55 protein-coding genes and 3 pseudogenes (2 of these 58 running past the window's edge) are annotated in these 57,671 nt (G+C 55.2%); 46 read left to right on the top strand and 12 right to left on the bottom strand.

Annotated features, from left to right (window positions below):
- The 24 genes from ACP4CD_RS08075 to ACP4CD_RS07960 all read left to right on the top strand — a co-directional run.
- Positions 1 to 851: the 3' portion of a hypothetical protein gene (locus ACP4CD_RS08075; protein WP_426994182.1), read on the top strand. Its footprint begins 580 nt before the window's first position; only the last 851 of its 1,431 coding nucleotides appear in the window; the start codon falls outside the window, past its left edge; its stop codon occupies positions 849 to 851.
- Positions 838 to 1,962: a putative sugar O-methyltransferase gene (locus ACP4CD_RS08070; RefSeq protein ID WP_064030808.1), complete on the top strand. Its 1,125-nt coding sequence runs from the start codon at positions 838 to 840 to the stop codon at positions 1,960 to 1,962. The genes ACP4CD_RS08075 and ACP4CD_RS08070 overlap by 14 nt, the downstream gene beginning before the upstream one ends.
- Positions 1,959 to 2,531 (top strand): hypothetical protein, encoded by a 573-nt coding sequence (locus tag ACP4CD_RS08065; protein WP_426994181.1) that lies wholly within the window; start codon positions 1,959 to 1,961, stop codon positions 2,529 to 2,531. Before ACP4CD_RS08070 ends, ACP4CD_RS08065 begins: the two co-directional genes overlap by 4 nt.
- A 209-nt stretch (positions 2,532 to 2,740) precedes the next feature.
- Positions 2,741 to 3,130, top strand: a complete 390-nt coding sequence (locus ACP4CD_RS08060; RefSeq protein ID WP_426994180.1) for a hypothetical protein — start codon at positions 2,741 to 2,743, stop codon at positions 3,128 to 3,130.
- A gap of 135 nt (positions 3,131 to 3,265) precedes the next feature.
- Positions 3,266 to 3,619 (top strand): hypothetical protein, encoded by a 354-nt coding sequence (locus tag ACP4CD_RS08055; protein WP_426994179.1) that lies wholly within the window; start codon positions 3,266 to 3,268, stop codon positions 3,617 to 3,619.
- Between the two features lie 307 nt (positions 3,620 to 3,926).
- Positions 3,927 to 4,280, top strand: a complete 354-nt coding sequence (locus ACP4CD_RS08050) for a hypothetical protein (protein ID WP_426994178.1) — start codon at positions 3,927 to 3,929, stop codon at positions 4,278 to 4,280.
- 777 nt (positions 4,281 to 5,057) lie between these two features.
- A complete protein-coding gene (locus tag ACP4CD_RS08045; RefSeq protein WP_426994177.1) occupies positions 5,058 to 5,909 on the top strand; it encodes a hypothetical protein in 852 nt (283 codons plus the stop codon).
- Positions 5,906 to 7,015, top strand: coding sequence for a glycosyltransferase (locus ACP4CD_RS08040; RefSeq protein WP_064030805.1), 1,110 nt, complete (start codon positions 5,906 to 5,908; stop codon positions 7,013 to 7,015). Before ACP4CD_RS08045 ends, ACP4CD_RS08040 begins: the two co-directional genes overlap by 4 nt.
- Before the next feature lie 8 nt (positions 7,016 to 7,023).
- The gene (locus ACP4CD_RS08035; protein ID WP_426994176.1) at positions 7,024 to 8,145 is read left to right on the top strand and encodes a glycosyltransferase family 4 protein; all 1,122 of its coding nucleotides are present in this window, start codon (positions 7,024 to 7,026) and stop codon (positions 8,143 to 8,145) included.
- A gap of 84 nt (positions 8,146 to 8,229) precedes the next feature.
- Positions 8,230 to 9,585, top strand: a complete 1,356-nt coding sequence (gene yegQ / locus ACP4CD_RS08030; RefSeq protein WP_426994175.1) for a tRNA 5-hydroxyuridine modification protein YegQ — start codon at positions 8,230 to 8,232, stop codon at positions 9,583 to 9,585.
- Between the two features lie 17 nt (positions 9,586 to 9,602).
- Positions 9,603 to 10,088, top strand: a complete 486-nt coding sequence (rraA, locus tag ACP4CD_RS08025) for a ribonuclease E activity regulator RraA (RefSeq protein WP_064030886.1) — start codon at positions 9,603 to 9,605, stop codon at positions 10,086 to 10,088.
- A 37-nt stretch (positions 10,089 to 10,125) separates the two neighbouring features.
- Entirely contained in the window at positions 10,126 to 11,082 is a 957-nt protein-coding gene (gene ispH, locus ACP4CD_RS08020; RefSeq protein WP_064030803.1) for a 4-hydroxy-3-methylbut-2-enyl diphosphate reductase, read from the top strand.
- Between the two features lie 25 nt (positions 11,083 to 11,107).
- On the top strand, positions 11,108 to 11,467 hold the full coding sequence (locus tag ACP4CD_RS08015; RefSeq protein WP_313728326.1) for a rhodanese-like domain-containing protein: 360 nt from the start codon (positions 11,108 to 11,110) through the stop codon (positions 11,465 to 11,467).
- The gene (locus ACP4CD_RS08010) at positions 11,460 to 11,858 is read left to right on the top strand and encodes an RNA-binding S4 domain-containing protein (protein WP_064030801.1); all 399 of its coding nucleotides are present in this window, start codon (positions 11,460 to 11,462) and stop codon (positions 11,856 to 11,858) included. The genes ACP4CD_RS08015 and ACP4CD_RS08010 overlap by 8 nt, the downstream gene beginning before the upstream one ends.
- A gap of 183 nt (positions 11,859 to 12,041) precedes the next feature.
- Positions 12,042 to 13,817, top strand: a complete 1,776-nt coding sequence (locus tag ACP4CD_RS08005) for a hypothetical protein (RefSeq protein ID WP_426994174.1) — start codon at positions 12,042 to 12,044, stop codon at positions 13,815 to 13,817.
- A 12-nt stretch (positions 13,818 to 13,829) separates the two neighbouring features.
- Positions 13,830 to 16,793 (top strand): DUF748 domain-containing protein, encoded by a 2,964-nt coding sequence (locus tag ACP4CD_RS08000; protein WP_426994173.1) that lies wholly within the window; start codon positions 13,830 to 13,832, stop codon positions 16,791 to 16,793.
- Between the two features lie 88 nt (positions 16,794 to 16,881).
- The gene (locus tag ACP4CD_RS07995; RefSeq protein WP_064030798.1) at positions 16,882 to 17,325 is read left to right on the top strand and encodes a DUF1134 domain-containing protein; all 444 of its coding nucleotides are present in this window, start codon (positions 16,882 to 16,884) and stop codon (positions 17,323 to 17,325) included.
- 17 nt (positions 17,326 to 17,342) lie between these two features.
- Entirely contained in the window at positions 17,343 to 17,669 is a 327-nt protein-coding gene (locus ACP4CD_RS07990) for a hypothetical protein (RefSeq protein ID WP_071159743.1), read from the top strand.
- Between the two features lie 155 nt (positions 17,670 to 17,824).
- A complete protein-coding gene (locus ACP4CD_RS07985) occupies positions 17,825 to 18,055 on the top strand; it encodes a hypothetical protein (RefSeq protein WP_426994172.1) in 231 nt (76 codons plus the stop codon).
- A gap of 11 nt (positions 18,056 to 18,066) precedes the next feature.
- Positions 18,067 to 19,425, top strand: coding sequence for a hypothetical protein (locus ACP4CD_RS07980; protein WP_426994171.1), 1,359 nt, complete (start codon positions 18,067 to 18,069; stop codon positions 19,423 to 19,425).
- A 68-nt stretch (positions 19,426 to 19,493) separates the two neighbouring features.
- Positions 19,494 to 21,821: a ribonuclease R gene (gene rnr / locus ACP4CD_RS07975; RefSeq protein WP_426994170.1), complete on the top strand. Its 2,328-nt coding sequence runs from the start codon at positions 19,494 to 19,496 to the stop codon at positions 21,819 to 21,821.
- Positions 21,818 to 22,561, top strand: a complete 744-nt coding sequence (gene rlmB, locus ACP4CD_RS07970) for a 23S rRNA (guanosine(2251)-2'-O)-methyltransferase RlmB (protein WP_064030794.1) — start codon at positions 21,818 to 21,820, stop codon at positions 22,559 to 22,561. Before rnr ends, rlmB begins: the two co-directional genes overlap by 4 nt.
- 34 nt (positions 22,562 to 22,595) lie before the next feature.
- On the top strand, positions 22,596 to 22,844 hold the full coding sequence (locus tag ACP4CD_RS07965; protein WP_426994169.1) for a c-type cytochrome: 249 nt from the start codon (positions 22,596 to 22,598) through the stop codon (positions 22,842 to 22,844).
- Positions 22,845 to 24,137: an FCSD flavin-binding domain-containing protein gene (locus ACP4CD_RS07960; protein ID WP_426994168.1), complete on the top strand. Its 1,293-nt coding sequence runs from the start codon at positions 22,845 to 22,847 to the stop codon at positions 24,135 to 24,137. It begins immediately after the preceding gene.
- A 704-nt stretch (positions 24,138 to 24,841) separates the two neighbouring features.
- Here ACP4CD_RS07960 and trxB read toward each other — a convergent pair.
- The gene (trxB, locus tag ACP4CD_RS07955) at positions 24,842 to 25,798 is read right to left on the bottom strand and encodes a thioredoxin-disulfide reductase (protein WP_064030885.1); all 957 of its coding nucleotides are present in this window, start codon (positions 25,796 to 25,798) and stop codon (positions 24,842 to 24,844) included.
- Between the two features lie 299 nt (positions 25,799 to 26,097).
- Here trxB and ACP4CD_RS07950 point away from each other — a divergent pair, with 299 nt between their 5' ends.
- The 4 genes from ACP4CD_RS07950 to ACP4CD_RS07935 all read left to right on the top strand — a co-directional run bounded on the left by ACP4CD_RS07950 (position 26,098) and on the right by ACP4CD_RS07935 (position 29,859).
- Entirely contained in the window at positions 26,098 to 28,410 is a 2,313-nt protein-coding gene (locus ACP4CD_RS07950) for a DNA translocase FtsK (RefSeq protein ID WP_426994167.1), read from the top strand.
- Positions 28,407 to 28,595, top strand: a complete 189-nt coding sequence (locus ACP4CD_RS07945; protein WP_281022913.1) for a hypothetical protein — start codon at positions 28,407 to 28,409, stop codon at positions 28,593 to 28,595. The genes ACP4CD_RS07950 and ACP4CD_RS07945 overlap by 4 nt, the downstream gene beginning before the upstream one ends.
- A gap of 168 nt (positions 28,596 to 28,763) precedes the next feature.
- The gene (locus ACP4CD_RS07940) at positions 28,764 to 29,033 is read left to right on the top strand and encodes a SemiSWEET transporter (protein WP_064030789.1); all 270 of its coding nucleotides are present in this window, start codon (positions 28,764 to 28,766) and stop codon (positions 29,031 to 29,033) included.
- A 19-nt stretch (positions 29,034 to 29,052) separates the two neighbouring features.
- Positions 29,053 to 29,859, top strand: a complete 807-nt coding sequence (locus tag ACP4CD_RS07935; protein WP_426994166.1) for a GntR family transcriptional regulator — start codon at positions 29,053 to 29,055, stop codon at positions 29,857 to 29,859.
- Here the strand turns inward: ACP4CD_RS07935 and ACP4CD_RS07930 are convergent, their stop codons facing one another.
- Entirely contained in the window at positions 29,860 to 30,801 is a 942-nt protein-coding gene (locus ACP4CD_RS07930; RefSeq protein ID WP_426994165.1) for a ribokinase, read from the bottom strand.
- A 220-nt stretch (positions 30,802 to 31,021) separates the two neighbouring features.
- Between ACP4CD_RS07930 and ACP4CD_RS07925 the strand changes: the two genes are divergently transcribed.
- The 10 genes from ACP4CD_RS07925 (at position 31,022) to kdpE (ending at position 41,263) form a co-directional block, all read left to right on the top strand.
- Positions 31,022 to 31,810, top strand: a complete 789-nt coding sequence (locus ACP4CD_RS07925) for a hypothetical protein (RefSeq protein WP_426994164.1) — start codon at positions 31,022 to 31,024, stop codon at positions 31,808 to 31,810.
- A gap of 79 nt (positions 31,811 to 31,889) precedes the next feature.
- Positions 31,890 to 32,732: a hypothetical protein gene (locus ACP4CD_RS07920; RefSeq protein WP_426994163.1), complete on the top strand. Its 843-nt coding sequence runs from the start codon at positions 31,890 to 31,892 to the stop codon at positions 32,730 to 32,732.
- A gap of 177 nt (positions 32,733 to 32,909) precedes the next feature.
- On the top strand, positions 32,910 to 33,446 hold the full coding sequence (cobO, locus tag ACP4CD_RS07915) for a cob(I)yrinic acid a,c-diamide adenosyltransferase (RefSeq protein ID WP_426994162.1): 537 nt from the start codon (positions 32,910 to 32,912) through the stop codon (positions 33,444 to 33,446).
- Positions 33,447 to 33,512: 66 nt separating this feature from the next.
- Complete coding sequence (locus ACP4CD_RS07910) at positions 33,513 to 33,923, top strand: ketosteroid isomerase-related protein (RefSeq protein WP_064030785.1); 411 nt, start codon at positions 33,513 to 33,515, stop codon at positions 33,921 to 33,923.
- Between the two features lie 104 nt (positions 33,924 to 34,027).
- Positions 34,028 to 34,390, top strand: a complete 363-nt coding sequence (locus ACP4CD_RS07905) for a hypothetical protein (protein ID WP_064030784.1) — start codon at positions 34,028 to 34,030, stop codon at positions 34,388 to 34,390.
- Between the two features lie 255 nt (positions 34,391 to 34,645).
- Complete coding sequence (locus ACP4CD_RS07900) at positions 34,646 to 35,629, top strand: ABC transporter ATP-binding protein (protein WP_426994161.1); 984 nt, start codon at positions 34,646 to 34,648, stop codon at positions 35,627 to 35,629.
- Complete coding sequence (locus tag ACP4CD_RS07895; protein WP_064030782.1) at positions 35,626 to 36,387, top strand: ABC transporter permease; 762 nt, start codon at positions 35,626 to 35,628, stop codon at positions 36,385 to 36,387. The genes ACP4CD_RS07900 and ACP4CD_RS07895 overlap by 4 nt, the downstream gene beginning before the upstream one ends.
- A gap of 173 nt (positions 36,388 to 36,560) precedes the next feature.
- Positions 36,561 to 37,637, top strand: a complete 1,077-nt coding sequence (locus ACP4CD_RS07890) for a radical SAM/SPASM domain-containing protein (protein ID WP_426994160.1) — start codon at positions 36,561 to 36,563, stop codon at positions 37,635 to 37,637.
- A gap of 167 nt (positions 37,638 to 37,804) precedes the next feature.
- Positions 37,805 to 40,543 carry a DUF4118 domain-containing protein gene (locus ACP4CD_RS07885; RefSeq protein WP_426994159.1) on the top strand — a complete coding sequence of 913 codons (2,739 nt, stop codon included), beginning with the start codon at positions 37,805 to 37,807 and terminating at the stop codon, positions 40,541 to 40,543.
- A 24-nt stretch (positions 40,544 to 40,567) separates the two neighbouring features.
- Positions 40,568 to 41,263, top strand: a complete 696-nt coding sequence (kdpE, locus tag ACP4CD_RS07880; protein ID WP_281022922.1) for a two-component system response regulator KdpE — start codon at positions 40,568 to 40,570, stop codon at positions 41,261 to 41,263.
- A gap of 174 nt (positions 41,264 to 41,437) precedes the next feature.
- On the opposite strand, the gene ACP4CD_RS07875 is transcribed toward kdpE, so the two are convergent.
- Entirely contained in the window at positions 41,438 to 41,821 is a 384-nt protein-coding gene (locus tag ACP4CD_RS07875) for a NifB/NifX family molybdenum-iron cluster-binding protein (RefSeq protein ID WP_064030778.1), read from the bottom strand.
- Positions 41,822 to 41,980: 159 nt separating this feature from the next.
- On the bottom strand, positions 41,981 to 43,129 hold the full coding sequence (locus tag ACP4CD_RS07870; protein ID WP_426994158.1) for a GNAT family N-acetyltransferase: 1,149 nt from the start codon (positions 43,127 to 43,129) through the stop codon (positions 41,981 to 41,983).
- Between the two features lie 640 nt (positions 43,130 to 43,769).
- Here ACP4CD_RS07870 and ACP4CD_RS07865 point away from each other — a divergent pair.
- The 7 genes and pseudogenes from ACP4CD_RS07865 to ACP4CD_RS07835 form a co-directional block, all read left to right on the top strand.
- The gene (locus ACP4CD_RS07865; RefSeq protein ID WP_426994157.1) at positions 43,770 to 44,072 is read left to right on the top strand and encodes a hypothetical protein; all 303 of its coding nucleotides are present in this window, start codon (positions 43,770 to 43,772) and stop codon (positions 44,070 to 44,072) included.
- A gap of 103 nt (positions 44,073 to 44,175) precedes the next feature.
- Positions 44,176 to 44,286 (top strand): annotated as a pseudogene (locus tag ACP4CD_RS07860) (transposase domain-containing protein); the annotation flags it as partial.
- Positions 44,287 to 45,307: 1,021 nt separating this feature from the next.
- On the top strand, positions 45,308 to 45,508 hold the full coding sequence (locus ACP4CD_RS07855) for an HD domain-containing protein (RefSeq protein WP_426994156.1): 201 nt from the start codon (positions 45,308 to 45,310) through the stop codon (positions 45,506 to 45,508).
- A complete protein-coding gene (locus ACP4CD_RS07850) occupies positions 45,468 to 45,770 on the top strand; it encodes a hypothetical protein (RefSeq protein WP_426994155.1) in 303 nt (100 codons plus the stop codon). The genes ACP4CD_RS07855 and ACP4CD_RS07850 overlap by 41 nt, the downstream gene beginning before the upstream one ends.
- Positions 45,771 to 45,960: 190 nt before the next feature.
- Positions 45,961 to 46,272 (top strand): IS66 family insertion sequence element accessory protein TnpA, encoded by a 312-nt coding sequence (gene tnpA / locus ACP4CD_RS07845; protein WP_426994154.1) that lies wholly within the window; start codon positions 45,961 to 45,963, stop codon positions 46,270 to 46,272.
- Complete coding sequence (gene tnpB, locus ACP4CD_RS07840; RefSeq protein ID WP_033159537.1) at positions 46,260 to 46,610, top strand: IS66 family insertion sequence element accessory protein TnpB; 351 nt, start codon at positions 46,260 to 46,262, stop codon at positions 46,608 to 46,610. The genes tnpA (ACP4CD_RS07845) and tnpB (ACP4CD_RS07840) overlap by 13 nt, the downstream gene beginning before the upstream one ends.
- Before the next feature lie 166 nt (positions 46,611 to 46,776).
- Positions 46,777 to 47,588, top strand: a pseudogene (locus tag ACP4CD_RS07835) (IS66 family transposase); the annotation flags it as partial.
- Between the two features lie 47 nt (positions 47,589 to 47,635).
- Here ACP4CD_RS07835 and tnpC read toward each other — a convergent pair.
- The 8 genes and pseudogenes from tnpC to ppk1 all read right to left on the bottom strand — a co-directional run bounded on the left by tnpC (position 47,636) and on the right by ppk1 (position 56,857).
- A pseudogene (gene tnpC / locus ACP4CD_RS07830) lies at positions 47,636 to 49,296 on the bottom strand (IS66 family transposase).
- Between the two features lie 85 nt (positions 49,297 to 49,381).
- Positions 49,382 to 49,732, bottom strand: a complete 351-nt coding sequence (gene tnpB / locus ACP4CD_RS07825) for an IS66 family insertion sequence element accessory protein TnpB (RefSeq protein WP_033159537.1) — start codon at positions 49,730 to 49,732, stop codon at positions 49,382 to 49,384.
- Positions 49,720 to 50,031: an IS66 family insertion sequence element accessory protein TnpA gene (gene tnpA, locus ACP4CD_RS07820; protein ID WP_426994153.1), complete on the bottom strand. Its 312-nt coding sequence runs from the start codon at positions 50,029 to 50,031 to the stop codon at positions 49,720 to 49,722. Before tnpA (ACP4CD_RS07820) ends, tnpB (ACP4CD_RS07825) begins: the two co-directional genes overlap by 13 nt.
- A 362-nt stretch (positions 50,032 to 50,393) precedes the next feature.
- The gene (locus ACP4CD_RS07815) at positions 50,394 to 51,374 is read right to left on the bottom strand and encodes a hypothetical protein (protein WP_426994152.1); all 981 of its coding nucleotides are present in this window, start codon (positions 51,372 to 51,374) and stop codon (positions 50,394 to 50,396) included.
- Between the two features lie 3 nt (positions 51,375 to 51,377).
- On the bottom strand, positions 51,378 to 52,478 hold the full coding sequence (locus tag ACP4CD_RS07810; protein WP_426994151.1) for an AAA family ATPase: 1,101 nt from the start codon (positions 52,476 to 52,478) through the stop codon (positions 51,378 to 51,380).
- Complete coding sequence (locus ACP4CD_RS07805) at positions 52,456 to 53,637, bottom strand: DUF262 domain-containing protein (protein WP_426994150.1); 1,182 nt, start codon at positions 53,635 to 53,637, stop codon at positions 52,456 to 52,458. The genes ACP4CD_RS07810 and ACP4CD_RS07805 overlap by 23 nt, the downstream gene beginning before the upstream one ends.
- Positions 53,638 to 54,007: 370 nt before the next feature.
- The gene (gene dnaQ / locus ACP4CD_RS07800; protein ID WP_426994149.1) at positions 54,008 to 54,736 is read right to left on the bottom strand and encodes a DNA polymerase III subunit epsilon; all 729 of its coding nucleotides are present in this window, start codon (positions 54,734 to 54,736) and stop codon (positions 54,008 to 54,010) included.
- Positions 54,737 to 54,745: 9 nt separating this feature from the next.
- Positions 54,746 to 56,857, bottom strand: coding sequence for a polyphosphate kinase 1 (gene ppk1, locus ACP4CD_RS07795; RefSeq protein ID WP_269454749.1), 2,112 nt, complete (start codon positions 56,855 to 56,857; stop codon positions 54,746 to 54,748).
- Positions 56,858 to 56,940: 83 nt separating this feature from the next.
- On the opposite strand from ppk1, the gene cysM reads away from it, so the two are divergent.
- On the top strand, positions 56,941 to 57,671 hold the 5' portion of the coding sequence (gene cysM, locus ACP4CD_RS07790) for a cysteine synthase CysM (RefSeq protein ID WP_426994148.1). Its footprint extends 160 nt past the window's final position; 731 of the gene's 891 nt are visible here — the first part of the coding sequence; the start codon lies at positions 56,941 to 56,943; the stop codon falls past the right edge of the window.

The following is a 57,671-nucleotide window of genomic DNA, read 5'->3' as shown; positions in this document are numbered from 1 at the left end:
AGGGGCTATTTCACGTTAAGCCGGACCTGTTGTTTTGTTGGAATGACGCGCATGCGCGGGAAGCTGTCGAAGTTCACGGCATCCCTGCGTCAAACGTATTAAAAATTGGTTCGATGTTTTTCGATAAATGGTTTGCCGCGAAAAGTCACATATCGGATCGGCAAGCGTTCTGTCATAAAGTCGGACTCGACCCTCACCTACCGTTCTTTCTTTATTTGGGGTCGTCATCGAATATAGCTAACGACGAGTCCTGGCTGGTGGAAGATATCTTAAGTGCGTTGCAAAGCCATCCCAGCGCAGCGATAAATCAAGTCCAGCTTCTCGTGAGACCCCATCCGGCCAATTCAAAAAATTACTTGAGACTGGATGGCCGGCAAGGTTTGGCGTTGTGGCCGAAAGTTGGCGCATTACCTGAGTCGGACGAATCTCAAGCCGATTTCGTCGACTCGGTACGGCTTGCGGTTGCCGCGATTGGGATCAACACATCCGGAATGATCGATAACATTATTTTGGGCAAACCGTGTGTCGCTATCGTGACCGAGCGATACAAAAAGACCCAGGATCAAGCAATTCACTTTGGCCACTTATTCAGGTCTGGAGCGCTGGAAGTTGTTGGGGACGGTTCTCAATGTGTGGCGGCCATGGCCGCGCTACTGGACGGAGACGATAAGAAATGCGCGGCTCGCGAAGAGTTTGTACGTGCTTTTGCTCGCCCCTATGGTTTAGCACACGCTGCTGGCGACTTGGGAGCGGTGGCATTGGAAATATTGGCAAAAAATAAAAAATGGTCTCGGCAATCGCAAGATCAATTTCTTTCAGCATTGGAGAGGGTAAAAAGTGAATTTGAGTAGCTATGATCGCAATTTTGGTCAGGTTGTCGAGTCCGCCAAGCAGGAGTTCGGATATCAGAACTATTTGTTGGTCCGGGAATGCGTATTGCAAATGTTAGCCGAGTCTTCTGGCGAAGCCGCTTTGCCGAGCCATTATTGGGAAGAAGAGCTTGCCGGCTTTGATTATTTGTTGGATGCCTCTCCGTTAATTATTCGTAAATTACGCGAGCACAGCTACCATATAACCGGATTGAAATCTTACGAATACCGACACCATCATGCTCACAAGGCCGAACCCTATCGGCAAAAGCTTGCAGCTCTCAGAGCTGTCGACGCGAGTGATTTGTTCGTGGCCGAAGCTCCGCTTCTAGGTGGGTTTGGGCATGAAATCGACGGCGTGTTAGTAAACATCGATACTTTAAAATTTTACGAATCCTTGATTGCATTGGATCGCGCGGGCGCGCTCGTACCATTGAAAAATGCCGGAACCCGACCAGTGGTAGTTGAAATCGGCGGAGGGTGGGGTGGTTTTGGTTACCAATTTAAGAGGCTTTTGCCCAATACAACTTATGTCATCGTCGATTTGCCTCAGACAATGTTGTTCTCCGGGGTTTATTTGAAAACCCTGTTTCCTGAAGCAAAATGTTTTGTCTACGGCGAGGGTGGGCATAAGGTTCCTCCGTTGCCGTTGGAGCACTACGATTTCGTATTCATGCCGCATTTTTCTATAGACGATTTCAAGCCAGAACGCATCGACCTGGGTATTAATATGATTTCATTTCAGGAAATGACTTCCGAACAAGTGACTGGCTACGCCCGCTGGTTTTGGGAAAATGGTTGCGAATTCCTGTATAGCCATAATCGGGCTCGTTCCGCGCACAACAACCAATTGTCGGATGTGGCAGTGCTTCTCACGCAGGGATACCAACTAAAACCTTTTGAGGTGTTGTCCATGCCTTATACGGTCCTCAATGTGCCTAGCCAAATACCATGGGCCTCGGACCCCAAGAAAATGGCGCGGCAACTTTTGCAACGCATGTTAAAGCCGGTTAAGAAGGCGGCCGGCTCTCATCTAGATTATCGGCATTTGTTCGGGCGTCGCAAATCTCGTTTCGAGGGAGGTAACGCATGAGTCAGATCGCCAAATTAACTATCGTCACGGTTGCTGGTCCGGGTGACGAAGCGTTGGTGCTGCGTAACATCGAGTACATTCATCGTAAAAATCCGGACGCGTCCTACCATATCCACGTTTTAGACAATGGTAGATTTCATGGTTTTCCCGAACTGGAATTAAAGCTCCCGAACGTTACCGTTCACACTGGAGAACCTTCGGATTATCGTAAGCCAGACGCTTGTCGCGGTAGTTATCAGCACGCGACAGCCTTGAATCGGTTCTTACGTGAACAAGAGATCGATACCAGATATCTAATGATTTTAGATCCTGACTTTTACGTGGTGCGAGACAATTGGATTACGGATGCACTTCAACATATGGCAGAAGCCGGCCTTTGGTTTATGGGGGTTCCGTGGCATCCGAAATGGTATTCCAAGCATCGTTATTTTCCCTGTGTGCATTGTATGTTTGTCGACCTGAGTGTTATTAAACCCAACGAGCTGGATTTCACTCCAGATTTGATTGTGCGGGGTCAAAAAGCTGATCGGCGTAACGGTGTCGCTAAAGAGTTTGAAAAAAGTCAATAACGGCTGGCAATGGAGAAGTGGTTTTTGTTCCGCGAAATTGGATGCCGGTTTTATGGGAGATCGTTCGGAGTGCGTTGCAGGAACTTTGTCATTGCTACGCCGAGGCTCGGCAACCAATTCCGCGAGGTCTAAAGCTAACGATTCGAGCGGTTCAACATGCAACCAAAATTAAATCAAGGATGCGAGCGGTAGCGGTTCGCATGGTCGGGATGACTCTCAACAGAAGGATTATTGGGGCTGCTAACGACACCGGATATTTGGTTGAGAAACTTTACGCGTCTCAACGAGAAAGGCTGGAGATAATGCCTCCATCGGTATCCTTGGAGCGGGATTTCTCTAAACCCGAATTCCTTACTAAGGCTTGGGGGCGAAAAATCGAAAGTTTGGTGCCTGATCGTTGGAGCTACATTCCGAAAATGCCTGGTTATTTTACTGAAATGCGTTTCAAGAGTTTTGGTCTTCCTAATACAACGAAGTTGGGATGGGAAGAGTTTTTTTGGGGTAATTTACCCTGGGGTGTACACATGAGACGTTACAATAAGTCCAATCGCGACGTCAATGCGGAAACAGTGTTGTTGAACGATTTGTTGGGAAGATAGTCTCTACAAAGAGCGTTGGTCATAGAAGACCGGTTACCTATTTGATTATGCGGGAAAAATAATTGGATATTGCTTGAGTCGATTTTTTGTTTCGCATATTACATTCGGTAGACGTATCTGTTCGGGAGGACAACTGTGAATTTGGAAATATTCAAGGAGTTATTAGATAATATTCAACGGAAGGGACTCGCCTCGGATAGATCTATTAATGCTTTTTGGCGATATCAGCTAGAGAGGCTCGCGCCTTGCCTTTCGGATTTTGATAGTGATTTATCAAACATTACGAGCGAACAAATCGAATCTATTTTGCAAGCATTGGCTTATGATCAAGAGAGGGTTTCTCAGTCGCTAAATACCGAGATGCTGATTGATTTTGCTACCAATGTCTTGCCTAAACAGCAAAAAGTTTTCACGCGTCACTTCCTGGCGAAAAGCGAGACGTCGAGCACATTGGTGGTTTGTGGTTCTTGTGGCGAAAAAAATTGCTAGAGGAGTATCTTTCAGCTGTTAGGGAACACGGTTTGATTTCATCGATGACCACAATTCGCCATTGGTGGTATTACCGAAAACTTAAATCCTTTTTGCCTCATAAGCCCATTGTCTCGATCCTTGAAATCGGTGCTGGTTCGGGTTTTTTTGCACGATTACTTATTAACGACAATCCAAGTCTGCGTTACTTTGTCGTCGATCTTTCAGAGATGCTGTTAACTTCGTCGGCTAATTTAACCTCCAGCTTTCCCATGCTTCAGGCGTCTTTAAATTCTGTCGCTGACAATTCCGCCCCTGGACTTTTTTCTTGGAAACAACAGCGATAGAGTTCGTTTCGTCTGCCACTATTGACGTGGCATTGAATTTTAATTCAATGATGGAAATGAATATTGAAACCCGAAATTATTATTTGAATCAGATTTATCGAGTTTGTTCCGCAGGTGCGTTGTTTTACAATGTGAATCGGATGCAGAGAAAAATGTCGGACATTGGAGAAGCCAGTTATGTTAATAATCCCTTAACTTATCCCTATCGAAAAGAGGATGTTGTCATTGAATGGGAGCCTGACGAATTGCAGCAAGATTATCGTGCTCGGTTTGGTTATGGAGCAATCGAGAGTTTCGCAATTTCCAGTATTAGAAGAGTGAATCTGCCCCAATAGAAGTGGGACAGAGTTGTGGGAAATTTATTTAAATCAGTTTTGGCGCAGCGGTTGCTGCGTTCGCTTCGGCCTCATACCGGTATTCGGCCCAATTGGTCATGGTTGAACGATTTAGCCGAATGGAAAGCGGTTTTGAAAAGATCGTCTAGTGGTCCGACTGTGTTAGTAGCCACCAGTACCGGAGCCAACTGGCCGTGCAGTGGATTGGAAAGCGTTCTTGGTGTCGCTCTCACGCTACGAGGGGCCAAAGTGCGTTTTTTGCTCTGCGATGGCGTATTGCCGGCGTGCCAAGAGTGTGATAGCCAGTGGCTATCTGAAAAGCGGTTTGTCACAATGCGGGTAAATTCGGAAATTTGTCGAAGTTGCTATAAGCCCGCTAGATATATGCTTCAGCCGCTGGAATTACCGCTTGTGTACTACAGTCAGTACATGAACCCAGACGAAACTCTTCGCGCCATACCGGATTCTCCCGCGTTTGCCAAACACTCGCTTGCAGGAGCATTGCGTTTTTATGGACGGGGTACCTTGCCTGACGGTCTTGGCGCCGAGCGAGTCTTGGATAGGTATTTAAATGCTGCCAGAATTACATCTAGCGTATTAAATAGGTTGATCCTGGATAATAAACCCGACATCGCAGTATTCCATCACGGCATTTACGTGCCGCAAGGCATCGTTGGCGAGGTTTGCCGCGAAGCTGGCGTTAGGGTCGTTAATTGGGGGCCAGCATACCGCAAGTGCACAGTGTTGTTTAGCCACGGAGACACTTATCATTACACCATGATCGACGAGCCGGCCGAGTATTGGAATGATTTGGCTTGGTCCGAGGACAAGGAACAAGCAATCATGGGTTATTTGCATAGTCGTTGGACAGGCGGCAACGATTGGATCAGCTTCCAGTCAGACGCGGAGTTGGATAGCAGTCGGATTGCGGAACAACTGGGTTTGGAGCGCGGCAAGCCTATAGTCGGCTTGCTGACTAACGTGATTTGGGACGCGCAATTGCATTTTCGGCAGTCGGCGTTTCCATCCATGCTGGAATGGCTGTTCGCCAGTATCGACTACTTTATCTCGCGCCCGGATATGCAATGGGTCATTAGAGTTCATCCCGCCGAAGTCAAAGGTACCGTGCCGTCCAGGCAAAAAGTGGCTGACGAGATTGCGGCGCGCTACGGTTCGTTGCCCGATCATATCAAACTGGTGTTGCCCGAGGATAAGATCTCTACCTATGCGCTGATGTCGTTATGCGATAGCGCCTTGGTCTTTGGCACGAAAACGGCGCTGGAATTGGCTTGCACCGGCTTGCCGGTCGTCGTTGCCGGCGAAGCGTGGTGTCGCGGTAAAGGTTTTACAATCGACGTTTCCGATCCGGATCAGTATCGCCAAGTGTTGGAAAGCTTGCCGTTGGCCAGGCGCTTGCCGCCGGAACAAGTCGAATTGGCGCGCAAGTACGCATATCATTTCTTTTTCAGGCGAATGATACCGTTGAAGTGTCTGGCGCCGATCTCGCGTTTCGGTCCATATAAAGTCAATGTCACCAGGCTGGAGCAATTGATGCCGGGGGCCGATCCTGGACTTGACTTGATTTGCGATGGGATATTGAACGGAAAACCGTTTATTTACGACACATGAGTGGGCCGCTAGCGGAGCATACCCCGCGCCGATGGATTTTGCACGACTACATGCAGGTAAACGGTGGCGCCGAGCGTTTGGTGGTTGCGATGGCCAAAGGCTTGCCGGGTTTCGGTTTGGCGGTGTCGGCGCTATATCCGGATTACACGGACAGTGCCGACACCAGTGGTGTCGACATCCAAGTGCTTTCTTGCCAAACGCGTTGGCCAAGAATTGCGCAAGCCCTTTGGACTTTCGCGAGGCGGTTGCCGACGGTTCGACAGGCCGAGTTGGTTATTTATAGCGGGATTTACGCGCCGTTGGCGGTTCGTTCTCAGCGCGCGGGGCAACGGGTATATTATTGCCATACACCGCCGCGCTTCGCATTCGACCGCAAAGACGAGTATTTGCAGCGCGCACCCTCAGTTTTGCGTTGGGCGGTGAGTTTGCTGATAAACCTCTATCGTCAGGCGTATCTGCAGTCGGTCGCGCGGATGGATTTGATTCTGACCAACTCGGCGCATGTGCAACGGAGGATTTATCGGCAAACCGGACTCAAGGCCGAGATTTTGTATCCGCCGATTAACGTTGACGCTTTTCGTTGGCAGTCGGCCGGCGATTATTTTTTGTCGCTGGGTCGCTTGGAGCCGAACAAGCGGGTCGAGCGGGTAGTGCGGGCATTTATGGGTTTGCCGGGTCAGCGCCTGGTGGTTGCTTCCGGCGGATCGCAGTTGGCTTATTTGCAGCGGCTTGCTGAAGGTGCCGACAATATTCATTTCACCGGTTGGTTGAGCGAAGCGGGTTTGATCGAATTGATTGGCAACGCCAGGGCTTGTATTTACATTCCGTTGGATGAGGATTTTGGAATGTCGGCCGTCGAAGCGATGGCCGCCGGCAAGCCGGTCATTGGCGTTGCCGAAGGTGGCATGCTGGAAACTATTGTCAATAATGAAACCGGGTTTTTGCTGCCGGCCGACCCGAGTCCCGGGCAAATTGCCGATGCGGTCGTCGCGATGAGTCGCGAACGTGCGGCGTCGATGCGTGCAGCTTGCGAAGGACGGGCGGCGGGCTTTTCCGAAGAAAAGTTTCTCGAACGATTATGCTCGTTACTCGATAACGGTGCATAATTTACGGAATGAGAGTTTTACATTTTTACAAGACGGCGTTTCCGGACACGATGGGAGGGGTGGAACAACTCATCCACCAAATCGCCAGAGGCGCTAGTATGCGCGGTGTGCAGGTTGACGTATTGTCGTTAACGCCGGAGAAAGTGGATCGCACGGTTGTGATCGAAGGCTATTTGGCGCACCGGGCTCGAATGGATTTGCAAATTGCGTCGACCAGCATCTCGGTATCGGCCCTCCTACGGTTTGCCCAACTGGCCAGGAAGGCCGACATCGTTCATTATCACTTCCCTTGGCCGTTCATGGACGTTGTGCATTTTGCGACGGCCGTCAACAAACCCACTGTATTAACCTACCATTCAGACATCATTCGACAACGGAATCTGTTGAAGCTTTATCGCCCGCTCAAGCGGCGGTTTTTAGGGAGCGTCGACCGGATCATCGCGACGTCTCCGAATTACTTCGCGACCAGTGATGTGCTGGAAACGTTTGCCGATAAAGTTCGGGTCATTCCAATCGGCTTAGACAAAGCCAGCTATCCGGAACCCACCGCGGAAAATATACAGGCGTGGCGGGAGCGGTTGGGCGAGCGGTTTTTCATGTTCGTCGGCGTGTTGCGCTACTACAAGGGTTTACACATCTTGTTGGAAGCCATGCGGGGTGTCGATTATCCGGTGGTGATCGTCGGAGCGGGGCCGATCGAGCAAGAATTGAAGGCCCAAGCGGCGCGGTTGGGTTTGAGTAATGTGCACTTTCTGGGGCACTTGCCGGATGAGGATAAAGTGGCCTTGCTGGCTCTGTGCTATGCGGTGGTGTTCCCTTCCCATCTGCGCTCCGAGGCGTTCGGCATCTCTCTACTGGAAGGCGCGATGTTCGGCAAACCGATGATTTCCAGTGAAATCGGCACCGGCACGACCTTTATCAACATCGGTGGTGAAACCGGAATGGTCGTACCGCCCAGCGATCCGATAGCACTTAGACAGGCCATGACTTATCTGTGGGAGCATCCCGAGGAAGTCGCGAAAATGGGTGCCGCGGCCGAGGCTAGATATTGGCAACATTTCACTGCCGAGCGCATGGTTGAGGCCTATCTGGATATTTATCGCGAGTTGCTGGCAAACCGCAAAGCGTGATCCGCGTGGATTGTCGAGAACCCTCTTTGGGTGTGGGTTGGGATAATTTGTTAAAATGCGTCTCACCTGATTTTTGAGATGGACATGAAACACGTCGAACTTCTTTCCCCGGCCGGCACGATTCGGAACATGCGTTATGCGTTCGCGTTCGGCGCCGACGCGGTATACGCCGGCCAACCGCGTTACAGCTTGCGAGTGCGCAATAACGATTTCCTAGCGGACAATCTGGCCAAGGGGATAGCCGAGGCACATGCGATCGGCAAGAAATTTTACTTGGCCGCCAACGTCATTCCGCATAACGCCAAGGTGAAGACGTTCGTCAAGGACATGCAACCGATTATCGCGATGGGGCCGGACGCGCTGATCATGGCCGATCCAGGCCTGATCATGATGACCCGCGAACAATGGCCTGACATGCCGGTGCACTTGTCGGTCCAGGCAAATACCGTGAACTATGCCAGCGTCAAATTCTGGCAACGCATGGGGGTGGAGCGGATCATTCTATCGCGGGAATTGTCGTTGGACGAGATCGCCGAGATTCGCCAGCAATGTCCCGACATGGAGTTGGAGGTGTTCGTGCACGGTGCGTTGTGCATCGCCTATTCCGGGCGTTGCCTGTTGTCCGGCTATTTCAACCATCGAGACCCCAATCAGGGGACTTGTACCAATTCCTGCCGTTGGAAATACGACACCAAGCCGGCCGACGAAACCACCGAAGGCGATTACGTGTTGGCGGACAGGCCGGTGTTGTCGATGAACGATCTCAGCCAGGGCTTGAGTAGCGCTAGCTGCGGTGGTGCCGAGCGTCATCCGCTGGCCGATCAGATTTATTTTCTCGAGGAAGAAGGTCGGCCCGGCGAGTTGTTGCCGGTCATGGAGGACGAGAACGGCACTTACATCATGAACTCCAAGGACCTGCGCGCTATCGAACACGTGCAGCGTTTGGTGGAGATCGGCGTGGATAGCCTGAAAATCGAAGGGCGGACCAAATCGCATTTTTACGTGGCGCGTACTGCGCAGACTTACCGTCAGGCGATCGACGACGCGCTGGCCGGCCGGCCGTTTCAGCCGCAATTGCTGGGTGTTCTGGACAATCTGGCCAGTCGCGGTTACACCGATGGTTTTTATCAGCGTCATCATACGCACGAGCATCAGAATTATCTGTCCGGTTATTCCAAGAGCCATCAGCAACAGTTTTGCGGCGAAATCACCGCCTACGATTCCGACACCGGTCTGGCCGATGTCAGCGTCAAAAACAAATTCGCGGTTGGCGATCGGTTGGAAATGATTTTGCCGGGCGGCAATCGGGATATCGTTGTCGATCGGATGTTGGATAAATACGGCAATCCGATGCAAGAGGCCTTGGGCGGCGGTTACGAAGTGCGAATTCCCTTGCCTAGCGAAGACTGTCGCTACGGCTTGTTGGCGCGTTATTTTTGATGGACTTGGAGGCCGATTTGGCATTTCTGACCGCCGATTTATGCGATCGCTTCGGCGATGCGGAGAATTTCCAGGTCGCCGAACCCATGCTGCGCCATTTCGGCGGGCGCCAACGGTTTTGCGGGCGAATCGCCACGCTGAAGGTTTTCGAGGACAATTCCTTGGTGCGTAGCGCATTGGAGGAAGATGGCAACGAGAAGGTGTTGGTGATCGATGGCGGTGGCGGCAAGCGTTGTGCCTTGTTCGGTGATACCTTGGCAGCTCTGGCGATCGAAAACGGCTGGAGCGGCATCATCGTCTACGGTTGCGTGCGCGGCGCGGAACTGTTGGCGCAACTGCCGATCGGCGTAATGGCCCTGAATACCCATCCAATGCGTAGTCGTAAGCATGGTCAAGGCGACCGTGACGTGATGATCACGTTTGCCGGGGTCAATTTCAAAAAAGATCATTACCTCTATGCCGATAGCGATGGAATTATCGTCGCCGAGACAAAATTGGATTAGAATTCCAATGCCTTAACCTAGTAAAACACTCAAGAATATGCAAATCGTACTCGCAAACCCTCGTGGATTCTGTGCCGGCGTGGACCGGGCCATTGAAATCGTCGATCAAGCCATCGATACCTTCGGCGCACCAATTTATGTGCGTCATGAGGTCGTGCACAACCGGACCGTGGTCGACGGATTAAAGGAAAAAGGCGCGGTGTTTATCGAGGATTTGAGCGATGTGCCGGTCGGCTCCTATCTGGTGTTCAGCGCGCACGGGGTTTCCAAGCAGGTGCAGCGCGAAGCCGACGAGCGACAATTGACGGTGTTCGATGCCACCTGCCCGTTGGTGACCAAAGTTCACATGCAGGTCGCCAAGCATGCCAAGCAGGACCGGGAAGTGATTCTGATCGGCCACGCCGGACATCCGGAGGTGGAAGGCACGATGGGGCAGTACGAAAAATGCACCGAGCACGGCAATATCTATTTGGTGGAAACGCCGGATGACGTTAAAAACCTCAAAGTCAATAATCCGGATAATCTGGCCTATGTCACGCAAACGACGTTGTCGATGACCGACACCAAGGTGATGGTCGACGCGCTACGCGAGCATTTTCCGTCGATCAAGGAGCAGAAAAAAGACGACATATGCTATGCCACCCAAAACCGTCAGGATGCGGTGCATGATCTGGCGAAAATTTCCGATCTGATTTTGGTAGTTGGCTCCCCCAACAGTTCGAATTCCAACCGTTTGCGGGAAATCGCCGAACAGCTCGGCAAATCCGCGCACTTGATCGATACCTATCGCGACCTGAAACAGGAATGGTTGTCGGGCGTGGATGTCGTCGGCGTCACAGCCGGCGCGTCGGCGCCGGAAGTGTTGGTACAGGAAGTGATCGATCAATTGAAAGCCTGGGGCGGCGCCGACACCCTGGTCCGCGAGAATAAAGGTATAGAGGAAAAAGTGGTATTCTCTATTCCCAAGGAATTGAAGAAGCACATGGAAGCCTAACTTAATCAGCCCAACGAGGAACCGTATGGCTATTACCGCGCAAGATTTAGTCGCCGCCGCCAAGCAGCAGATTTCGGAGATCGACGTCGCCGCCGCTCGCGAACGCTTGACGACAAATTTGATTCTGGATGTCCGCGAGCCCAACGAATTTGCCGCCGGCCATTTGCCGGGCGCGGTCAATATTCCACGTGGCGTACTTGAATTCCAAATTTGCGGACATCCCGCTTTCCAAGGTCGGCAACAAGCCCCGACCGTGGTGTATTGCCAGGGAGGCGGCAGGTCGGCGTTGGCGACTCAGGTATTGCAGCAGATGGGTTATTCGGCGACGGTCAGCATGGCCGGCGGTTTCAAGGCTTGGGCGGAGAGCGGTTTGCCCGTTGAGTGAGCAAGACGAACTCCGTATCGATAAATGGCTATGGGCCGCACGGTTTTTCAAGACCCGCGGCTTGGCGTCCGACGCGGTCAGCGGCGGAAAGGTGCATGTCAACGGCCAGCGCTGCAAGCCCAGCCGGGATGTTCGGCTCGGCGATCGCATCAGCATCACCAAGGATCAGTATACCTGGGATATTCTTGTCACCGGTTTGAATCGGCAACGCCGTCCGGCCCAAGAGGCGGCCCAATTGTATGTCGAAGACGCGGCCAGCGCCGCCAAACGGCAACAATTGGTGGAATTGCACAAACAGCAGCAAGCCGCGTTCCCAGTCTCGGAGCGTCCCTTCAAACCCAACAAAAAGCAACGCCGGCAAATTCATCGTTTCAAAGAGGGTTCGGCTTGACCGGACCTCGTTCAACAAAACGATAGCCACACTTCCCGCAAGACTTTATTATTCCAGCGTTGTGCGCGCGCCGGAATAAGCCGGTGTTTGTCAAACGGCGGCCGGACCTTAAGTCCGGCCTAAGAACCGGCGTTTAGTTTTCCGGTACGCTTTCACCCACGCAAGATTCCAAAAGGTTTTTGAATGTCGCAACGCTGTTTTTTCATAATCGCGCAAGCGGTGCTGGCCAGTGGATTGCTGGTCGGTTGCGCCACCACTCGGCAATTGGCGGTGGATTATCCGAAAACCGAATCGGTAGCCGTCAAGCCGTTGCGAGGGCAAACGACGGTTTCCGGCGACGATTACTACGTGCAGTGGCTGTCTGAGTTCGAGTTCAAGGGCGACAGCGCATTGAAAGGCGGTTGCAATGAAATGGGCGGTCATTACGAAAACGGCGATTTGTCGGCCGCCGTCGTGTTCGCGGTGCATAACGACGCCTTGAAGCTGCAGCGCGAAGCCAGCGGATTTCTTTATCAGGCGACGACCGGGCGGTGCAATTTCAAACTGGAGACCAAAAAGGCCAATTTGACGCCGTGGTTACGCTTGGATTCGGCCAAGGACACCCAGATTGAATACCGCTTTCTGACCAGTAACAGCCACGAGTCTAATCTGTCGCAGCTGGTCGAGGATCTGAACACCGCCAGCGGTTTGTTTGCGTTGACCGGCGTCGGTACCGGCATGGCGGTGATGGGGAAATTGGCCGGCAACTGGGTGGAAAGCAATCCGCCCGTGGTCGCGAAAACGCCGACGCCGGCCGGCAAGCTCAGTTCCGAGACCCACACGCTGCCGGCCGGCGTCGTACTTAACGCCGACAGCGCAGGTCTCAACCAAACCCGCTTGCCGGTTTACGAAGTGCTCGAAGGCGGTTGGAACATTTGGTCGTCGGAAACCAAGATGCTGGGCGAATTGCGGATTTATCCGGAATTGGTGTCGTCCCTGCTGCTGAAAACCGTTGGCGACGCGACGCCGGACGCTCACGACCTGTCTCTGGAAGAACTGTGGCGGGCGCCGATACAAACCGCCAACGGCGAACAGCGTCTCCAGCAATTGCTGGCTCAAATCGATGCCGCCGATCGGCCGAATCTGCAACCGGATTGGCGGGATTACAGCGATGTCGAGACTCAGTGCCGGCGGCTGAAACTGGTCATGAAGGACTTGGGGTTCAATAAATTCGACCGCAACGCCTTGCTCTACTATTTTCTGAATAAATCGCCGGATTGGAAGAATTTCAATATCTCGATGCAGCGGGCGATGACCGATGAGATCCGGCCCAAATTGTTGGAGCAATACCGTTCCACCAACTTTTCCGGCTGTTTGGCGCCGGAAGATTATTGGGTCATGAAGAGCATGCGTCTGGCGGTCAATACCGAGCAGGACTGGGATGCGCTGGCCAGTTCCAGGCAAAAGAAGGAAGGCATCTTGAATCCGGTGCAGTCGGCGGGCCGACAATTGCTGGCGGCCCTGAAAAGCCCGGATAAGGATGAAGTGGCCCGTCAACTGTATCCGCTATTGAATACCGAAAAGGCCGGCAACGGTAGCGTATTGCTGCAAAACCATTTGAGTAATTTCGGCCTGGAAACCTTGCTGCAACTACCGCCGATTCCCGACGAAGGCGTGGTCGTTAGTGCCGCGCAATTGGCCGGCGTGTTCGCCGGTCTGAACGTCGATAGTTACAGTTGCGCTAGGCCGGCCCAGGAACAAGGTCAGCCGCTGGCCCATATCGGCATTCTATTGTTCGCCACCAAGCCGGGCAGTCCTCGCGACAAAGGCGGCGCGCTCGAATTCGAACTGGCTCAGGGCCGCATCGTGCGTTTGGCGTTTCAGCATCCGTCGTTTCGCGATTTCGAACAGAATCTGGCCGATTATCCCGATCTCGGCGGCTGTCGCATCGACGCCGAATTTCTGAATCGACTGCATTAACACGGGGGTGCCATGGTCCTGAAACGCTCCACCGGGTATTGGATAGGCGGCACGCTGGTCGGCTTGGTCGGTTTGTATGCGGTGGCCGGATACTATGTTTTGCCCTATTGGGCGAGAACCCGCTTGCCCGAAATCGTTCACCAGGCCACCGGCGCTCAGTTCGGCATCGAGACGGTGGCCTTCGATCCTTTCGAATGGCGGGCTGAGTTGCGGGGGATACGTTTGACGGGTGCCGACGGCAAGGATTTACTCGGTTTGGAGAGTCTGGTTCTGGATATTCAGGCGATGGAGTCGCTAGGCATGCGCGGTTTGGCGGTAACGGCGATCGAATTCGGCAAGCCTACGATCAGCCTGGAACGTCGCGCCGACGGCCGTCTGAATCTGGCCGATTTACAACCCGTCCAAGCCGAGCCGGACCCTTCGTCCGAGCCTGCTAAAGAAGACTCGCCGCCGCCACTGTTGATTCACCGGCTGGCGATCGATGCCGGCGAAATCCGTTGGCGCGACGCGTTGGCGGGCGAGGATGCCGCCGAAACGCTGATGCCGCTGCAGTTGGAAGTCGCCGAGCTGGGTACCGTCAACGCGAAGGACGGCGCAAGCGGGCGGCTGGCGGTGGGCTTGGCGTCCGGCGGTACCCTGAATTGGCAAGGACAACTAACCCTGATGCCGTTGGTCTCGACCGGCAGCCTAAGGCTGGAGGGTATTGTCGTCCCGAAATTGCTGAAATTGGCGCCGAAGGACGTGCTGCCGGTTACGATCGACGCCGGCCAGTTGTCGGTCACCGCCGATTATCATCTGAGCCAGCACGACGGCGGTGTCAATTTGGCGCTAAACAACGGAGTTATCGACCTTAAAAAGTGGGCGATCAGCGAGCCGGCCCAGCATCGCTCGTTACTGGACTTGCCGTCGTTGACGCTTAGCGGCGTGGCCGTCGATCTGCAGGACCGGCAGTTGACCATCGCTAAAGTCGCCGCCGACGATGCGGCGATCCAAGTTTGGCTGCAAGCCGATGGCGTGGTGAACTACCAAGCCTTGTTTGCCGAGCCCGGCCAATCAAGCGCCAACGCGTCCAATCCGGCCGCCGCTCCGCCGACGCCCGCTGAGCCCGCCAAACCTTGGCGAGTTAAGGTCGACGACATGGCATTAAGCAATCACCGCATCGAGTTCACCGATTACAGTCTGACTAAGCCGGTGACGCTGGAGTTGACCGAACTGGCCTTGGCGGTGCGCGGTTTCGATAGCGCCAATCCAGGCAAGTTACCGTTGACCTTCGCTACCCGTATTAACCAAAAGGCGTCCTTGAAACTGGCCGGCGATACCGTTTTGCAACCCTTCGGTGCCGCGTGGCAGGTAACGCTCGATAACTTGCTGATCAAGCCGTTTCAGGCTTATCTCGATCCCTATTTGAATCTGGAACTGGTGGATGGCGCCGTCAATCTGGACGGCAATCTGCAACTGACAACCACTGATCAATTTCAACTTACCTTTACCGGTAACGCCAACATCGACAATCTGGTAACCCGCGATCAAATCAAGAATAAGGATTTCTTGAAGTGGTCGGACCTGACCCTAGCCGGCATCGACATCGATCTGAACCAGCAGGATTTTAAAATCGACCGGGTGGTGTTCGAACGGCCCTATTTTCGCTTCAACATCAAGAAAGACGGTACGACCAATGTTGACGAACTCAGCGTCGTCAAGTCGCCGGCTCAGCAAAACGGGTCAAAAGTGGCGGAAGCACCGACCAAGCCGGACGTGAAATCCCCGGAACCGAAATTGGTCATCGGCAAAATCGAGATGAAAAACGGTCGCTCCGATTTCGCCGATTATTCGCTGATCTTGCCTTTCGTCGCGGAAATGAAACGCCTGAATGGCGAAGTCAGCGGTTTTTCGACCGAGAAAGACGCCTACGCGCAACTGGATTTGCAAGGCAAGGTTTACGATCTGGCGTCGGTCGATATCAAGGGCAAATACCAATTCCAAACCGGCAATACCGATGTCGGCCTGAAGTTTACCCACATGCCCTTGCCGCTGATTACGCCTTACATGGCCGAATTCGCCGGCTATAAAATCGAAAAAGGCCAGATGGCGCTGGATTTGCAGTACAAAATCAGCAAGGGCCAATTGGAGGTCCAGAACAAATTGTTCATCGATCAGTTGGCGCTGGGCGACCACGTCGAGAATCCGAAAGCGATGTCGCTACCCTTGCATCTGGCCATTGCGTTACTGAAAGACGCCGACGGTCGGATTAATCTGGATTTCCCGATTTCCGGCAGTCTGGAAGATCCGAAATTCAGCCTTGGGGCACTAGTTAGCGACGTATTGGTCAATCTGATTGCCAAGGCGGTGGCTTCGCCGTTCAAGATGTTTGGGGCACTGCTCGGCGAGGATAAGGATTACAGTGTCGTAAAGTTCGGTCCGGGTAGCGCCAAACTGGCGGCCGAGGAGTCCGCCAAACTCGATCAACTTGGGCAGGCCTTGACCACCAAACCGGAATTGACGCTGGAAATCAAGGGCAAGGCTTATGAAACCCAGGATTGGCCGGCGATGCGTTACGATGCGGTCAAGGATGTTCTGAAAAAAATGAAATCCGGCGAGTTGCGCGATCAGGGCCAGAAAATCCGCCATGAGTATCTCGAGTTGTCGGACGACGAATACCGGCGTCTGCTGGCCAAGTTTTTCGGCGAAGTGTTTCCCGAGGAATTGGATCGCGGCCTGTTCGGCAAGCCACGCTTGAAAAGCGATCCGAATGTAGATTTTTACAGCGTCGCTCAACAGCGCCTGGAAGGTATCTTTCATCCCGATCCGCAGCGCTTGACCGAGTTGGCGGTGGACCGGGCCAATCACATCGCCCAATACGTCACCATGCAGGGCAAGGTCGAACGAGGGCGGGTTTACATCTTGGCGCCGGAATTGAGTCAAGCGGAAACCGCCGACGGCCTGAACTCGGTGTTGTCGTTGGGGGCCTTGCCCTGACCGAGCGCGAAACGGCTTTGTACTATAATCGGCTGACTCGACGGCGGCTGGCCGGCTGGAAATTGGGGTTTAACACGTGGAGAAAACAATGAAAATCGGAACGTTCAACTATTTACCGCTAGTGCTTGGCATCGCATGCGCGGCGCTATCGGCCTCGGCCGCGGCGGGACCGCTGACCTCTTGCACGATGACCTACAAATTGAGCGGCTGGTCGCTGGTCTACAAACAATACGACGGTATCGGCAATATCAGTTGCAGCAACGGCCAGCGCGCCCAAGTCGCCTTGGCGTCCAAGAGCATCGGCTTCACGATAGGCAAATCGGAAATCGAAGGCACCGGGGTATTTTCGGAAGTCAAAAATCTCAATGAGATCTACGGCAACTTCGTGGCCTTGGAAGGGCACGCCGGCGCTACTAAATCCGTGGACGCGCAAGTCTTGACGCGCGGCGAAATTTCGCTGGCCTTATCCGGCAAGGGGCGAGGCATCGACATCGGCGTCACGCTGGGCGCGCTGACGATTTCGCCGCGCTAGGCCGTTTTTACCGGCACATGCCGTTCGTCACCCGAGACGCCGCCGGGGCGATCCGGCGCCTCGACGATACCGGGGCCGCTGGCGATTGGCTGGCGGATGACGATCCCGAACTGGCCGCGTTTTACCGCGACGCGGGCATGCGGGCCAAGCGCGCGCTGACCGAAACCGATGTCGATATGGTTAGGGTTATCGACGATCTGGTGGATGTTTTGGTGGCCAAACAATTGGTGATATTTACCGAGTTGCCGGACGCCGTGCAACAGAAGCTGCTGGCCCGTAAACAACTGAGAAGGGAAATCGGCGCGTTACAGAACTTAATGCTAGACGACGAAGGTTTGTTCTAATGAACCCATGTCGCGCCCGGTCGGCTTCGCGCTCGCCGCGATCGGCCCGCCTGGAATGGTGCTGATTGGTGCCGCCGGCGCGGCCGTCAGCAACCGCGGGCGGCCGGAGTTTCGCCGGACAACGGTTGGAAGCGCCGTTGTATTGAATTTGGACTTTGCGTGAAGAACTCTTTTTTCTGGTCATACCCGAACAAAAAAACGATCCCCGCTTGCTGGCGACTTTCTCGGAAACCGCCCTGCAACAATGGATCGCCGAGTTGCCCGCCGCCAATCCGGGTCTGGCCGCTCGTTTGTTTCAGGAATTGCTGTCCGAATTGATTTCGGTGGAAATGCCGGCTGCCAAGCGCTTGCAAGCGTTGGAGCAGCTCAGGGACAGTTTTTTCTGATCGACGATTATTTGCGGTCGCGTCTGATCAAATTCGGCTTTCCGAAAGGCGATATCGAGAAAAAAATTTTCGGGCTGGTGTGCGTCGTCGAGCGCCAGTTTACGATCGGTTATTGGAGCGTGGTCAGGGACCTGACCCGGCGCGATGTCGGCTGGCTGCAGGGCAAGACCGTGGCCTTGGCGATACAGCGGACCATCAAGGGATTGAGCCGCATCGTCGTCAGCCAGTACATGATGAGTTACCCGATTCCGGACTGGATTTGGATAGATCTGCATTCGCTGTACAAACTGGCGGTGAAGTTGGGTAAAGACGATACCAAGGTCGCCGACCAGCGCGGCCTGTTTACCAAGCATTCCTCGGTCGCCGACAGTTACAAGCAGATTTTGCTGCTCAGTCTGGCCTACCCGTCCGGCCTGATGCAGAAGGAATTCCAACTGGTTTACGAGTTCATCGATAAGATTAGCGATTTGGTGAACATAGAAGCCAAACCGGTTGCCGGACAAGCCGTGCAATGTCTGATTTCGATCGACGAAGACCTTGCCCCGGCCTTTCAGCCGGCCGCCAAGACGGCGGACCGACGCGGCGAGGCGGCCCTATTGTATTTGGATCTGACCAAATTGGCTAAGATCTACAAGTTGACCGATAAATACTGCGGCAAGGACGAAGCCAGATTCAGTTCGCTGGACATCGATCCAGGCAGCCATAACAAATTGTCGCCGGAACTGTTCGAGTATCTGATACAGCGCTGGCAGGGCAGGGAACCGCAAGGGACCGTGTATTTCGCCGATCGGCTGGATCGTTACGTAGTCATCGGCCTGGACGCGACGCACGATTTACTGGATACCGGCCGGATCGCCGCCGGCTATGAAGCGACACCGGAAATTCCGGCACACAGCGAATCCGAGCGGGCTTTGTCCTGCGTATTGCAACAGGAAGGCTTGTTGTCGATCGGCAGTTTGGTCAGTTTTAGAAAAACCGATAGCTTGCCGCATCTGCGGGCCTTGGGCGTGGTCTGCAAGATTCTGCTGCCCAAGCAAGACAGCAAAGTGGTGTTCGAGTTGGTCGTGATTGCCCATCAAGCGTTTCCGGTGGCTTATCACGCGCTGGATGCCGAACCTGACACCGAACGCAAAAAAGCCCTGATTTATGGTACAAAGGACCAAGAAGGCGAAAAAAGCTTTATTATCATGGATTCTTTCATGCTCAAGGATGGCGACTTGTTACGGATGTACATGGGGAGCGAGAATTTTCCAATTATTTTGAATGGCCGGAAGAATATAGGCTTGGGCTATTGGCAATTCGAATGTCGGCAGATACTTGAAAATATCCCGTCGGCCCACGGCAAGAAGAAAGGCTATGACTTTATTTGAAACATCCGTTTGCCGGGCGCCCCATGCGCGACCCCGGCCGCATGACCCGACACCGAAACGACTACTCAATGACATCCAATTCCGATCAGCCCACTGATTCCAAAACGTTCGTCGATCCTTACGCCGAGCGCGAAGCCGAAAAATACGAACATCCCATTCCCAGCCGCGAACTGATACTGCAGCTGGTTCAGCAAACCGGCAAGCCGTTGCGGCGTCAACAAATCGCCCAACAATTCGGGTTAGAGTCCGCCGACGCTCTCGAAGCTCTGCGCCGACGCTTGCGCGCGATGGAGCGCGACGGCCAGTTGGTATTCAACAGCCGGCAAAAATACATGATTGGTAACGGTCAAAACTTGATTAATGGCCGGGTACTCGGCCATCCCGAGGGTTTCGGCTTTTTGAAACCGGAAGACGGCAGCGACGATTTGTTTTTGTCGCCCAGGGAAATGAAGCCGCTGATGCACAACGACAGGGTCGCGGTCCGGGTGACCGGCATTGATCGCAAGGGGCGCCGCGAAGCCGCCGTCGTCGAGATTCTGGAACGCAATACCCACCAAGTGGTCGGCCGGTTCTTCACCGAGGGGCGCGTCGCTTACGTCGTGCCGGATAACAAGAAAATCATTCACGAGGTTCTGATCGCCAAGGAGGACGTCGGCGGCGCCAAAAACGGCCAGATCGTCGTCGCCGAAATCGTTCAGCAACCCAGCGCGCACTACCAGCCCTTGGGGCGGGTCGTCGAAGTGTTGGGCATGCATATGGCGCCCGGCATGGAAATCGAAATGGCGATCCGTTCGCACGAACTGCCCAACCATTGGCCGGAGGCTTTGCTGGCCGAGGTTGGCGGCTTGCACGCGGAAGTGCCGGAATCGGCCAAGCAGGGCAGGGAAGACGTCCGCCACCTGCCGTTGGTGACGATAGACGGCGAGGACGCCCGCGATTTCGACGACGCGGTGTATGCCCAAAAAACCAAGAAAGGCTGGAAGTTATTGGTGGCGATCGCCGACGTATCGCACTACGTCAAGGTGGGTACCGCGCTGGACGACGAAGCCAAAAACCGCAGCACCTCGGTGTATTTCCCGGAAAAAGTCATCCCGATGCTGCCGGAGATTTTGTCCAACGGCTTGTGTTCGCTGAATCCCAAGGTGGATCGGCTATGCATGGTTTGCGAGTTGCTGATCGGCGAGGACGGCCTAGTGGTGCGTTCGCGGTTTTTCGAGGCCGTGATGCGTTCCCATGCCCGGCTAACCTACAGCGAAGTCGCAAAAATACTGGTCGACGGCGATCAAAAACTGGCCAAGAAATACGCGGATTTGGTGCCGCATCTGCAAACGCTGTACAGCCTGTACCAGGCCATGCGCCGGCAACGGGAACTGCGCGGGGCGATGGATTTCGACACCCAGGAAACCAAGATCGTGTTCGGGCCCGAGCGCAAAATCGCCGAGATCGTGCCGCTGGTCCGCAACGACGCGCATAAATTGATCGAAGAATTCATGATTACCGCCAACACCGCGGCGGCCAAATTCCTAACCCGCAAAAAGTTGCCGCGCCTGCTGCGGATACACGACGGCCCAGGCCCAGAGAAATTACTAGCGCTGAAGACCTTTTTGAACGAGCTGGGTCTGCATCTCGGCGGCCACGCTCAACCGACCCCGCTGGATTACATGCACTTGCTGGAATCGGTGGCCGGCCGCACGGATGCCCATCTGATCCAGACCATCTTGCTGCGCTCGATGTCGCAAGCGGTGTACAGCCCGGAAACCAAGGGCCATTTCGGCCTGGCGCTGGACGCTTACGCGCATTTCACGTCGCCGATCCGCCGTTATCCGGATTTGCTGGTGCACCGGGCGATACGCCACGCACTGGCCGGCAAGGCGCCGGACAGTTTTGCCTACAACTATGCCGACATGATGGCGCTGGGCGAGCACTGTTCCGCCAACGAGCGCCGAGCCGACGACGCCACCCGCGACGTGATTAGTTGGTTGAAGTGCGAGTATATGATGGACAAGATCGGCGAGGAATTCGCCGGAGTGATTTCGTCGGTCACCGGTTTTGGGTTTTTCGTCGAATTGCAGACCGTTTACGTCGAAGGCCTGGTGCATATCGCCTCCTTGCACAACGACTATTTCCAGTTCGATTCCGGCAAGCATCAGCTTTACGGCGAACGCACCGGCGTGCGCTATCGGCTGGGCGACGCGGTGCGCATCCGTGTGGTACGGGTCAATTTGGACGACAAAAAGATCGACTTCGAATTGATTCAGGCCGGTAAGAAGGCCGAGAACGCCAAACCCAAAAAGGCCAAATCCAGCAAAGCCAAAACGACCGAGGGCAAAGGCAAGTCCGCCAAGTCCGAGCCCGCCAAAAAATCCACCCGATCCAGACGGCGCCGTAAATCATGAGTTTGACTCAGCTTTTCGGCGTGCACGCCGTGCAGGCCGCCTTGGAACATTCTCCAGACAAAATCCGCCGCGCCTGGATCGACGGCCAACGCCAGGATGCCCGCTTGAAACCGCTGCTCGACGCGTTGGCGGAGTTGGGTGTCAATCCCGAGAAAACCGAGCGCAAAAAGCTGGAGCGGATGGCCGACGGCAAAAATCACCAAGGCATCGTGGTCGCGGTCGAATTGCCGGCGATGCGCAGCGAAGATCAGCTAAAACAGGATTTCGACGCGCTGACCGAAACGCCGTTTTATTTGATTCTGGATCAAGTTCAGGACCCGCATAATCTCGGAGCGTGCTTGCGTACCGCCGACGCGGTGGGCGTGCATGGCGTTGTCGTTACCAAAGACAATGCCGCCGGCATCACGCCGACCGTGTGCAAGGTAGCCAGCGGCGCGGCCGAGACGGTGCCGGTCTATCAGGTCACCAATCTGGCTCGGGTGCTGCGTTGGTTCAAGGACCAAAATGTTTGGATCATGGGTGCGGCCGGCGAAGCCGAGCAAACCGTCTACCAGATGAAACTGGATATGCCGCTGGCCTTGGTGATGGGCGCGGAAGGCAGCGGTCTGCGCCATCTGACCCGCCAGCATTGCGACTTTCTGGTAAAGATACCGATGGTGGGCCAAGTGGAAAGCCTGAATGTATCGGTCGCGACCGGCGTGTTGCTGTACGAGGTTTTCCGGCAAAAAGCCGCGAACTAAGCGAATGCGGGCGGCTGTCGGCTTACTGCTGCTAATGTTGACAAGCGCCGCGCGCGCCGATTTCGCCGCCGAGGCGATCGCGGCCAATTGTACGATTTGCCATGCGCGAAAGGATGGCGATGTCGGCATGCCCGCGCTGGCGGACCTGTCGGCTGAAAAACTTCGTCAGTCTTTGCTGGATTTCAAATACGACCGCAAAACCGCGACTTTGATGAATCGGATCGCCAAAGGCTACAGCGACACCGAATTAGCGGTGGTGGCCGATTACCTGGGAAAACGCTAGATGGCGGACTGGTCGCGCCGACGATTTCTGCGAACCGGTGCCGTCGCGACGGCCGGCTCGCTGAGCGCCTGTCAAACATGGACGATCGGCGGCGCGGCACGGGCGCGCGTCGTGGTCGTGGGCGGCGGCTTTGCCGGCGCGACCGCCGCCAAGTTCATTCGCTGCTACGACCCGACGATCGACGTCACCTTAATCGAACCCAAATCCGCTTACATCACCTGTCCGGCCAGCAACTGGACTTTGGCCGGACTGTTGAAGCCGGCGCGGTTGCTCGTCGATTATCGGGACTTGGTCGATCGTTACCAAGTTCGCCTGATCGGCGATCGGGTGGCCGCGATCGACGCCGACCGGCGTAAACTGGTGCTGGCCGATGGCGATAGCTTGCGCTACGACCGGTTAGTGTTGGCGCCCGGCATCGATTTCGACTGGCAAGCCATCGCCGGTTACGATGCCGAAATGGCCGAGCGATTTCCGCACGCCTGGCAAGCGGGCCCGCAGACCGAATTGTTGATTCGCCAAATCCAGGCGATGCCCGACGGCGGCCGGGTGCTGATTTGCGCGCCGCCCGATCCCTACCGCTGTCCGCCAGGACCCTACGAGCGAGCCAGCCTGATCGCGTTCTGGCTGAAGCAATACAAGCCGCGCGCCAAGGTGGTGATACTCGATCCCAAGCCGAGCTTCTCCAAACAAAAATTGTTCGAATCCGGCTGGCGGCGGCATTTCGGCTACGGCACGCCGGCCGCGAGCATCGAGTGGCTGTCGATCGCCAACAATCCGGTGGTGCGCTTGGAGGCCGCCGGCCGAGCGGTGGTCACCGATTTCGGCGACCGCTTTACCGGCGACGTGCTGAACATCATTCCGCCGCAACGCGCCGGCCGCATCGCCGCCCAAGCCGGCTTGACCGACGCCGGCGGCTGGTGCCCGGTCGATCCTTGGACCAGCCGGTCGCGCTTCAACGAGTTCATTCACGTAATCGGCGATGCCGCCGATTACGCGCCGATACCCAAGTCAGCGTTCGCCGCCAATTCCGAAGCCAAGGTCTGCGCGCGCGCCGTGGTCGATCTGCTGAACGGCCGCCCGCCAACCGAGCCGCATTGGCTGAACACCTGCTACAGCCTGATCGCGCCGGACCACGGCATTTCGGTGGCGATGGTATACCGGCTGAACGCCGGCCGGATTGCCCCACTGCCCGGCGCCGGCGGCGTCAGCGCCGATAGCCCCGCGGCCGCCGCATTGGAAGCCGGCTATGCCGTCGCGGCCTACCGCAACCTCAGAAAGGACAGTTTCGAGTGAGCGGAGCGCCTGATCGCTCAACGGTTTTAGCTGCACGACCGCCAACGTGATGAAACCGACGCCGTTTACACCGGACACGCCGTTACTCCTTTACTGGTTAACATCGCCAACAACGTCAGTTACCGCGACTGAATGTAATCGCATTGATGCCGGCGATTTTATACTGAAGGTAAAATTGGACAATTTCGGATGGATGGTTTTTCTGACGAACGTCTGTTGCAGGGGAGTCGCTATTTTTGCGAAAGATTTTTCGGGTATCCTGGGCCGAAAAATCAGGTAAAAATGACGCGACCGCTTAGGCCTGCGACGGCCTCGATTCGTTCGTCGCGTCGTTTCGTTTCGACCCGACAAGGGGTCGAAACATAGGTTCTCGCATGACTTGACGGCGTTTCGCGAGGCGGCCTTGCAGGTTTTCTCCGCTTCATTGCGAAAACCCGCCTGATGCTATGCCTATTGAGAACTAAAAATCTTCACTTCGCCTTCGCTCCGTTTCCAAGATTTTCAGTGAATGATTTGCTGCTGCCAGCGGTAATCCCAAAATGTGCGACAGCCTGTAGATTACGTTGCCATTTTCTGCCTGTCCCCCGATACCAGTCGCCAATAATGCCAGGGTTCAGGCTTCCCGGCACTTCGATCCGCGTCCAAGTTCCGGCTATCCCTGCCGGAACGGTGTGCTTTTCAAAGCGGGGCGATCGGAAGTGGCTTTAGCCGGTTAGTTCGTCCAGGTATTTTTCGGCGTCCAGCGCGGCCATGCAGCCGGCACCGGCCGAGGTGATCGCCTGTTTGTAGTGCGAATCCATCACGTCGCCGGCCGCGAATACGCCCGGCACGTTGGTCGCGGTGGCGTTGCCGTGTATGCCGCTTTTGACGACGATGTAGCCGTGGTCCATCTCCAGTTGACCGGTAAAGATGTCGGTATTCGGCGTATGGCCGATCGCGATGAATACGCCGTGTACGTCGATATCCTTGGTGCTGCCGTCGGCCGTGCTTTTGATGCGAATGCCGGTGACGCCCATGTCGTCGCCCAGGACTTCGTCGAGCTGGTAATTCCATTCGATTTTGACGTTGCCGGATTTGGATTTCTCGATCAGTTTGTCCGACAGAATTTTCTCGGAGCGGAACTTGTCGCGACGGTGAACCACGATCACTTCCGAGGCGATGTTGGCCAGATACAAGGCTTCCTCGACCGCGGTATTGCCGCCGCCGATCACCGCGACCGGTTTGTTGCGGTAGAAGAAACCGTCGCAGGTCGCGCAGGCCGAGACGCCGCGGCCCTTGAAGTCTTCCTCGGACGGCAGGCCCAAATATTTTGCAGAGGCGCCGGTGGCGACGATCAGTGCGTCGCAGGTGTAAACGCCGGAGTCGCCGGTCAGCGTGTACGGTTTTTTCGACAGGTCGGCGGTGTGGATGTGGTCGAAGATCACTTCGGTATTAAAGCGTTCGGCATGGCGCAGCATCCGGTCCATCAATTCCGGTCCTTGCACGCCGTCTACGTCGCCGGGCCAGTTGTCGACCTCGGTGGTCGTGGTTAGCTGGCCGCCTTGTTGCATGCCGGTGATCATCACCGGATTCAGGTTGGCGCGGGCGGCGTAGACGGCGGCGGTGTAGCCGGCGGGGCCTGAGCCCAGGATTAACAATTTGCAATGTTTGGCTTCGGCCATGTTAACGGTCTCCATTGAGTCGGGTGAGGGATGATCGGATTATAAGGGTTATTGGCAGGTGGCGAAACCGCGGTTTTGCTGGGTTTGTGGCGGGCGGAACCGACGCGGGGTCAGCGGCGGCTATCGGCCGTTAGGGTTTCGCGAAACTCGGCGTATACTGAAATCGCTCGGAGAGACTTCCGCGTGGTTAGTCCGTTTCGGGGCCGATTGCTTGGGGCGGTTGCGGGCAATCTAATGTGGTCTCGACGTTTATCATCTATAATCCTGTTTTGGGACGCTTTTATTGAGAGCTTTTAGTCATGGTTGCCGTTGTTGAAGAAAAAGCCGCGCGAGGTTATCGCGAAATCGCCTTGCTGGGCTGCACCAGTTGCGCGTTGTTTTTCCTGATTGCACTATTGACGTTTAGTTCCAACGATCCCGGCTGGAGCCACAGCACGTCTTATCAACAAATCGCCAATGCCTGCGGCCTATTCGGCGCGTGGTTGGCCGATTTCGTGTTGAGTTTTCTCGGCTTGATGGCCTACCTGATTCCGGTGATGATTTTTTGGTACGGATTCATACTGTTTCACGGCGGCAAACAGCAGCCGGGCGGCCAGTGGCTGATTGCGATGCGCTGGAGCGGGTTTCTGGCGACAATGCTGTCCGGTTCGGCGATTTTATTCTTGCATCTGCATTTCCTGCGCACCAAGGTCGATCTGCCGGAAAGTCCCGGCGGTATTCTGGGCAGGGAAATCGGCGACGCGCTGGTGCATCTGCTAGGGAATTCCGGTTCGACCTTGTTGCTGCTGGCGATCTTCATGACCGGGGTGACCCTGTTCACCGGCTTGTCCTGGCTGATGATGATGACCTTGATCGGCAAGGGTGCGATGGCCGCTTGTTCGGTGGTGGGCCGTCAGGCGGTGGCCGCGCCCGGCCGTTATCGCGGCGAACGGCCGGCGACCGAGCGTCCGGATCGTCCGGAAATTCAGCGCAAAGCCAAACCCGCCGACGTCGGCAAAGCCGAAGAACGTACCGCCCGCAAACCGCAGATTCAGGTGGTCGAAACTCCGCCTACCGCGCCAGCGGCCGTCAAGCCGGCCCGCCGCAAGGACGCCAAGCCGCTGGAGAATTACGAACCCGGCGAGTTTTTGAACGCCTTGCCACCGCTATCCTTGCTGGAAAAACGCGACATCAAGGTTAAGCGCTATTCCAAAGTCGAGTTGGAAGAAATTTCCCGGCAGGTCGAAGATGTATTGCAGGATTACGGCATCGCCGCCGAGGTCGAGGCCGTGTTGCCCGGCCCGGTGATTACCCGTTTCGAACTGCGTTTGGCGGCCGGCGTTAAGGTCAGCCGGATCAGCAGTCTGGCCAAGGACTTGGCGCGTGGCCTGTCGGTGACCAGCGTGCGTATCGTCGAAGTGATCGAGGGCAAGTCGGTGATCGGTTTGGAAATTCCGAATCAGGAACGCGAGATGGTGTCATTGCGCGATTTGCTGGTGTCCGACGAATTCGACCGAGCTAAATCCAAATTGACGCTGGCGATGGGTAAGGATATTTCCGGCACGCCGGTGGTCGCCGATTTGGGCAAAATGCCGCATGCGCTGGTGGCCGGTACCACCGGTTCCGGTAAGTCGGTGGCGATCAATACCATGATTTTGAGCCTGGTCTACAAAGCCAAGCCGGAAGATGTGCGTTTGATTATGATCGACCCGAAAATGCTGGAATTGTCGGTTTACGAAGGCATTCCGCATTTGTTGACGCCGGTCGTCACCGATATGAAGGACGCGCAAAATGCATTGCGTTGGGCCGTGGCCGAGATGGAGCGCCGTTACAAATTGATGTCCAAGGTCGGCGTGCGCAATCTGGCCGGCTACAATCATGCGGTCAAGGAAGCCGACGCCGCCGGCCAACCGCTGCGCGATCCGCTGTTTTACCCGCAAACGCCGATTCCAGCCGACGACTATCCGTTGTTGACCACCTTGCCCAGCATCGTCATCGTCATTGACGAGCTGGCCGATATGATGATGGTGGTCGGTAAAAAGGTCGAGGAATTGATCGCCCGGCTGGCGCAAAAAGCTCGGGCCGCCGGTATTCATTTGATTCTGGCGACTCAGCGCCCGTCGGTGGACGTGTTGACCGGCTTGATCAAGGCCAACGTGCCGACCCGGATCTCGTTCCAGGTGTCGTCGCGGATCGATTCTCGGACCATCATCGACCAAGGCGGCGCCGAAGCCTTGCTGGGTAACGGCGACATGCTGTTCCTGCCGTCGGGTACCAGCATTCCGCTGCGGGCGCACGGCGCCTTCGTCGACGACCACGAAGTCCATGCCGTCGTCGAGTTTTTGAAGAAAACCGGGCCGACCAATTATCTGGACGAAATCACCCAGGAGCGCACCGACAGCGGCGAAATCGCCGGCGTGGACGGCGAGGGCGGCGAAACCGATCCGCTGTACGATGAAGCGGTGGCTTTTGTTACCGATTCGCGCAAGGCGTCGATTTCCAGCGTGCAACGCCGCTTCAAAATCGGTTACAACCGGGCGGCGCGGATTATCGAGGAGATGGAAAACGCCGGTGTGGTGACGCCGCCGGAAACCAACGGTAGCCGCGAAGTGCTGGCGCCGCCGCCGCGATGAGTCCCGCCATCGCCGGCTTTCTGGGCGTGGCCGGCTTTGCCGGTTTGGCGGGCTGGTTGATTGTCCGGCGCAAACCGGTCGAAACCGCCGTTAAAGTCATGATGTTTTTCGGCTATTTCTGGTTGGTGGCGTTTTCGCTGCTGGTGCTGCTGGCCGGTGCTTATTATCTCCGGGAATATCTGTAGTATTTTGCACGACCGGTTTTCAGTTCGTTTTCCGGCCGCCCATTTAAATTCAAGACCGTGGCCGCGGTGTTCGCGGTTTAAATTTACGCCCGAGTTTGTCTGTCCGTCGAAGGATTCAAGCCGCGTTTTCCAACCAACACTCCACTAAGTTCTCAACCGTAAGTTTCCATGGCATTTTCTTACGAATTCATCGGCTATTTGGCCGCGATGCTAACCACGCTGTCGTTTTTACCGCAAGCGATCATGACGATCAAAACCCGCGATACCGGTTCGCTATCGCTGGGCATGTACAGTATGTTCACGCTGGGGGTATTAATGTGGTTGATCTATGGTTTGTACTTGCGCAATGTGGCGATTATTGCCGCCAATGCGGTGACCTTGGTCTTGGCGGCGTCGATATTGTTGGTCAAAGTGCAAAACCTGCTAGGCAAGCGCTAAGTATCGGGAGGCTCGAACGGTGGCCATCGCGTCCAACGGCATCAGTACCGGTTCTTTGGCCGCCAACGACAGTGCGGCCTTCATCGAGAAAATTCGTCCGAATGCCGGCGTATCGGAGCCGGTATACAAGCAATTGCAAAAACGCATCGCCGACATGATTCAGTCCGGCGAATTGGCGGACGGCTTCAGTTTGCCGTCCGAGCGCGCGTTGGCCGAAGCCTTGGCGCTGAGTCGGACCACGGTCAGACGCTGCTATGAAGAATTGCGGGCGCAGGATCGCATCGCCAGCCACGGCCGTTCCGGCGCCAAAGTCAAGGCGCCGGCGCGTATCAATCCGGAGATGGGGAAGTTGAAAGGCTTTACCGAGGAAATGCGCGAGCTCGGCATCACGCCATCCACCCAAATCCTGGAGCACCGGGTCGTTGTCGATCGGACCATCGCCTCGCTATTCAATCGGCCGGCATCGGCGCGGTTTCTACGTTTGGTACGGGTGCGCCTCGGTGACGGCATGCCGCTGTCGCGCGAAGTGGCCTGGTACGATTTAACCGTGGCGCCGGCGCTGGCCGATTGGGATGGCGAAGGTTCGGCGTATCAGTATTTGGAGTCCGTTTGCGATTTGGGTTTGGTGCATGCCGAGCAAACCATTGAGGCGGTGCTTTGCGACGACGTCGAAGCAGCGGTGTTCGGGTTCGCCGAGCCGGCACCCTGTTTGCTGTTGAAACGGAAAACCCACGCCGACAACGGCCAGATCGTTGAATATGTCGAAGGCACTTTTCGCGGCGACGCCTACACCTATCGGGTCAATCTAAAAATTCGGCCGGACTAATTAGTTTATTGGTATTGGATTGGTCGCGATAAAGCGCTCGATCTGAGCGCCGGTCGGCAAACTCTTCAGGACGCCTGGGCGGGCCGCGACCCAAGCGCCGCACGCGCTAGCCTTGAACAGCGCGTCCTCCGCCCGATGCGTTTCCAACCAACCGATCGCCAATCCGGCATTGAAGGCGTCGCCGGCTCCGGTGGTATCCACTGCAACGATAGGCCAGGCCGCTTGCCGGTAGATGCGGCCGTCACTCAAAGCCACGCAACCCTGGTCGCCCAAGGTCACGATCAGCAACTTGCCGGACCAGCCGATTCGTTTTGCCCTGGTCGCCAATTCAAGTAGGCATTGCGCCGGCTCTATCCCGTCATTGTTGAGATTAAACAAATGGGCGGCTTCGGTTTGGTTCAGCACCAGAATGTCGGTCAACGCCAATATTTCAGGATCCAGCGCTCGCCACGGTGACGGATTCAACATCGTTGCCATGCCGCGTTGGCGGGCGATTTCGAATCCCGCGCGGATCGGCGCGTCCTGAATTTCGAATTGGGCATACATCAACGCCAAACCGGGCAGGGCGACGATGGCTTGCCGGACATGGCCGGCGTCCAACAGCGCGTTGGCGCCGGGATAGACCGCTAGAAAATTCTCGCCGCTCGGGCCGATAAAGCCCACGCCAAATCCGGATTGGTCGCCAATCCGCAATAGCCAGTCCACATTCATGCCTTCGGCCATCAAGCATCGCGACGCGCTGTCCGCTGCTGCGTCGCGCCCTAGCGGCAGTAGCAGACTTACTTCGGCGCCGAGTCTATGTAAGCCGACGCCGACGTTGAAACCCTTGCCGCCGTGTTCGGAAAGCAAGCTCTCGGCCGCCAGGGATTCGCCGGGCGCCGGCAAATGTTCGACGTTCAGGCAATGGGCCTGGACGTAACTGCCTAACACCAGGATGGACACGCTTACTCCCCAGCAGCAAAAGAATCCATGAAATATTACCGGATCGAAATCAATAATCCACGATTGACACCGAAATTTGTAACTGGTATTTCTATGGTATCTAAAATAGATACCAAATTGAGTGATAAAGTTGCGACGATATGTCAAATTCGTAGCGCTTAATCGCGCGGTGGCTTTTCGCTTCCATTCAACCGTTAACGGTTATACCAAGGGCAATACGATGAGACTCAAACAGACCGTACTCGCAATTTCCATCCTGAGTTTGATGGCCTTCAATCACGGTGCCTCGGCCGGCAGCGCCAGCTCGACCGCGGAGGTCAGCGTGGACTGGCGTAGTTTTCGCGTGACGTCCGGCACCGATGTCAACGCCGGAATCGCTTGGTACGACAAGTCGTCGCGCGTCGATACGCGCATGGAGACCCCTTACGGCGAAGGCACCTATTCATCCGATTGGGTGACGCCGTTAACCAGCCTGCAAACAGGGAGCGGGATTCGCTCGCTGATCTCGAAAGCCGATGTCGATCCGGACTTGCTGCATGCCTATTCCCAGGATAGCGATCCGGCCTATGGCGACGCGGTGACGACCGAGAGCTATCGCACCGGCAGTTTCACCGGGTCCGGAACGGGGACGACCACGTTCTCGGTCGATTACAGCATGAGTATCGGCTTGGTGCCGGGCAGCGGGATGAATGACGTCGCGGCGGCTTGGGTGTTGCTGGTGGTCAACGATTTCGGCGATCCCAACCAGGCTTTGTCCAGCCGTAAGGATCTATTCCTGAACGCCAATCTCGTCGGTAGCTTGCCTACCCAGGCGTCGGGGACCTTATCGGTCACCCTACCGACCACGAGTATCGGCCGCATCTCCTTTAAGGTGACTAGCCACGCCTATGCGAACGTCTCGGGCGTTTCTCAAGTGCCGCTACCGGCCTCGGCCTGGCTGTTCGGATCGGCACTATTGGCGCCGGGCTGGCTGCGTCTCCGGCAGCGTTCAACATCCGTGCGGATTTGATGCTCCCGAAATCGTTGCTCGCATAAGCCCTGTCGGCCATCCCATCTCCAATTACTAACCATCAATATCGAGGTATTTTATGAATAGCTTTGTGCTTTTGTTGCCGTTGTGCGCCCCATTCGTTTACGCGCCGGCCGCTAATGCCTACAACACTTCGTTAACCGTGACGGCTAGCGCCAACGCCGCCTATGGCAGCCCGTCCTACGATTCCGATTTCAAGGCGATAGACAACGTTAACGGCCCCTCCGCGTACGCGGTCGATGCGCTGTATCAAGTACCCGATCCGAGGAGCGGTCCAGGCACAAACCTTGAAACGTATCGCTCGTCCGCCAGCGGCTTCGTCAGCGCCGGTATCTTGAAAGCCACCGCCAGCGCCAGCGCGACCGCTTATGCCGCCAATGTCGCCAGCGGCAGCAGCAAGGTGTCGTTTTCCGATCATTTTAGCGTGGCGGGACCGAGCGGCCGCAATATCGATTTGACCTTGACGTATCTGGTATCCGGGGGATTGTCCGGCTCGGCGACCGCTCGCGGCAGCGTCCAACTCGGTACCGGCGATAGCATCTCGTTCTCCGAGAATGGATACACGCCGCGCAGTTTCAACTGCTCTTGGACGCCGTCTTGCACCGGCGTCGCGACGTTTTCGGTGCCGGTGAATACCTTGATTTCGCTGGATGCCTTCCTGGAAGTGGGCGCGAGCGCCAGCAGCTACTTCAAACCCACGGCGACCCAATCGTCCGCCAATTTCGGGAGCACCGGATTGGTGTATTTGGGGATTGCCGACAATCGTTATCAGTTGCTGACCGACAGCGGATACGGTTATGCGCCGGTGCCGCTACCGGCCGCGGCTTGGCTGTTTGCCGGCGGATTGGCGCTATTCGGAACCTTGGTCAGCGACAAACGACGAGTCACCCAGGCACTTTAGAGAGCGGGCGGTCGCTGGCTAGATGGGTTTCTCTGTCGGATGTTTGGCGTTGGTTTTGTTCGGTTTCCATTCGTGAGCAGCTCAAGCGTTAGCCGGTAGCTTAGTCCGTCCCGCGCCGTTTAATTGTTACAATGCACGTGAACCCTGGCGTCGCCGGGAGATCACGAAGCAGAGATCATGAAAACCAGAGATAGAAGACAGGGTGTGGTGTTGGTCCACACCGGCGAGGGCAAGGGCAAATCCTCCAGCGCGTTCGGGATGGTGTTCCGCGCGGCCGGTTGGGGCATGAAGGTTTGCGTGATTCAATTCATCAAGGGCCAATGGCAGACCGGAGAGCAACGCGCGGCCGAACGTTTCGACAATATCGAGTGGCACGCGTTGGGCGACGGCTTCACCTGGGATACCAAAAATCCGGAGCAGGACATCAAGACTAGCCGCGACATTTGGGAATTCGCCAAGCAAAAAATCCTTTCGGAAGCGTTCGATTTGGTCATTCTCGACGAAATCAATTATTGCTGCGGCTACGGCTGGATCGGCGGCCCGGAAATCGCCGATTTCATAAAAAACCAAAAACCGGCTTGGCTGCATTTGGTGTTGACCGGCCGCAACGCGGCCCCGGAAGTGATTGCGGTCGCCAATACCGTCACTGAAATGACTCGTATCAAGCATGCTTACGAAACCGGCATCAAAGCCGAGCAGGGCGTCGAATTTTAAGCTGAAAAAAAGCGGTTTTCTGGCAGAATCGCCGGCTTTTCAACACCTTTCCCGACGGGTAATGCCATGCAAAAGCAAGCGATCGAATTGATTCAGAACTACTACCAAGCGTTCAACAATGGCGACATGGACCGCTTTCTGAGCCTGCTGACCGACGATGTCGTGCATGACATCAACCAAGGCGATCGCGAAACCGGTAAGGAAGCCTTCGGTCAGTTCATGCAAAAAATGAATCACCACTACAAAGAGCAACTGGTGGACATGGTGGTGATGGCCAATGAAACGGGTACCCGCGGCGCGGCCGAGTTCGTCGTTTTGGGCGAATACCTGAACACCGACGAAGGTCTGCCGGAAGCCAACGGCCAGACCTATCGCTTGCCGGCCGGCGCATTTTTCGACATTCGCGACGGTAAGGTCGCCCGTATCACCAACTACTATAACCTGGGCAATTGGATAGAACAGGTCGACCCGCAATAACGGCGGTCGACTTCGATTGCCGCTGCCAGCCATTTAGCATAGAATCCGAAGGGCAATACTTCGGATTCGCCGAAAATAATTACAATAGAGAGAGGAGAGCTACAATGGGTGAGACACAGAAATTGATGATCGCTATGGTAGGCGTATTCGTGGTCGGCTTCATATTGGTCGGCGTCAGCAAGGATCAATCCAACGAAGAAAAAGAGGCGGCGGCGCAAATCCGCGCCCTGGTGGCGATGCAGGAAATGGCCAACCAAAAATGCCCGAAACTGATCGAGAACAAAACCGGCACGCAAGTGTTCTTTCCGTCCAAGACCTCCACGGATAAGGCTACTTACGTGACGATGGAATGGGTCGGCGAGAAAGACTCCAATTTTAAAACCGCGTCCTGCACCTTGCACTTGTCGCTGGGCGGCGTTTCCAAGCTGATTATCGACGACCAAGTCTTGATCGACAAAAAACTCTGATTCGTAACGTTGGCTGTCGAGCGCAGCTCGACGGCCAACATCATCGTTCCGCTTGTCTCTCGGTGAGTTGCGGTCTGTTTTCTTCCCAAGACGCGCCGGTTGCGGTGCGAATCGTCAGGCAGCCTAAGGTGTTGAATTCGCTGCAACCTCTTCCTTCGATCTGATCGGTAGACCGCCGCTTCGCTAAATTGCCGGAACCCGGAAGCGGAATCACTGGTCGATTGCCTTCCCAACCACTTTCCATCGAACCGATCCATGCCACGGACCTTGCCCAACATCCCGCCGCCGGAAGCCCAGTCCTCCAACGTTATCGTGGCCGTGCGCGGCGTCAATAAAGTCTATGCCGGGGGGTTTCAAGCCTTAAAGAATGTCGATCTGGATATCCGCCGCGGCGAAATATTCGCGTTGCTCGGTCCGAACGGGGCCGGCAAAACCACGCTGATCGGCATCATTTGCGGTATCGTTAAAGCCTCGGCCGGCAGCGTCGTCGCCGACGGTCACGATATCGCCCGCGATTATCGGGCGGCGCGGGCCAGTATTGGCCTGGTGCCGCAAGAACTGCATACCGATGCGTTCGAGTCGGTGTGGGCCACGGTCTCCTTCAGTCGCGGCTTGTTCGGCAAGCCCCCCGACCCCGGCTACATAGAAAAGATCTTGCGTGATCTGTCGTTGTGGGACAAGCGTAACGAAAAAATCATGGCCTTATCCGGCGGCATGAAGCGGCGGGTGCTGATCGCCAAGGCGCTGTCCCACGAACCGTCGATTCTGTTTCTGGACGAGCCTAGCGCCGGTGTCGATGTCGAGCTCAGGCACGATATGTGGCGCATGGTGCGCGCATTGCGCGAGCGCGGCACCACCATCATTTTGACCACCCATTACATCGAAGAGGCCGAAGACATGGCCGACCGCATTGGTGTTATCAGCAAGGGCGAACTGATCGTGGTCGAGGATAAAGCCGTCTTGATGCGCAAGCTCGGCAAAAAACAATTGACGTTAACGCTACGCTTGCCGATAGACGAGCTTCCCGCCGGCTTGAGTCACTGGCCGCTGGAAATCGCCGAGAGTGGCCTGGCTTTGGTTTACAGCTTCGATAGTCAGACCGAGGAGACCGGGATTGCCGAACTGCTCAACGCGTTGGCCGAGCACGGCATAGAATTCAGGGATCTGCGCTCCAGCGAAAGCTCGCTGGAAGATATCTTCGTCAGTCTGGTTCACCAGCCCAAGGAGGCTAGCGCATGAACGTTTACGGCATTCGCGCGATTTACCGTTTTGAAATGGCGCGCACGTTTCGCACACTGGCCCAGAGCGTCGCCGCGCCGGTGCTCACCACGTCGCTGTACTTCATCGTGTTTGGCAAGGCGATCGCGTCGCGGATGGGCGACATCGACAGCGTCAGTTACGCTGCCTTCATCATTCCGGGTCTGGTGATGCTGAATTTGCTGAACGAGAGCATTTCCAACGCTTCATTCGGTATTTTCATGCCTAAATGGGCGGGTACGATTTACGAATTGCTGTCGGCGCCGGTGTCCTGGATCGAAGTATTGCTCGGCTACGTCGGCGCGGCAGCGACCAAATCGGTGATGCTGGGTTTGCTGATTTTGGCGACGGCCCGTTGTTTCGTGCCTTACGACATCGCTCATCCGCTGTGGATGGTCGGATTTCTGTTACTGACGGCGATTACCTTTAGCTTGTTCGGCTTTATCATCGGTCTGTGGGCCGACAGTTTCCAGAAATTGCAAGTGGTGCCGATGTTGGTCGTCACGCCGTTGACCTTTCTGGGCGGGGCGTTTTACTCGATTAACATGCTGCCGCCGCTGTGGCAGAAGATTTCCTTGTTCAACCCCGTGGTCTACTTGATCAGCGGTTTTCGCTGGAGTTTCTATGGTGTTGCCGACCTTAACGTCGGCGTCAGTATCGGAATGATTTGCGGTTTACTGGTGATTTGTCTGAGCTTCGTCTGGTGGGTCTTCAAGAGCGGCTACAAAATCAGACATTAATCGCGGTGCCGAGATACGCCGGATGTAGGCTGAAAATAGCGAGTTTGTCTTAAACAAGTTATAGTCTGTGGTGAATCCGCTGGGGCGTTAGATGCGCGTTTGGCGACACGCATCTCTCGGTCCCGCTGGCGGCACGTGCCATTTGCCGGTCGGTTCAAATTGGAGCTTGAACGATGAAAACGACCTCGCTGGCCCATATGGCCGTCAAACACGGTTATAACCACTTGGCCGAGGCCTTGTACCTTTCGAGCGGCGCCGATTTGACCAAGCCCGTCAGCTTCTACGCGTTGATCAACGAACGCTGCAACGTGAAGTGTCGCTATTGCAAGTTTTGGCGTTTGCCCGAGTACAAACCGGAAATGACGATTGAACAATGGCAAACCGCCTTGCTGAGTATTCGGGCGTTCGTCGGCACCTACTCCATCAACTTCAGCGGCGGCGAACCCTTCTTAAAGCCTGGCTTTCTGGACTTGATGGATTTCTGCCGCAAAAACGGGATTCACAGCGGCGTAACCACTAACGGATCGACGCTGAACCGGAAGAACGCCGCCCGGTTGGTGGAAACCCAGCCGTTCAATTTGAATATCTCCTGCGACGCGCCGAGTGCGGAACTGCACGACTACTTGCGCGGCTATCCCTCGCTATTCGAGAGGCTGGTCAACGGTATTCGATGCGTTCGCGATGCCCGCGACAAGGCCGGGCTGAATTTTCCTATCGTCATTAAAACCACGGTGAATGCCAAAAACTTCCGCTTGTTGCCGGAAATGGTGAAATGGACCCAAGAAGTCGGCGCAACCGCGCTGAACCTTCAGCCCTTGGATCGCTGGACCCCGGAAACCTACGACGAACTGTGGATCGAAGAATCAGACTGGCCGGAACTCGAGCGGGTGCAGAACACGCTGATCGCGCTCAAGCGTGCCGGAGAACCGATCATGAACAGCGAAACGGTCATCAACCAGATGGTCAAACATTTTCGCGAGGAAAAAGCGCCACCCGAGGCCATGCCTTGCCGAGTCGGTATGCGCGACTTTTTTATTCGGACCAATGGCGATGTCCAAACCTGCTTCTACTTCCCGGTGATCGGAAATTTGACGCAACAGAGCGCCGAGCAGATCTGGCGCGGTCCGGCGGCCCGTGACATTCGGAAGGAAACCATCGCTTGCCAGAAGTTATGCCTACATACCTGTCTTAGTCAAAAGACGCTGCGCGATAAGGTGAAGATGGGCTTGATTTTGCTCCGTGGGCGCTGAGGCAACGCTATTTAGTTCGCGCTTTTCCCGCCGCTGCTTCGATATGGGTGGGGATTGCGCGGATGGCCCGCCGTTCACAGCTTACCGCGTGAATCTTTACGGCATTTTTATCCGCTAGTCCGTACACTGATTGCTGTCTCCCAAATCAAGATCCGCTACATTTTCAAATGAATCCAGAACGCCCGGATCCCGACCAATTGCTGGCCCGCGTTGCTCGGGACCGGGCCAAGGCCAAGCGAGGCCGATTGAAGATATTCTTCGGCGCGGCGGCCGGAGTTGGCAAGACTTACGCGATGCTGTTGGCGGCCAGGGAGCGGCGCGCGGAGCAGTTGGATGTGATCGTCGGCTTGGTGGAAAGCCACGGCCGTAAGGAAACCGAGGCCTTGCTGGACGGCTTGGAGTGTTTGCCGACCCGGCCGGTACCATACAAGGGCGCGGTTCTGCGCGAGTTCGATATCGACGCGGCCCTGAAGCGGCGACCGGCCATCATTCTGGTCGACGAGCTGGCCCACACCAACGCGCCCGGTTCCCGCCATCCGAAACGTTGGCAGGACATTCATGAATTGCTGGAAGCCGGCATCGACGTCTACACCGCGTTGAACGTGCAGCATCTGGAAAGCCTGAACGACGACATCGGTCAGATTTCCGGGATTCGGGTTTGGGAAACCGTGCCGGACACGGTATTCGAAGATGCCGACGAAGTCGAACTGGTGGATTTACCGCCGGACGAGCTATTGCTCCGATTGAAGGAAGGCAAAATTTATCTGCCGCAACAAGCGCAACAGGCAATACAGCATTTTTTCCGCAAAGGCAATTTGATTGCGTTGCGCGAACTGGCGCTCCGCCAGACCGCGAGCCGAGTCGATGCGCAGATGCTGGATTACCGAGAAGACAATGCGATCCGCGAAGTCTGGCAGGTTGGCGAGCGCTTGCTGGTGTGCATAGGGCCCAACCCGTTGGCCGAACGGCTGGTACGGGCCGGGAAGCGCCTGGCGGCCGGGTTGCGGGCCGAATGGATCGTCGCTTACGTCGAGACGCCCGAGCTGGCCCGGCTGCCGGCGGTCAAGCGCGACGGGGTGTTGCGGATCTTGCGACTAGCCGAGCAGTTGGGCGCGGAAACCGTCACGCTCAGTGCGCCGGCAATGAGCGAGGCGATCATCCGCTTTGCCCGGGAACGCAATATCAACAAAATCGTCGTGGGCAAGCCCAGTCGGCGCGGTTGGCGGCGCTGGTTATTGGGGTCGGTCGTCGATGTGTTGATCGCTCAAGCCCACAATATCAATATTTATCTGTTGGGTAGTCCGCGTCGCGGCGAGATGGATGCGCCGGAAGCCGAACCGTCGCTGTTCAGAAAAAGCCCGCTGCCGGGACTCAAGCAGCGCATCCCGGCCAAGACGCGCCGGCGCTATCTGGGTTACGCCTGGGCGGTCGGCGTGACGGCGTTCAGTACCGCGGTCGGTTATTTATTGTTCGGCAGCGTCGAACTGGCAAACTTGGTCATGGTGTTTCTATTGGGGGTGGTGTTCGTTGCCACGCGCTTCGGCCGGGGACCATCGATTTTGGCGTCGGTGCTGGGTGTCGGCGTGTTCGATATTTTGTTCGTTCAACCGTTTTACAGTTTTTCGGTATCGGACAGCCAATATTTGATTACTTTGCTGGCGATGCTGGTGGTCGGCATCGTGATCAGCAATCTGATGGTCAATGTGCGTTCGCAGGCTAAGGTGGCGGCGCACCGGGAACGGCGGGCCGCGGCCTTATACGCGATGAGCAAGGAATTATCCGGCGCCCAGAACGAAGAGGATATCGTCAAAATCGCGGTCCGCCAGTTGTATTCCGAATTCAGCAGCCGCAACGCGATTTTGTTTGCCAACGCCGAGGATAGAATCGAGCATCCGCGCGGCGCGGCATTGGCGGAGTCTCTGCCGGGCGCCGATCTGGGCATCGCGCAGTGGGTCTTCGATCACAACGAAATGGCCGGACAGGGCACCAACACCTTGGCGGGCGCCGAGGCGATTTATTTTCCGATTCAAAACGACGATAAAGTCGTCGGCGTGCTGGCGATGCGGCCGGTCAATCTGCGCCGGGTGTTTTTGCCGGAGCAGCAGAAATTGCTGGAAACCTTTTTACGCCAAATCGGCCAATCCGTGGCCCGCATTCGCTTCGCGGAAACGGCCCGCGTGACCCTGTTGCAAGTCGAGGCCGAACGTTTGCGCAACTCCTTGCTGAGCGCGATTTCCCACGATTTGCGCACGCCGCTGGCGACTATCATCGGCTCCGCGACCACATTGGCCGAAGACGCTGGCCAGTTGCAGCCGTCGGATAAATTGGAATTAAGCCGGGCCATCGTCGACGAAGCCGAACGGATGTCGACTTTGGTTAACAATATCCTGGACATGGCCCGCCTGGATTCCGGCGTGCTGGAACTGAACAGGCAATGGCATCCGTTAGAGGAAATCGTCGGCACCGCATTGACCGTGCTGCAAAAACGCCTGGCCGGCAGACCGGTGCGGGTATCGCTGCCGGCCGGTATTCCGATGGTTTACGCCGATGCGGTGATGATCGAGCAAGTGTTGATCAATCTGCTGGAAAACGCGGCGCGCTATACGCCGGTGGGTAGCGATTTGGATATCCGCGTGGAAACCAGCGATCAGGCTGTCGAGCTCAGCGTCGCCGATCGGGGGCCCGGTATTCCGGCCGGCAAGGAAGAGCGGCTGTTCGAAAAGTTCTTCCAGGTTCGCCACGAAGCCGCCCAGAGCGGAGCCGGCTTGGGTTTGGCGATTTGTCGAGCCATCGTCGAAGTCCATGGCGGCCGGATTTTCGCCCGCAATCGGTCTGGCGGCGGCGCGATTTTTACCTTTATACTGCCGCTGGACCAACCACCGCCCAGCCTGGAGTTAGAAGAATGATGGTCGAAGCGACCGTAAGCCGGCATGGCTAAAATCGAGCCGGTCATCATCGTCGTCGAGGACGATCCGTCGATACGGCGGTTTTTGCGCACCGGTTTGACCACGCACGGTTTCGCGGTGTTCGAGGCCGAGACCGGCAAGCAAGGCCTGATCGAGGCTGGCGTGCGCAAGCCGGATCTATTGATTTTGGACCTGGGCCTGCCGGATATGGACGGGGTTGACGTGATTCGCTCTTTGCGGGCTTGGTCGGCGGTGCCTATCATCGTATTGTCGGCGCGCAGCAACGAGCAACACAAGATCGACGCGTTGGACGCCGGCGCCGACGATTATCTGACCAAACCTTTCGGTTTCGGCGAGTTGCTGGCCAGGATTCGAGTCGCGCTCAGACACGCTAATCGCGGCGCGGAAGGTGCCGGCGAAGCAGTGTTTACGGCCGGCAACCTGCGGGTGGATTTGCAAAACCGTCTGGTTAGCGTCGCGGACGAGGACGTGCATCTGACGCCTATTCAGTACCGTTTACTGGCGGTATTGATCAAGCATGCCGGTAAAGTTCTGACTCATCGGCAGATATTAAAAGAGGTTTGGGGACCGTCCTCTCAAGAAAACGCGCATTACTTACGGATCTACATGAGTCAATTGCGCCAAAAACTGGAGGCCGATCCCACTCAGCCGCAACATCTGTTAACCGAATCGGGCGTCGGCTACCGATTCAAAGTTTGACGGTGAGCGATTCCGGCGCGGGCTAGCGACGCCAGCCCCAGCGGCCGCCGGCAATCCGGGCGGATTCGAGTGATGCGGGCCCGGCCCGCGAATGCAATAAGCCATGTTTTTTCCGCGATGGCTTTGCAAGTCGCGGCGTGCTGGCGGCCAGCGGGGCGGTTTGCAATCGCCGGCTCAATGGTTATCTTTCAGGCAATGTTGTTCATCATGGGCCGGGCCTTCGCTCAGCGTGCCGGCCAGATAGGCTGCCAAGGCTTGATCGGGCGACGTCTCGCCGGTGGTAAGCAACTCGGTAGAGCGGGTCGCCAGATTGCGGATCACGCCGTCGCCGGCCGAGCCGGCAATCGCGATATCGACAGTGTGCAAGGGGTGGCGATTGCCGTCGCCACGCACATGCCATTCGTGCAGACTGCCGATGTCGGTCAAATCCAGCGTCCAGGCCAGATCGGCGCGGGACTCCTTGGTAACGACGTAGACCAGCCAGCGCGACGCTCTGCCCGCGTGAGAAGCGACGCGGCCATCGGTGTCCACGGCGATGGCTATCAGTTTATCTGTCATAGTTTGAATGCCTCTGTTGATATCGAATCGAGTGCAACCATCGGAAAACGCACTCGGCGCACCTATTTCCCATAATAATTGCACGGTTAAAGGCAGTATCGCCGATTCGAATCTAAGCGGTCAATGGCTCGGCTAGCGAGGCTGGATCAGCGGGGAGGTTTACTGCCGATCCGGACCAGCGTGTTTGAACGGCAGATAGCCTTGGGCGGTGAGTTTGTAGCGCTGCATGCCGATCTTCTCCCGTTCCAGAAAACGTTCCACCGCGTCCGCGAAGCCGGGATCGCGCAGCCAATGGGCGGAATAGGTGGTAATCGGTTCGAAGCCTCTGGCAATCTTGTGTTCGCCCTGGGCGCCGGAATCGAAACGGCTCAGGCCGTTGGCGATGCAATAGTCGATGCCCTGGTAATAGCAGGCTTCGAAATGCAGTCCGCTGAATTCTTCGTCGCAACCCCAATAACGGCCGTATAAGGTATCGGCACCGATCAAGCTCAGCGCGGCGCCGACATAGCGGTCGCCGTTGATCGCCAGGATCAGCAATATTCGCTGCGGCATGGTCAGCGCGATTTCTCGAAAGAAATCCAGATTTAAATAGGGTTGCGAGTGGTGCTTGATGTAGGTCGCCGCGTAGAAGCGGTAAAAGGCTTGCCATTGCTCGTCGGTGACGTCGGCGCCGGCCACGCGTTGCATGACGATGCCTTGCTCTTCGACCTTACGGCGCTCGCGTTTGACCATCTTGCGCTTGGCGGCGGTCATCGTATCGAGAAAGTCGGCGAAATCGCGGTACTCGCGATTGAACCACTGAAATTGCACACCTTCTCGAATGCTCATGCCCAACGCACGCAATGTTTCGGCCTCGTCGGGCCGAGGGAACAAACAATGCCAAGACGAGATCGCTTCCCGTTTGGCTCGGTCTTGCAGGTATTCGAACCAGCTTGCCAGTACCGCATCGCTTGACGTGCCCGGCGCCACGGCCCAACGCGGCCCCTGGCAGGGCGTGAACGGAATCGCGGTCAACCATTTGGGATAATAGGCCAGCCCGTGTTGGCGATAGGCATCGGCCCACTGTTGGTCGAATACGTATTCGCCCCAGGAATGCGATTTGCGGTACAGCGGCAACAAGCCGACCGGCCGGCCATTCTCCAGCGCCAACAAATGCTGAGGCCACCAGCCGCCGCGCGGGCTGACCGAGCCGCTGTGTTCCAATGCCGCCAGAAACTCGTGGCGTAAAAACGGGTAGCCGTCGCCGGTCAGTTCGTTCCAGACCGCCCGGTCGATGCGATCCAGGTCGTCCAAGGGTGTTACGTCCATTTTAAAATTGGTTGAGAAACTGACTGATGGTGAAAATGGCAAATGGCGTACGCCTGATGCATAAAAAACGGAGCCGGAATCTTACCGGCATAGTTCGAAGCGAATCGTAAAAAGGCCGTCCGACCCTGATATGGTTTGGGAAATCAGGTCGGGCGCGATCATTTCAACCTTCCGAATCGGGTTTGTCCAGCTGCTGTTTACAGTGCAGAGCAGACTGTCGTGGTTGAAACGATTGGCGCGATCATCACCGTTGCTTGAATACTAAACCGATTCCAAGCCGCTTGCCAGCGGCTTCCAAGCCCGCGTTGCTAAAGCTGTCCTTGAGCCGTTCAAAAATTGGGCTTCGCGAACGGCTTGGCCGGCGGCCCGGCGTAGTGAATTCGGCCTTCTTGGCGGTGAATGCACAGCCGTTCGAGCAGACCGAATCCGAGCGGTTCAGACAGGGGTAGGTTCGGGGTAGCCAGAATGTCGAGACAGCCCGACTGGTTGGATGGCGAATCAAGCCCCTCCTCAAGCCCGTCTTCCGCAAAACAAGCAACCTAGGCATGGCTTGCCGTTAAGTTTGAGTTAAGAGCCCGATGCGATATTTTTCTCTAATAGAACCGAATTCAATTTTCTAACGATTAGAGGGATAAACCGAATGAAACAAAGTATCGAATTTGACTCGAATAATGCGTTTACTCAAGTCAGGTCAGCCATCGCGGACTTAATGACGTTTTCTTTCGCGGATAGGGAAGATGACATGCTGTATGCGGTGAATAAATTAAAGTCGGTATTAAGAGCCGTGCATGATAATTATCAGTGCTGGAATCGCGACACGATACGCGAATTCGTGCTTTGTAAAAACGATCCGTTGAGATTCGTTGATTTGAATTCCGACCAGTTCAATGCCCGAGTCCGCAACATCCAGCAAGATATGATCGCTAAATTCTCGTTGAATTAAAATTCAAAATTTCTAGCCTCTGTTTGGTCAGCAGTCTATTAACAGTGTCTATATCAATAGGTCGAAAGAAGCGAAGATAGTGCCCATTTATAATGAGGTGGACATCGAGCCGCGCATCTATCTTGTCGCGTTGTTCCGTCAATTGCCATTGGCAAAAAACATCGAAGACTTCGAAGCCCTGCTGCCTTGGCATCTCGTCAACCCAACGGTCTAATCAAGCTCGTACGGCTTTATTCAAAAAATCAACGACGTTGTTTAAAGGACGCTTACCATTAAACCACGCCATTTTCTTACAGCTCTAAAATCAGTGATCAGTTAGGGCTATCGGAATTTAGCTCGACGTCCCTAATCGATCGGTCCTAGACATTCTGAACCGAACTGCCCCGGCCGATGAACTGCACCGGTTCGGCGCATACGCGCTCGCCACTCCGAAAGGGAAACAGACTGACTGGCCGAGGGTGCGCGCGGCCGCGAATCGGATGCGCGTCTTGGCGTTGGTTGTCCTCTAGCCGGCATTTTTACCGTTCCCGACGGAAAAATAAATGCTTAAAACGTCGCGGGGGTCATTCCCGGAACTTCCAGGGAGATTCCCGGACGCACCGGGAACTTCCCCGGAAATCCCAGGAAGGTTCCTAAAACACTGGGGTCTACCCATCCGCCTTTGGGAGCTCCCCAAACGCCAAAATAAACACCCCCAGCGTCGCCATGAACGTTCCCAAAGCCGTTTTCCGCGTTGATGACGCCGGGTTAAACGTTCAATTTTGGGCTGGGAACGGCTATGCCGCGTCCGGGATCATGGCTGCTACAGTATTCACCGCCGAATTGCCCGGCTCTTACGGATAATCCGTTGCCACTGAGTTCATTTGTAAACAAGCGGGTTGATTTGGTAATCTTGCGGGCTGTTGGGCTGCTATCCGACCCGTTGCTGCCTGTCAACTAAAGTGATTCAACGACGGCCATATAACGGTTACCAGATCTCACCGATGATATACAGCTAACCAATCGGCTATTGCACAAATGAGCCTTTGTTCGGTGATATATGGGAACTACCCAATTATCAGTTGGGTAACTAGTAGAGTGCTCGTAAACTTTGCGTTTTTTCAATCATGGCGAATTGCCTCTGCATAGAGGGAAATATGTCTATCGAATTGACCACAACACCAGAACAGTACGCTCAGAAAGCTGAAAAGTTAGCCGCATTCGGTGGCCTCAATCTACTTCATATCAAGAGATAAGTGGCATTGCTCCTTGGTCAAATCGGTAAAGAGGGGATATTCGATCAATATACAAAACACGACATCTCCCATATTGATGAGATGTTAAAAAATCTGGATTGGATTATTCCTGAACAAACTAAAAAGATGATGAGCGATGCCGATTGGTTGATGATTGTACTTGCTGTCTACTTTCACGACATGGGGATGTTGGTCACCTAAAGATGAGTTCAATGCTAGAGTAAAACCTGAATCGGGGTTCACTGATTTTCGTGAGCAGGTGCTTTTCTCTGGGCAAAGCGGCCCTGACTACAAAGCCAAGGTCGCCAAACTTTCAGATCAGGATAAAGATCGCTTTCTTTATCAAGAATTCGTTCGCGCCAAGCACGCCGAAAGGATTCGCGCATGGATTATGGGGCAAACCAAAGATCAACTGGGTATCCGCGACTCGCCGCAAGCCGCTCTAACCCACCGCGACCGCTAATGGGATATCCGGCTGGCCGCCGGAGCAGCGCTTTCAACGCAAATCCGGCAATTAACGCGGTTCCCAGTCTCGATCGCAACGCAAAAAGTCTATCCCGCAACACTAAAAGTGATTCGTAAGGCTCTATCCCGCCCACCTGTTGAGATCATTCAGCCTGAGGCATCCTGTGATTTTTTGATCAGGAGTAGCGATGGGCGTTACATCGAAATGGCGTCAGCATATTGAAGAATGGCAAGGCAGTGGTTTGTCGCAGGTTGAGTATTGCGTGCAGGAAGGCATCAATGTACGGACATTTACTGCCAGACTGTGCGACTATCGCAAACGGCCTGCGGTAGAGTCGGTCGCTTTGGTGCCGGTGCAGATTGAACAGCCTGAGCCTGCTTCTGTGGTGACACCCGCAGCTGCGGCTATGGTCTTGACCGATGCCCACGGTTATAGGCTGGAGATTTCGTCTTCAGTATCGGCGGGCTGGGTAGCCGAGTTGTTACGATGTCTGGCTTGATCGATTATCCCGCGCAGATTTGGTTGGCGGTGGCGCCGGTGGACATGCGGCGTGGTTTGGATGGCTTGTCAGCGATTGTTCAACAGAGTCTGGGGCATGCCCCGTGTGCCGGATCGGCGTTTATCTTTCGTAATCGTGCGGGCAACCGGCTACGGTTGTTGGTGTGGGATGGCAATGGGGTTTGGCTGTGTCAGCGCCGTTTGCACCAAGGCAGTTTTGTCTGGCCCAGGGTGGGCGATGCGGTGTTTGCGCTGACGCAGGCGCAATGGCACTGGTTAATTGCTGGAGTCGATTGGCAACGCTTATCCGCCCAGCCCCAAGCAGACTGGCAGGTGTGAATCAGAGGTAAAACGCGGCGGTAAAAAAGTCCTAAAATGTCCTAATATCAAGGCATTGGATGGGGCATTGCGGTATAATTCACCCATGAATCCGCTGGCCAAACTCGACCAATTGAACCTGGAGCCGACTGCCAAAACCGAGGTGGCGGCCCTGCTTCAGGCACTGATGGATCAGGCAGCCCAGGATGCCCAAGTCATCCAAACCAAAGACGCCACGATTCACGCCAAAGACCTCAAAATCGGCGCGCTGACCCATGAGCTGGCGTATTACAAACGCATCCGCTTCAGTCGCAAGAACGAAAGTCTGGCCCCGTTGCAGCGGGATGTGTTCGAGGAAACCTGGAATTCCGATATCTCGGCGATTGATGAGGAAGTCGAACAACTCCGGGATGATCAGCCCTGCGATACCGTGGCCCGTCCCAAACGCCCACGTGCCGGTCGCCAACCGTTGCCTGAGCATCTGCCGCGCATTGAGCATCGCCATGAGCCTGAGTCCTGCGCTTGTGGTCAATGCGGTAAAGACCTGGTCAAAGTCGGCGACGACTGCAGGGATGCAGGAGATAGAGCAACGCAGGAGCAGTTGCCGAAGACATCAGCGAGCAACTGGACGTCGAACCGGCCAAGTTCTTTGTGCATCGACACATTCGTCCGCAATACGCCTGTCGGGCCTGCGAAACCATCACCGCAGCCGCCATTCCACCGGCGGTGATCGATGGCGGTATGGCTGCCGTCGGTTTGCTCACCTGGGTGCTGATCGGCAAGTACCTCGATCATTTGCCGCTGTACCGGTTGGAACAAATCGCCGCCCGTGACGGGGTGATCCTGTCCCGCTCCACGCTGGCGGACTGGGTCGGACGACTCGGTGTCGCTTTAGCGCCCTTAGCCGACCGCTTGGCTTGGCATTTGTTGCAAAGGGATAGCTTACATGCCGACGAGACGCCGGTGCCGCAACTGGATCCCGGCAGTGGTAAAACCAAGAGTAAGCGCTCAGCCGTTCCACATCGCCAGATGTTGCAGGTTATGATTTAATCCAGATCACCGAACGGCAGCAGTTCGTCGATGCGGCTGTTGGGCCAGATGGGGAGTTTTTCCAGGGTGTCTTTTAGCCAGGCAGCCGGATCGAGGCCATTGAGTTTGGCGGTGCCTAGCAGGGTTTGGATGACCGCAGCGCGCTGGCCGGCGCGTTCGGAACCAGCGAACAGCCAATTCTTTTTACCCAAGGCAATGGGGCGAATGCTGTTTTCGACCGGATTATTGTCGATAGGCAGATCGCCGGTTTCGGCGTAACGGCTTAAGGCAACCCAGCGTTTCAGGCTGTAGTCGATGGCTTTGGCGGTGGCGGTATTGGGCGCGGTGCGCAAACGGGTTTGCTGTAACCAAGCCTGCAAGTCTGTCAATAGCGGCAGGCTTTTTTCGGCGCGTAGCTGTTTGCGCTGGTCAGCTGTCATCTCGCGGCCCTCGGTTTCAATGGCGTACAGTTTGGCGATGCGATTCAGTGCTGCTTGTGCGATAGGGCTCTGACTGGTTTGCAACAGGTCGAAGAATTTGCGCCGCGCATGCGCCAGGCAGGCCAGTTCGGTACACGGCTCCAGTAGGCGTTGCGATTGCGGATGTGCACGGGTTGCCGCAAACAGGGCTTTATAGCCTGCATAGTCATCCACCATCAGGTGGCCGCGCCATTCGCCCAGAAACTGCTGCGCGTAGCGGCCGCCGCGACCGGCTTGATAATCGAAGACGATAAGCTTCGGTCCCGGTTGCAGATCATTGCTGCGATAGGCCCACAGATAGGCTTTCTTGGTTTTACCACTGCCGGGATCCAGTTGCGGCACCGGCGTCTCGTCGGCATGTAAGCTATCCCTTTGCAACAAATGCCAAGCCAAGCGGTCGGCTAAGGGCGCTAAAGCGACACCGAGTCGTCCGACCCAGTCCGCCAGCGTGGAGCGGGACAGGATCACCCCGTCACGGGCGGCGATTTGTTCCAACCGGTACAGCGGCAAATGATCGAGGTACTTGCCGATCAGCACCCAGGTGAGCAAACCGACGGCAGCCATACCGCCATCGATCACCGCCGGTGGAATGGCGGCTGCGGTGATGGTTTCGCAGGCCCGACAGGCGTATTGCGGACGAATGTGTCGATGCACAAAGAACTTGGCCGGTTCGACGTCCAGTTGCTCGCTGATGTCTTCGGCAACTGCTCCTGCGTTGCTCTATCTCCTGCATCCCTGCAGTCGTCGCCGACTTTGACCAGGTCTTTACCGCATTGACCACAAGCGCAGGACTCAGGCTCATGGCGATGCTCAATGCGCGGCAGATGCTCAGGCAACGGTTGGCGACCGGCACGTGGGCGTTTGGGACGGGCCACGGTATCGCAGGGCTGATCATCCCGGAGTTGTTCGACTTCCTCATCAATCGCCGAGATATCGGAATTCCAGGTTTCCTCGAACACATCCCGCTGCAACGGGGCCAGACTTTCGTTCTTGCGACTGAAGCGGATGCGTTTGTAATACGCCAGCTCATGGGTCAGCGCGCCGATTTTGAGGTCTTTGGCGTGAATCGTGGCGTCTTTGGTTTGGATGACTTGGGCATCCTGGGCTGCCTGATCCATCAGTGCCTGAAGCAGGGCCGCCACCTCGGTTTTGGCAGTCGGCTCCAGGTTCAATTGGTCGAGTTTGGCCAGCGGATTCATGGGTGAATTATACCGCAATGCCCCATCCAATGCCTTGATATTAGGACATTTTAGGACTTTTTTACCGCCGCGTTTTACCTCTGATTCACACCTGCCAGTCTGCTTGGGGCTGGGCGGATAAGCGTTGCCAATCGACTCCAGCAATTAACCAGTGCCATTGCGCCTGCGTCAGCGCAAACACCGCATCGCCCACCCTGGGCCAGACAAAACTGCCTTGGTGCAAACGGCGCTGACACAGCCAAACCCCATTGCCATCCCACACCAACAACCGTAGCCGGTTGCCCGCACGATTACGAAAGATAAACGCCGATCCGGCACACGGGGCATGCCCCAGACTCTGTTGAACAATCGCTGACAAGCCATCCAAACCACGCCGCATGTCCACCGGCGCCACCGCCAACCAAATCTGCGCGGGATAATCGATCAAGCCAGACATCGTAACAACTCGGCTACCCAGCCCGCCGATACTGAAGACGAAATCTCCAGCCTATAACCGTGGGCATCGGTCAAGACCATAGCCGCAGCTGCGGGTGTCACCACAGAAGCAGGCTCAGGCTGTTCAATCTGCACCGGCACCAAAGCGACCGGCTCTACCGCAGGCCGTTTGCGATAGTCGCACAGTCTGGCAGTAAATGTCCGTACATTGATGCCTTCCTGCACGCAATACTCAACCTGCGACAAACCACTGCCTTGCCATTCTTCAATATGCTGACGCCATTTCGATGTAACGCCCATCGCTACTCCTGATCAAAAAATCACAGGATGCCTCAGGCTGAATGATCTCAACAGGTGGGCGGGATAGAGCCTTACCTTCGAGCAATACACGCAAGGCTCCAAGCCTTGCGCATAACACTAAAAGCCTTGCGCGCAACGCTCTGAGCAATAAACCCAAGGCAAAAAGCGGGATGGATAGATTTTCACTTGCAGCGGCAAGTGTGTTGCCGTTCGATTCCGATACCATTACGCCCGTAGTGAATGGCGGCTTTTGGAAATGGCGAATTGACGCGAACGCCCCTTATTAGTTGCTTGTAACCGCATCCAGACAAAGACAACTTACTAGGCTAAGCGGTCAGACGCCTTTATTTATATTTTCATAATCAATGCGGAAAAAGCACCGTCGGAAGATGATTTCCGATATAACCGATTATGAAGTCGCGTTCATTTCTGTCTTCAATGAAATGAATACGGTGGCTCTTAGAAAAATCAGTATGTTTTTCGTATGTGCTAAATGTATTGCCATCTGGCATGCGGAATTTACGGGCGGCAAGGCAATCAGCGTTGCTCATGGTAGAAGCACTTTCTCCTCGCCATTGAAATAGATAACTAGGAGTAACTGATTCAACGTCACGCCAGTTTTTGGCTGTTTCGTTCATTTTGGCCAGTTTTGCCAACACTCGGGTAATATATCGCGATTCGATCTGCTCGATCTGATCAGTCACATCAGGTGAGAATCGTAGATTTGGAAAAAGATTTTCCTTCTCACAATTCAATTCCGCTGCTGTGGTAACTGAGTTGATATATCTTTTCTCGAACAGTTCCTGGAGCAAATAGCAGTGGCCTTCCCGGCTGGCATGGTCGACCACAACTTCTCGAATAATTGATAGGTCACTGCAAACATATGCTCGGAGCTGATGCGCGTCCCATATATGAGACGTGGGTAAGCTGACCACAACATCCCCACTGTAAATCGCGAACCCAACTGCAAAACAGTCTGGTCCTTCAGCCGTGGCTATGCGGTACTCTTGATCAATCAATGCGTCTTCAAGCTCTTTATCAAGTAATACGCCGTTTTCAATCGGTATCTTTGTATCAAGTGTCAATACGAAGGATCGCATTTCACGATCTATGGTGTTATCAAATAACCAATCTTCTACAGCCCATCTATCACCAGACTGTGTCGATATACGGACATCCTGAAGGCAGCATTGAGAGCGGACAACATTATTCGTGGCCCCGATGTCAATTAGTGTACCGATAACCGAAACAAACTCTTCGAAGGCTATACGCGCAGTTGCGGGGTCGGGGATGGAGCAACTTGTAACAGATGTCTCATTGAAAATGATATCTGGCGTATGCATACATCAGTTTTTCGATTTACGGACGAGTGCCGCGAGCATGCGCTCGTGTTCATCAAAAAAGCCGTCAGGCCAGAAGGAAAGTCTGCCGTTAGCGTCAATTTCCGGTGTTTCAATATGGGCATTTGTCCCTTCACGTTGGAAATAATGAAATGCAACGTTTTCAGGTGTCAATTCATCTCGTCGAACTGCCACACGCAATCCATTCATGACGTGGTCACTGTGAGTCTCTAAAATAACCTGCACATTTTGACCAACTAAAGCAATCAACCTTGCAAGTTCGGCTTGGCCTCGCGGATGTAAGTGAGCCTCAGGGTTTTCCAAAAGTAGAACGGTGCCTGGTTCAGCGGAAAGCAGAGCCACTAAGAGTGGCAAACAATACGTCAAGCCGAAGCCGACGTGAGTTGGCCTGTAGTAACGGGAGGCCACGTCACCTCGCCTTTCGAAACTGTAACTTAACAGAGAAACCCCAGCGTCGCGTATCAGTTTCACGTCTATGCGTACACCAGGGCTAAGCTCACCTAACCATGCCTCAACATGATGAATAAGGCTATCGCCTTTAGCAGCTGGATGGCGCGCGGCAATATTTTCTACAGGCGCTTCACCATGCTCGATTAGGTAGCGAATTGCATATTCACCATAGATACCTAACCCTTTGGTTTGCTCGACATCTTCATATGGATAAGTGAGCCGAGGTCCCCAGCGTTCCGCGCTCAGATACGAAAACCGTAACTGATCGAGAGTAGCCAAATCCTTACGCTCGAATACGTCTTCTGTAATAAGCCGGTGGGTCTGGGGATTGTATTTGAAACGCCACGAGTGCGAACGCAGAGATGTTTCACAGGCAATTAGTATCTCGTCAGTATCAGCAAACTCATATAACAACTCTCGACCGCTACCCTGAGATACGTAGTCGCCATTAGGAAATAATTCAGCATGATCAGTGCTTGGGTCTCTCTGATAATCGATCTGTTTCAAAAGCAAGAGCGCTTGGATTACCGAACTTTTACCCGCACTGTTCAATCCGGAAAGTAGTGTGACATTACGAAATGGAATTTCTAAAGTCTTAAATCCTTTGAAGTTTTCAAGATGCAGCTTTTTCAACATGCATAACCTCCTGAATCAGATTTCCAATTGTATTAAACCGTAGCCGTACATTTGAAACGGAACCTGTAGCGGCTGAAATTGACGATTGGAAATCCAAATCAAGCATCATAATGTCTGCGAATTTTTCCATTAGCGCTGCACGATGTTGCTCTAGGTAATCGATTTCATCGCTCGAAAGTTTTGACAGATTCACTGTCCACACTTCGAAAAGTGCCTTGTTAATTGGGCTTAATCTGTAATCGGAGCCGTAATATTTTCGAAACGCCCATTTGCCAAAAATTCGCTTCGCCGCATCCATCGTATTTTTGAAGGATTTGGTTAGCTTCTTGATTTTATTATCCGGCCACGAATTGAGTTCATCCATGGTTTGTATTAACAACGCATCGAGATCGCCGGTATTGTATTTATCAGGAGGGTTAATATAGAAAGCGCAAAATCTGAGCACGCACTCCCGATCGGCCATGCGTTCGTCACGAATACTGTTGCGAGTGGCCTCTTTAAAATTTTTGGATTCAGCCAATTCCTTTAGTAGTTTTGTCGCAGCCCCTTGTTTTATGGCATGACGAATTTCCTGCGCCGATAACGGCAATCCGCCGGTATTGATGCGCTTGAAGATATTAAACATAACCGGTGACGGAGTACCCGGCTGAATTATGTGAACGGTGACTTCGCTTTCCAAAATTCGGCGTTGCATCTGCCGATTAAGATCAACAAATTTTTTGCCGTTCAGCTTATGAAGAAATTCTAACCCTTGCAACACCAACACTTTGTCATGAATGAACTCTTTAAGTGTCGTGATACGTTGAAGGCCGTCAACTACAGACCAGCAATCATGTTGATTCGAAGCGACGTAAAAAACAGGTAAAGGAATCCTTAGCAGCAAAGATTCAATGAGGCGCGATTTTCTAGTCAAGTCCCAAATGCCGGCACGCCGCTGAAAATCGGGCATTAAGTCTATCTCTTCATCGCCACCTCGAATCCTTGCCATGATTAAATCAACCGTCATAGGTTTAGTTTTGACATCGATTTTCTCAGGGTCGAACGGCTCGACTATTGCCACAGAGTCATCAGAAGTTTTCTCAACCTCTACCCCAGTGCGCTGCTGATCAGAAGTCAATTCTTCCAATAACTCTCGTTCTTGTAGGTTTTCTTTATCCATACTTATCAAATCGATTCATTCTTCGCCTAACAAATTGCCCATCACCAAAAACAACAATTCCAAAGAGTTTCTTGAGAGCTATCGGAATCAGCTCATTATAAGTGTAAAAAATGTAAACAAAGCCAAGTTTTACGGATGACTCATTTCACTGGTAAGCAGGTGTTCAAGCGTCAGCTGGTAAGCAGGTGTTCAAGCGTCAGATTTAATGTGAGGGCGAAAGTCCGGTTTTGGCCGTTCTATCCCAAACGCCATCACCGCATGAATGAATAATCCCCGCCCTTCGACTCAAGGATGGCGGGTGAGCTTCTGGCTTGTTATCGCTCTTGCAACTTGTCGATTTTAGGAATTTCGTTGGCTAGGGCTGCATAGCCTAAGTGGTCTCGGGCGGCTCGGCTAGCCATAGGCAGTTGCCGGACACTTTGGCGATTTTGGCTAGGCGCTGCTCGTGGGCGGTTTGTTCTTCGTCGTTGCAGGCGATGACTTTCAGGCGCGGCCGGTCGGCGGAGAGCTGGACGATGGCTTGTTCGCCGCTACGCTCTGTTTCGGTGTCTTCCAGCAACGAAAACTGGCCGCCGGTCATCAATAGATAAACGTCGGCCAGAATCTCGGCGTCCAACAGCGCGCCGTGCAGTTCCCGGTGGCTGTTGTCGATGCCGTAGCGTTTGCACAGCGCGTCCAGGCTGGCGCGGGCGCCGGGATGTTTTTTGCGGGCGAAGGTCAGCGTATCGAACACGCTGCTGTTGGATTCGACGGTGCGGGTCTCGCCCGGCAGCAAACTCAGCTCGTGATTTAAAAAGCCGACGTCGAACGGCGCGTTGTGGATAATCAACTCGGCGCCGGCGGTAAAGGCCATGAAATCCTCGACGACGTCGGCGAAGCGCGGCTTGTCTCGCAAAAACTCGTTGGTGATGCCGTGGACTTCGATGGCGCCGGCGTCGATCTCCCGGTCCGGATTCAAATACACGTGAAAGTGGTTGCGGGTCAGGCGGCGGTTGAGCAATTCCACGCAACCGATTTCAATGATCTTGTGGCCTTCCTTGGGATTGATGCCGGTGGTCTCGGTATCCAGCACGATCTGCCGGTGTTGGCGTGGGCTCATCGTTGCTCCTTAGCCGCAGAAGGCTTTCAACAATTCGGTTTGCACTTGGTAAGCGGCTTGTTCGCCACGTTCGGCGCGCCGGTACTGGCCGTCGCTTTGCAGCAACCACGCTTGAGCCGTGTCGCTCAAATAGCCTTCCAGGTCGGCTAGAATCCGGTCGATGTTTTTACGGTCGCCGATCGGGAAACACACTTCCACTCGCCGGAACATGTTGCGGTTCATCAAATCCGCGCTGGAAGCGTATACCGCCCAATCGCCACCGTTGTAGAACGCGTAAATCCGGGTGTGTTCCAGAAAACGGCCGACGATGGAGCGGACTTCGATGTTCTCGGAAACCCCCGGCACGCCGGGCTTCAGGCAGCACATGCCGCGCACGATCATTTTGATTTCGACGCCAGCCTGGGAGGCGCGGTACAGCGCGCGGATCGCTTGTTCCTCGACCACGGCGTTGACCTTGATGATGATTTTGGCCGACTTGCCCTTCTTGGCCTGGTCTATCTCCTTTTCGATCATCTTCATCAGGCCCGGATGCAGCGTAAACGGCGATTGCAGCAGTTTGTTCAATTTGCTGACCTTGCCCAGGCTGGTCAGTTGCATGAACACCCGGCGCACGTCTTCGGCCAGTTCCTTGTCGCACGTGAATAAGCCGTAGTCGGTGTACAGCCGGGCGGTTTTCGGATGGTAGTTGCCGGTGCCCAGATGCACGTAGTTGCGCAGCGTGTTGTTTTCCTTGCGCAGCACCATGCACATCTTGGCGTGGGTCTTGTAGCCGACCACCCCGTATACGACGTGGGCGCCGGCTTCTTGCAATTTGGCGGCCAGGCCGATGTTGTCCTTCTCGTCGAAGCGGGCGCGCAGCTCGATGACCACGGTGACTTCCTTGCCGGCGCGAGCGCCCTTGATCAGCGCGGCAACGATCGGCGAATCGACACCGGTACGGTACAAGGTTTGCTTGATCGCCAACACGTCCGGATCGGCGGCCGCTTGCTTGATGAAGTCGACGACCGGCGTGAACGATTCGTAGGGGTGATGCAGCAGTACATCTTGTTTGCGGATGCTGGCGAAGAAATCCTTATTGCGGCCGAAGGCGCTGGGCACGCTGGGTTTGAACGGCGGAAACTTGAGTTCCGGCCGTTCGATCAGGCTATAAATCGCTTGAATCCGGCTCAGGTTGACCGGGCCGTTGGCCAGAAACAGCCGGTCGGCGGTCAGGTCGAAGCGGGCCATCAGGAAGTTGACGGTTTCTTCCGGGCAGTTGGCGTCGATCTCCAGGCGAACCTCGTCGCCGTAATTACGCATCGCCAATTCGCCTTCGACAGCCAGCATTAAGTCGTCGATGGCATCGTCGTCGACGAAGAAGTCGCTGTTGCGAGTGACCCGGAATTGATAACAACCCTTGACGGTCATGCCGTTGAACAAGTCGTTGACGAAGGCGTGGATAATCGAGGAAAGAAACACGAAATCGTGCGGACCGCTGTCGGTGTCGGCCGGCGGCAGTTGCACGATGCGGGGCAAGGCGCGCGGCGCCTGCAGCACGGCGCGGCCGCTATTCCGGCCGAAGGCGTCCTTGCCGGTCAGCGAGATGATGAAATTCAAACTCTTGTTGAGGATGCGCGGAAACGGATGGGCGGAATCCAGTCCGACCGGGGTCAGAATCGGCAGCAACTCCTCGTTAAAGTATTTTTCCAGCCAGGCTTTTTGCGAGGCGCTCCAGCGGTCGCGGCGTAGGAAGCGGATATGGTCGGCCTCCAAGCGGGGAATCAGGACTTCGTTGAGCACCCGGTATTGTTCGGCGACCAGATCGTGGGCCTTGACCGACAGCCGGTCCAGTTGCTCGTTGATCGTCAGTCCGTCCGGGCTGATGACGTTGGCGTCCATTTCGGCCATTTGCAGCAAGCTGGCCACTCGCACTTCGTAGAATTCGTCGAGATTGGAACAGGAAATGCATAAATAATTGAGGCGCTCCAGCAACGGCAGGCTGTCGTCCAGCGCTTGCGCCAAGACCCTGGCGTTGAATTCCAACAGGCTGAGTTCGCGGTTGATGTAAAGCTCCGGGCTATTAAGTTCGATTGGCTGCATGGCGGTCCTGGAAGGGGCGGTCTGGCGCCGATTATAAGGCAAATGCTTCGGCCTTAGGTTACGGCGGCGTTTAAGCGTCCGAAGTTGTTATAATCGCCGCCCAACGTTAATCGGATGTTTGATTCATGAATTTTCCAACGATAGAAGCTTTTGTCGGAAACACGCCATTGGTAAGGTTGCAACGATTGCCGGTGGCGAATGCTTGCACGATTTTGGTCAAGCTGGAGGGTAACAATCCGGCCGGCTCGGTCAAGGACAGACCGGCCTTGAGCATGATCCAGCATGCCGAAGCGCGCGGCGAGATCAAGCCGGGCGACCGCTTGATCGAAGCCACCAGCGGCAATACCGGCATCGCGCTGGCGATGGCGGCGGCGATCAAGGGGTACAAAATGACGCTGATCATGCCGGATAATATGAGCGCGGAAAGGATCGCATCGATGAAGGCGTACGGCGCCGAAATCATCCTGACTCCGGCCAAGGGCAGCATGGAGGGCGCGATAGACCTGGCGCGAGCCATGGAAGCGCGTGGCGAGGGCCGCATCCTCGATCAGTTCGCCAATCCGGACAATCCGCTGGCGCATTACGAAGGCACCGGTCCGGAAATCTGGCGCGATACCAACGGCAAAATCACCCATTTCGTTAGTTCGATGGGCACGACCGGCACCATCATGGGCACGTCCAAATATTTGAAGGAACAAAACCCTGCCATTGAAATCGTCGGCGTGCAACCGGAAGGCGAGTCCAAGATTCCCGGCATTCGCCGCTGGCCTAAGGAATACCTGCCGAAGATTTATGACGACAGCCGGGTGGATAGCATTATCGAAGTCAACCAAATCAACGCCGAGAACACCACCCG

It is taken from the genome of Methylomonas stagni (assembly GCF_050154735.1).
Lineage (GTDB): Bacteria > Pseudomonadota > Gammaproteobacteria > Methylococcales > Methylomonadaceae > Methylomonas > Methylomonas koyamae_A.
Note: the sequence above shows the minus strand (reverse complement) of the source record. Positions and strands in the feature narration are given on the sequence as shown.

Bases quoted from the DNA above. Each gene is read 5' to 3' on its own strand.
- ACP4CD_RS08065 (WP_426994181.1), top strand. From the start codon at position 1,959: ATGAGTCAGATCGCCAAATTAACTATCGTCACGGTTGCTGGTCCGGGT.
- ACP4CD_RS08060 (WP_426994180.1), top strand. From the start codon at position 2,741: ATGACTCTCAACAGAAGGATTATTGGGGCTGCTAACGACACCGGATAT.
- ACP4CD_RS08045 (WP_426994177.1), top strand. From the start codon at position 5,058: ATGATCGACGAGCCGGCCGAGTATTGGAATGATTTGGCTTGGTCCGAG.
- ACP4CD_RS08040 (WP_064030805.1), top strand. From the start codon at position 5,906: ATGAGTGGGCCGCTAGCGGAGCATACCCCGCGCCGATGGATTTTGCAC.
- ACP4CD_RS08035 (WP_426994176.1), top strand. From the start codon at position 7,024: ATGAGAGTTTTACATTTTTACAAGACGGCGTTTCCGGACACGATGGGA.
- yegQ (WP_426994175.1), top strand. From the start codon at position 8,230: ATGAAACACGTCGAACTTCTTTCCCCGGCCGGCACGATTCGGAACATG.
- ispH (WP_064030803.1), top strand. From the start codon at position 10,126: ATGCAAATCGTACTCGCAAACCCTCGTGGATTCTGTGCCGGCGTGGAC.
- ACP4CD_RS08015 (WP_313728326.1), top strand. From the start codon at position 11,108: ATGGCTATTACCGCGCAAGATTTAGTCGCCGCCGCCAAGCAGCAGATT.
- ACP4CD_RS08005 (WP_426994174.1), top strand. From the start codon at position 12,042: ATGTCGCAACGCTGTTTTTTCATAATCGCGCAAGCGGTGCTGGCCAGT.
- ACP4CD_RS08000 (WP_426994173.1), top strand. From the start codon at position 13,830: ATGGTCCTGAAACGCTCCACCGGGTATTGGATAGGCGGCACGCTGGTC.
- ACP4CD_RS07995 (WP_064030798.1), top strand. From the start codon at position 16,882: ATGAAAATCGGAACGTTCAACTATTTACCGCTAGTGCTTGGCATCGCA.
- ACP4CD_RS07990 (WP_071159743.1), top strand. From the start codon at position 17,343: ATGCCGTTCGTCACCCGAGACGCCGCCGGGGCGATCCGGCGCCTCGAC.
- rnr (WP_426994170.1), top strand. From the start codon at position 19,494: ATGACATCCAATTCCGATCAGCCCACTGATTCCAAAACGTTCGTCGAT.
- rlmB (WP_064030794.1), top strand. From the start codon at position 21,818: ATGAGTTTGACTCAGCTTTTCGGCGTGCACGCCGTGCAGGCCGCCTTG.
- ACP4CD_RS07965 (WP_426994169.1), top strand. From the start codon at position 22,596: ATGTTGACAAGCGCCGCGCGCGCCGATTTCGCCGCCGAGGCGATCGCG.
- ACP4CD_RS07960 (WP_426994168.1), top strand. From the start codon at position 22,845: ATGGCGGACTGGTCGCGCCGACGATTTCTGCGAACCGGTGCCGTCGCG.
- trxB (WP_064030885.1), bottom strand. From the start codon at position 25,798: ATGGCCGAAGCCAAACATTGCAAATTGTTAATCCTGGGCTCAGGCCCC.
- ACP4CD_RS07950 (WP_426994167.1), top strand. From the start codon at position 26,098: ATGGTTGCCGTTGTTGAAGAAAAAGCCGCGCGAGGTTATCGCGAAATC.
- ACP4CD_RS07945 (WP_281022913.1), top strand. From the start codon at position 28,407: ATGAGTCCCGCCATCGCCGGCTTTCTGGGCGTGGCCGGCTTTGCCGGT.
- ACP4CD_RS07940 (WP_064030789.1), top strand. From the start codon at position 28,764: ATGGCATTTTCTTACGAATTCATCGGCTATTTGGCCGCGATGCTAACC.
- ACP4CD_RS07925 (WP_426994164.1), top strand. From the start codon at position 31,022: ATGAGACTCAAACAGACCGTACTCGCAATTTCCATCCTGAGTTTGATG.
- ACP4CD_RS07920 (WP_426994163.1), top strand. From the start codon at position 31,890: ATGAATAGCTTTGTGCTTTTGTTGCCGTTGTGCGCCCCATTCGTTTAC.
- cobO (WP_426994162.1), top strand. From the start codon at position 32,910: ATGAAAACCAGAGATAGAAGACAGGGTGTGGTGTTGGTCCACACCGGC.
- ACP4CD_RS07910 (WP_064030785.1), top strand. From the start codon at position 33,513: ATGCAAAAGCAAGCGATCGAATTGATTCAGAACTACTACCAAGCGTTC.
- ACP4CD_RS07905 (WP_064030784.1), top strand. From the start codon at position 34,028: ATGGGTGAGACACAGAAATTGATGATCGCTATGGTAGGCGTATTCGTG.
- ACP4CD_RS07900 (WP_426994161.1), top strand. From the start codon at position 34,646: ATGCCACGGACCTTGCCCAACATCCCGCCGCCGGAAGCCCAGTCCTCC.
- ACP4CD_RS07895 (WP_064030782.1), top strand. From the start codon at position 35,626: ATGAACGTTTACGGCATTCGCGCGATTTACCGTTTTGAAATGGCGCGC.
- ACP4CD_RS07890 (WP_426994160.1), top strand. From the start codon at position 36,561: ATGAAAACGACCTCGCTGGCCCATATGGCCGTCAAACACGGTTATAAC.
- ACP4CD_RS07885 (WP_426994159.1), top strand. From the start codon at position 37,805: ATGAATCCAGAACGCCCGGATCCCGACCAATTGCTGGCCCGCGTTGCT.
- kdpE (WP_281022922.1), top strand. From the start codon at position 40,568: ATGGCTAAAATCGAGCCGGTCATCATCGTCGTCGAGGACGATCCGTCG.
- ACP4CD_RS07875 (WP_064030778.1), bottom strand. From the start codon at position 41,821: ATGACAGATAAACTGATAGCCATCGCCGTGGACACCGATGGCCGCGTC.
- ACP4CD_RS07870 (WP_426994158.1), bottom strand. From the start codon at position 43,129: ATGGACGTAACACCCTTGGACGACCTGGATCGCATCGACCGGGCGGTC.
- ACP4CD_RS07865 (WP_426994157.1), top strand. From the start codon at position 43,770: ATGAAACAAAGTATCGAATTTGACTCGAATAATGCGTTTACTCAAGTC.
- tnpA (WP_426994154.1), top strand. From the start codon at position 45,961: ATGGGCGTTACATCGAAATGGCGTCAGCATATTGAAGAATGGCAAGGC.
- tnpB (WP_033159537.1), top strand. From the start codon at position 46,260: ATGTCTGGCTTGATCGATTATCCCGCGCAGATTTGGTTGGCGGTGGCG.
- tnpB (WP_033159537.1), bottom strand. From the start codon at position 49,732: ATGTCTGGCTTGATCGATTATCCCGCGCAGATTTGGTTGGCGGTGGCG.
- tnpA (WP_426994153.1), bottom strand. From the start codon at position 50,031: ATGGGCGTTACATCGAAATGGCGTCAGCATATTGAAGAATGGCAAGGC.
- ACP4CD_RS07815 (WP_426994152.1), bottom strand. From the start codon at position 51,374: ATGCATACGCCAGATATCATTTTCAATGAGACATCTGTTACAAGTTGC.
- ACP4CD_RS07810 (WP_426994151.1), bottom strand. From the start codon at position 52,478: ATGTTGAAAAAGCTGCATCTTGAAAACTTCAAAGGATTTAAGACTTTA.
- ACP4CD_RS07805 (WP_426994150.1), bottom strand. From the start codon at position 53,637: ATGGATAAAGAAAACCTACAAGAACGAGAGTTATTGGAAGAATTGACT.
- dnaQ (WP_426994149.1), bottom strand. From the start codon at position 54,736: ATGAGCCCACGCCAACACCGGCAGATCGTGCTGGATACCGAGACCACC.